We start from the raw sequence: 57,671 nt of genomic DNA, 5'->3' as shown, positions 1-57,671 counted from the left end.
AAAATTACTTTATAAGACATGCATGTACAACAGTTAATTGCTATAAATGATAAAGGATTAAATTATTTCAATATAAAATTTGGAGGGAATCATGGAATATAAAAAACTTGAATCAAGTGATATTGACGCCTTTGTTGAAAATAGAATTGAATTTGTTACTTCAATAAGAAATATTGAAAACGTAGATTTATTTAGAGAAAAGACTATTCAATATATTAAAAAGCATATAAATAGTGATAATTTGATAATATATGTTGCTGTAGATAATAAAAAAATAGTTTCATCATGTATGTTATGTATCTTTGAAACGATACCACTTCCTTCTAATTATAATGGAAAAACGGGAGAGTTACTTAATGTATATACTAAGCAAGCGTATAGAAGACAGGGACATTCAGCAAATCTGATAAAATTATTGATAGGTGAAGCAAAATTAAAAGGGATTTCAAAAATTGTTTTAGATTATACAGATGAAGGATATTCTTTGTATAAATCATTAGGTTTTAAAGATTTAGATAGAAAAATGGAATATAGACTATAAATATGGATTTGATAAGTTTCAATTTGTTAAGATTAGCTGTAATTATATGATACAATTACTAATAATTGAAGCAAAATCGTTAAGTATTATAAAATAATGTTCTTTATGTCGGAGGTTTTATGTATGAAAGAAGAAAAATGTTGCTGTTGCACTTCTAATAATAATAAAGAAATTATTATTGGCGAATACGTTTGTTATTGTAATCATGTAACTGAAGAGGATATTGTTAATGCCATTAAAATGGGTGCTGAAAATGTTGAAGCAGTTATTAAAAAGACAGGAGCAATGAAAAATAGTAATTGTGCAGTTAATAATCCTAAAGGAACTTGTTGTTATTCTGATATAGTTTATATATTTAATAAACATAAATTTAAATAATAAGATTAATTTTATTAATATTTAACATTACAACTGAAAAATGAATAATTTAATAAAATATCGTATTATTCAAATCTGAGTTTTACGGTGTTTTTTATGTCTCAATTTAAATAAAGTGTAAATGTTATAAATCAATGAAAGGGGATTATTAAAGTATGATTGATAGCAAAGATTTAGAATTAATAGAGGAAGCAAAAAAAGTTATTAATAAGAATTTTGATGAAGTTAATGAAAACCATACAGTAGGTGCGGCGTTACGTTGCAAGAATGGCAATATATATGTTGGAGTAAATGTATACGCAATTCATGGTTCATGTGCTGAATATATAGCAATTGGTTCGGCAATTACATCAGGAGAAAGGGACTTTGATACTATTGTTGCAGTAAGGTCTCCAAAGAAAAATAATAATTTAATTCCTCCTTGTGGAAATTGTAGGCAACTACTTATGCAATATGCTTCTGATATTAAAGTTTTGTTGCAAACCTCAAATGGCATAGAAAAGGTATCTATAAAAGAATTATTACCATATTCGGCATATTAATATTTTATTTAGTAGAAGGGAAAATAAAAATTAAAGGATTTTAAATTTATAACATATGCTGTAATTGATTTAGGGTAGTAAAATTGTTCTTATAAGTTATACATTAAATAAAATTTTCAAGATGCTATTTTCTATTGCGAGAAATTCTATTATAATACAGTTTATATAAGTTATGAATTTGAGGTGAAATGTTATGAATCAATATACAAAAGAAGAATTGAAGGAAGCACTAAGAGTTGTATCATCAACTATTAGTAGGTGTGAAAAAATACAACCAAAATTTGAGAAGGGAACATCTCAACATACACTTCTTAAGAATAGGATAAAAGCCATGTATATTTCAAAATCATTAATATCAGATGAAAATGTTATAGAAAAATATACAAAAGAAGAATTAATAGAAGCATTACGTCCAGTGTCTTCAGTTATCAGTAAATGTGAAAAAGCACAGATGAAATTTGATGAGGGTACTTCTAACTATAAGCGTTTTAATAATATAATAAATGCTATGTATATTTCAAAAGCATTTATAACAAATGAAATTAAAGAAAGAGATTAGTTTTTAAATTTATAGTAAAAGTATGAGTATGACTATAAGTTGGATAGTATAGAATAAAATCATTAATATTAGAAATGTCAGAGTAAGTTACAAAAATAAAAAAGCATATAAAGCTGAACGAATATAATATGATTAATGCAAAATAAGTACAGTTGTGAGATGTATGAATATATATAAAATACACTAAATCTAAAACTGAGGGGTGAAAAAGATGGATAAATTTCAGAGAGGTATTATTTTAATTACTTTTGCTTTTTTGGCAATATATATAGTTTTTTCAATAGTGAATGTTGAAAAATCCTCTAAGTGGATAAAGTGGTATTCACAAATGGATGTGGAGGAACAGAAAAAATATGATCCTCGAATAGCCATATATCGTTTAAAAAAAATGCTTGCTATAATGTCAGCAGTGGGTATATGTGGATTTTTGCTGTCTTGGTTTATTAAACCTGTAATCTCAATTGTAACGTTTGGAGTAATTATGGTTATGCTTGTTTTTACTATTGGTTATATTGGACCAAAGAATTGCTTACTAGTAGAAAAAAAGTAAGACTATAGTAGCAAAAATTCAATTTGTTAAGGAGCTTAAAAATAAATATAAAAGAATATATTAAAATACTGTATTATTTAGAAATGAATATACGGTATTTTTTAATGCAAGAATTTTATAAAGTGTTAAGTAAAATGTTCTTTAAAAATTAAATAATATGGAATGAAAAATAAAACTACCTCAAAGGTATAGGAAATCAATGCAATAAGATGGTAAATATGATAAACTTTTCTTGTGAGTTAAGACAAAATTATAATTAACTATGAAGCAAAATTTATGAATATCATTGGGGGATGTATATGAGGAGCAGTATAGAAATTGTAAAAAAATTATACTCTAAGGAACCTGCAATAAGGGATATGGAAGATTATACTAATAAGAAATTGAAAATTTGGGAAACCGAAGTAGTTTCTCATTTCCCCATTAAATCACAAATTCTTGATATAGGTTGTGGAATGGGTAGAGAAGCATTTTGTTTGTATGATAGGGGATTTAGAATTACGGCTATCGATATTTCTGAAAAGGTTATAGAACCTGCAAAAAAAATTGCTTTAGAAAGTAAACGAGATATTGAATTTTTGTTGACCAATGGATTAGACTTACCATTTGAAAGTAATACTTTTGATGTTGTAATAATATGGTCACAGACTTTCGGTCTTCTTTATGATGAGGACAATAAAATACATATTTTAAAAGAATGCAGTAGGGTTTTGAAAAGTAATGGAATACTTAGTTTTTCTGGACATGATAAAGAATTTTTAAAAGCAAAATGTCCACAATATCTTAATGAAAATAAGTTTTTCCCCTATGCAAATACAGATTGCTATTGGGAAGCCTTCACCACTAATGAAATTATAGATTTGGCTCAAAAGGTAGGATTTTCAATTATAGAGTGTAAAAGAGGTATAGTTTATAAAGAAGAGGATGGTCCTATACTTCATTGCGTTTGTAGAAAAGGAGCAGAATAAAGTGTTAAGTTAATCTATTTTATGATTAAAAGACGAAATGAGTATTAAAATTTGTTCTTTGAAAATTGAATAATGCGGTATTTACAAAATATGTTATAATTGATTCATGATAATAAAATAAAGTCAAGTAAAGAAGGTGAATTCATGGAGATATTTTTATGTATGCATCCAAAGAATCGCTTATCCTCTGTGCAACTATAAAATTAATATTGTACAGAGGAGTGTATACTAAATGAATAGATTAAATAAACCAGTTATTACAAAAGAAACAATTAAAGCAATGGAGGATATGTCATTTTTTATCCATGCTAAGATTTTTGATGATTTACTAATTGTCGCACAAAAACAAACAAATTGTTTTGTATTAAATACAAGTGATGGGTTGATAATAATAGATGCTATTTGGCCATCAGAAAAAGCTTTTAAAGCAATAATAGATGCGATTAAAGATGTAGGGTGGAATCCTGATACAATAAAAAAACTGGTTTTGACACATGGTCATGTTGATCATACAGGATGTGGGAGATGGCTTGTTGAAAAATATCATGCTTATACATATCTTTCTAAAGCAGATGATATTTTTTGGAGAGAACATCCAACAAAGCCTGATAGGCCGGAAACGTGGAAAGATTACAAAATTGATGTTTATGTTCAGGATGGTGATATCATAACATTAGGTGATAAAACAATATATGTTTACAATACTCCTGGTCATACTCCTGGAGGTTTAAGCTACATATTCCCTGTAAAGGAAAATGGAGAGACATATATGGCAGCTTTATGGGGAGGTACGACGCCACCATTGACAAAAAATGAAGTAAAACAATATCTCAAGTCATTGGATTACTTTATCAGTGAAGCAATGATTAAAAAAGTTGATGTGGCTTTAAGCAATCATACAGCTGTAGACAATGGATTGGAACGTATTATGTATTCAAAAGGAAGAATGGACTATATGCCCAATATTTATATTATTGGGCAGGATGGATTTCAAAATTATTGTCAGGTATTTCGTACATTGAGTTATGATATGCTTGAAAAATTATAATCATAACACGAAATTCACAAATCTCAATTTGTTAATGAACTTAAAAAGTAAATATAAACAATATATTAAAATACCGTATTATTCAAATGAATTCTACGGTGTTTTTACATGGCAATTTAAATATAAAATAAAGTAAAAATAGAATATATTTTTGAATTTTGAAAACTGATATATTTACAAAATATGTTATGATTTATTTGTAACAATAAGATAATCTTAGGTGAAAATTATATATAGATATATAATTCATAATTTGGAGGTGAATATTATGGATAACTTGCTTTTTATTGGATATGAGTTTTTAACAGGGTTTGTTCCATTTATTGTGATATTATTCATATTCAATAATATGAATAAACGTAAGGGTATAGTAACATCAAAAATTTATTATGGAATTACTATTGCTTTTGCAATTTATATAATTTCAGTATTTTATTTTACAGGAACAGGAACTTTATATGATATAGTTTATCATCACTTTGAAAGAAGGCCAAACATAAACTTTATACCATTTTCTAATGAAATTGATATAGTTGGATATTTGCAAAACATATTACTTTTTATACCGTTTGGAATTTTGATTCCTTTTTTATGGAGAAAATATGATAAAGTAGTTTATATTTTTATATCAGCATTTTCATTTTCAATGTTTATAGAAATTACTCAATTATTAAATAATAGAAGTACTGATGTTGATGATTTAATATTGAATACTATAGGTGGACTAATTGGATATGGTATATATAAAATATCTGTTCGTATAATAAAAAGTAAAAATGAATCATTTAATTACTTTAAATGGGAGCCTATCATATATATAGCTGTAATTTTTATGGGACGTTTTCTTTTATTTAATGAATTTGGGTTTGCAAAGTTACTTTATGGATTTTAAAGGATTAGATAAAATTCAATTAAAATTGGCTTAATTATAGGGAAACAAGCTCCAGTTTAAATTTATTCAATAACTTTAAAATATTTTTATGAAAAATATATAATATATGGAGGTGTGAAATATGACTATTAAAATGCAACGTTATATTTTTGCAATAGCGTTATCTATAGGAACAATATTAAATATTTTTTGTTTAGTTAATATAATTCCTATAAATTATTATAAAATTTCATTTATGATAATAAGTTTTGTTTTGGCGATTATCATTATAACTAATTTATTCACAGCTTTACCACCAAAGGAAAGATCTACATATATTAAAGATTTGACTAGAGCAGAAAAAATACAAGCAATTATTACTGCAGTGTTGATATTTTCATGGATAATAACAATTATTTGCGTTATGAAATTTTAAACATAATATAATTTAATATTAAGTTATAATTTTTTTGAAATATGACGAAAATATTTTTTTAATTAAATAATGAAATATAAATATGATAAGGAAAATGTATCTATTTAAATTGGAGGTCTATTAATGAATAGTGAAATGGAATTTTATTATATATGGTTTGAAAATTATTTAAGTCAATATTTAAGTTGTAAAGATTCAAAGGTAGTAATTAACTATGAATTAAAAAGAGAGCATACTTATAGAGTTAGAGATAATATTTTGAAAATTGGTAAAAAACTAAATTTAGATAAAAATAATCTTAAATTATGTGAAATAATTGGATTGTTTCATGATGTCGGTAGGTTTAAACAATATTATGATTATGGTACATTTTCTGAAGCTATAACAGGTAGCCATGGAAAAATAAGTATAAATGTTTTAATAGAGTGTGATGTATTAAAGAATTTAAAAGAAGATGAGAAAGATATAGTTCTAAAATCAATTGATTATCATAATTGCTTCTATATACCTAAAAGTGAATCGGAGGATATAAAATTCTTTAGTAGATTAATTAGAGATGCTGATAAATTAGATGCTTTTTATTTAGAGACAGATAAAAATGAAGATAGAAGATATGATTTAGAAGAATTATCTTGTGAAAAAGAGTATTCAGAAGAAATTATTAGAGATATTATGGAAAGTAGACAAGTGGATTTCAAAAATATTAAATATAAATATGATAGAAAGTTAGCCATTTTAGGTTTGATATTTGATTTGTGTTACAATCAATCATATGAAATATTTGAATCAGAAAGATATCTTTCAAGGATATTTAAAGATTTGCCAGAGGATATTGAGATTGATAGAATATTTTCACACTGTAATAATTATATAAAATGTAAATTAAATTCTATGTAAATGAATATTATACTTATTAATAGTTAATAAAATTATGTACAGATAAATATGAGAAATACATTTGAATTTTATACATTACATTATTTAGTTTTAGTAATGAGTGCATGTTTGTTAACTATACACTTACAATTATCAATGTTATTATATTATTTTATTAGTTATTCAGAGTGTAATAGTACCTTTTTTATGTGAAATAATAAGCCCTATCCCTATACTATGCTTGTTGGTCTTAGGAATATCAATTAAATATATATAATAATTTTTAAAAACACCGTAAAATTTAATTTTTAATAACGGTGTTTTTTTGTTTTCTTTTAATTATAAGATAAAAATATAAAGGAAAAAGTTAAAATAGAAGTATAGAAAATTAAATATTTTACATATTTACAAAAAATAAGTGAACCTTTTAGCACATATATACGTCTAATTAGTGTAAAGCAAAAAAGTAGCGCTACAATTTGCGAGGAAAGGTAGGAAGTCAATTGAATAAACAGGAATTTATAGATAGAGTTCTTGAGGCTGAGTCTACTTTATATCATGTATCTAAATCAATTTTGATTCATGACCAAGATTGTGAGGATGCAGTTCAAGGAGCAATTTTAAAAGCTTATAATAAGTTAAATAAACTAAAAGAAGAACAATATTTTAAAACATGGCTAGTTAAGATACTTATAAATGAATGTTATAGTTTAAAACGTAAGCAATGTTCAACAGTATCTTATGAAGAGTATTTTGAATTTGATCAGATTGATGATAAGAAAGATTATAGTGAATTATACTTAGCCATTCAGAATTTGCCAGAGCGTATTCGTATTACAATTGTTCTTTATTATGTAGAAGGATATTCTATAAAAGAAATTAAGAAAATTTTGAAGATACCTGAAGGAACTGTAAAAAGTAGATTAGCAAAAGGGCGTAAATTATTAAAAATAAAATTAGAGTATATGGAGGAAATCTATGAATAATTATAATTGGAAGGATGCCTTTCCAAGTACACCAAAAAGTTTTAAAAGTAAGATAAATACAACATTAAATAGTTTATGCGATGAAGAGGAGATTGATGAAATGAAAGTTAAAACATTATATAAAAAGCCATCATTTAAAAGAAGGACAGTAGTTGCATTAGCAGCTGCTATGATAATAGGAACAACTGTATTTGCAGGAGGAAAAATATTTTCTATAACTTCACATGGAAGTAATATACCAACTTATACTACTATGCCGACAGAAGAAAAAATACAAAATGATCTTGGTTTTAATCCTAAGTTAGTTAATGAATTTAGTAATGGATATACATTTAAAAATGGGTATACTAAAACTGATGAAGGCTTAGACATAAAAGGTAACTCTGTGGCGAAAAGTAAATCGCTTGATTTTGATTATGAAAAAGATAATAATAAATTAAGTCTTTCTATGCAAAATGTAATATTAGGAAAAGCTTTAGATGATAAAACTGCTGTTGATAATTATAATAATATAAATATATATTATAATTCATATACTAATAAGTTTGTTCCAGAAGATTATAAAATGACAGAACAAGATAAACAAGATGAGAAATCTGGTAAATATGTATTTAGTTATGGTTCTGATAAGGAAGAGATTTCTGAGGTTCAATATTTAGAGTGGAAACAAGATGGTATTTATTATTCTTTCTTAGCAATGGACTGTGATATATCACAAGATGAATTAGTTGAAATGGCTCACGAGATTATAGATGCAAAATAGGAAACCATTTATAAATTTTGAAAAGTAGCTAAATTTTATGTATAAAGTAGAAGCTATAATGAATTTAAATATCATTATAGCTTCTTTTTTATATGAAGATAGTAGAAGTAAAAATAAGTTATATGATTAATTTAAGTAAGCATATGCTAATAAAACAAATAGTTATGCATTATAAAAATATGTTATTATTAATTAATAATGTTAAAATATTATAGAAAGGTAGGGGTGAAATATGACATGTAAAGAATGCTATAGTAATAATTCAAGGGTAACACCACTTTTAAAACCACAGCATTGTTTGGAAAATCATACTCAATATATATGTTCAACATGTGGAAGATACATATGTATTCATAAAGATGATAAAAGAGATGTCTATAGATGGAGTTTTCCATTTAAAACATTAGAAATTGCTAAACTATATTTGAAAACAGCTGAAGTAATTTGTAAAGATGTCTGTGGAATATATGAAATTATAGGAAAAAATAATAGGGTTTTTTATAAAATATTCCATACTAAGAAAGATTTAGAAAAATATTTATTAAAAAACAGGGACAAAGTATGTAATGATAATACTCCTATTTATATATCCAAAGAATACATGGAAAATTCCAATGCTCAAATTCGTAAGTTAAATAATTATGAAATAAAAGCTTATCTTAAAGAACAAGAACAATTTAAAAAGAAATAAATATATAATTAACATAGTATAAAGAAAAGATTGCACTATAAAATGCAATCTTTTCTTTATATTAATCATTACAGTACTGCAATGGAAGAGCTGACTTAGTCATGTTTAATAGAGTTTGCAGAGCAGGAGATATCCATTTGTCTTCATGGTAGATTACCTGTGTAAAAAATTCAAAATCAGGACCATGCCAGTTTAATTCAATAAGTTCACCTTTAAATAGTTCTTCTTTAACTGTAATTTTAGGTAAAAGTATTATGCCCAAGCCACTGATCGCAAGCTGTTTCATTGCTTGAATGCTACCAATTTCCATAATTGATTTAGGTTTTAAATTAAGATTATTGAGCATGGCTAAGATAGTTCTTCGATAGCTACACTCTTCTTCAGCTAAGATAAAAAGATGATCAGCAATGTCTTTAGGATACACTTTAAAGAGTTTTGTAAGAGGATGATTTGGACTTGTCAGTAGTGCTAAAGACTCAGGTATGGCAAGGTCAACAATAAAATCTGAAGTTTTTATTATGCGATCTAGACAAAAGGCTACATCAATTTGATTATCTAGTAAAAGCTCCTCATATTCTGTAGATTTAATAGTTTTTAATATAATTTCAATATCAGGAAACTTTTCATGAAAATCTTTAAGAAGGATATGTAAACGGGTTGTGCATAATGATTCTAATGCACCTATTGTTACTACACCTTTTGGAATTGGTTGTTTTTTTACTGTGTTTTTAGCTTCTTCACACATAGCAACTATTTCTTTTGCGTAAACAAGAAATTTTTTTCCTTCATAAGTGAGAGAAATATTTTTTTTAATACGTTCAAATAAACGAACACCTAGTTCACTTTCAAGTAATTGTATTTGAGAGGTAACAGTAGGTTGGGTATATCCAAGTACATCTGCTGCTCGAGTGAAGTTATTTAGATCCGCTACAGTAATAAATGTATTAAGTTGGCGAAGTTCCATAGTAATATCCTTTCTATCCATAAATTTTTTATATGACTATCATTTATTATATCAATTTTTATTTTTGATTGCTATGAGTTATTATCTTATCAAAGGCATAACATATTATAAAATGTAGGGGGAGTTAAATATGAAACTAAATGCAGTAGTAAAATGGCTTGGAGAAGGAGTGGTATTTGAAGGTACAACTCCAGAAGGAGCAAAGTTTATAATGGCAGGGCCAAAGGAAATGAATAATGGAAAAGTTCTAGGACCAAAACCAATTGAAATACTTCTTCATGCAGTTGCAGCATGTACGAGTGTAGATACAGTTGCAATGTTACAAGCTAAAGGTGCACAGATTTCAGAGTATGAAGTAATCGTTAATGGAGAAAGAGGAACAGAGGCTCCAAAGCCTATAGAAAAAATTAACCTTTTATATAATATAAAAGGAAAGGGTATGACACCAGAGATGATAAAAGATATACTTGAAATTGCATTTAATGTGGAAAGTGGAGTTGCTAATACTTATAAATCTAATATAACTTGGGATTTTAATCTTATTGAAGAGTAGTGTTACTTTTAGTTAAGAACATTTTTACTTAACATGGCAATTAAAAAGCGAACAATTTATAAGAGACCGTATTATTTAGAGATAAATACTACGGTATTTTTATATTATAATTGAATTTATTATATATGTAATTAAGACAATAAATAAATCTTTAAAGGGACATTATTGAAATTATGTTATAATTATGGAGGGGTTTATATATTATTAACATAATAAAAGGGGGAAATATATGGGAAAAGATGTTAGTGTTAAAGAGTTAGGGCCAGGTAGTTTAGCAGCACCTATTGTTATATTAGCAATAATATTTCAATTTAGCTGTATAGGGGATAAATCCATAGGACGATATATAATGAATTTCTTTGGGATAAGGTTTCCAGACGCTCTAATAGGATTAGCTTTATTTGGATTAGCAATTCTTATTGGATATAAATATAAAAAACATCGTTATGCAAAAGTTGCAGCGAATATATCTATGATTTGCTTAATAATTTTTACTATATTAATAATAACTTCTGGATTATTTTAATCTAGGTAAATATAACTTAAAAATTTAAATGATTATATATGGGGCTGTTGCAAAACTAACTAGAGGTTAGAGGAGCGATAGCTTTCTTTTTTACATGTAATTTTCTTAACATCTTTTGAATTCACAAATATTAATAAATGTCTTTTACAGCATAATTATTTTGAGACAGCACCATTGTTATATTATTTTCAATAATTTTAGGTGTATAAATTATACAATATTAGGTGGATTTACAAAAATATGATATAATTTTCTTAAAATTTAATCTAATCAGAAAATTTATAGAGGAGTAATAAATATGAAGATTAAACTTAAAAAAACCCTAAATGGACACATATGGAATTCTTCTAAATTTGAAGTTGAAAATTTAGATTTATATGGAGATGAATTAAAAGAAAGTTTAAATAAATATTTAGTAGAATTTACAGTAGGAATATTAGACCCTGATGTTAGGGGAAAGAAACCTGATAAATTTATTGAAAAACTTTTTAGTGGAAGATTAGGAGACTTTTCTAAAAGATATATTAAGTTAGCATATGATAATGATAAAGTAGTTGGGTTATTGATAGGTTTACCACAAGGAGAAAAAGAATTATATGTTTATTCACTGCATATAACACCAAATTATCGTAATAGGGGAGTAGGTTCTATTTTACTAGCTACATGTATAAATGATATGTATGCAAATAATATAAATTGTATTACTTTAGATGTTCATAGCAATAATAAGCCTGCTTATAATTTGTATAAAAAGTTTGGTTTTGAGGAATTTAATTAAAAATAAATTTTACAGTTCAATTTGTATGGGCAGTGAAATAGATTAAGTTTATTAAATTGTATGGGGGAATATTATGTTTATAGATGAAAAAATTGTAGAGTGCGAAACTGAATATATAAAATGTTTCTCAGACTCTTATGAAGATAAAAATATAATTAGATTTCGTGATAATGAGTTAAAGGATATGTATTATCATAATTACACTTATATAAAAAATTCAATGAGCGAAAATGAACTAAGAAATATCATAAAAAATGAAATTTCACTAAGATTATGTGAAGAGGAAAATTATTGTAATATTCTTTCAAATTATAATATTAGTAGTTCGCTGATTTCTAGTTTAAAGTATAATTCAGAAATATCTATAAATGGGTATTATACTTTTGATACTGAATATTTTTCAAAATTGCAAGCTATACCAGATTGTATAGTAAAAAAAGTTAGTAATGAAAAAATGGTAAATGATATTTTGTATTGTGATTTACAACATGATGAGAAAACACTTGGAAAAGACTTTTGTACAAGGAGAAGTTATAGACGTGGAAAAGTATACATTTCTGATAAAGGAGTTAATTCTTATCTTTGTTATCATAATGGACAAGTAGTAGGTAATTGCGATTTATTCATATATAAAGGAATTGCAAAAATTGAAGATTTTGCTGTTATTCCTAGATATCAACGTAAGGGATATGGAACAACAATTTTAAAGAGCTTAATTAATACAGCTATAAAAGAAAAATGTCATACTATATATCTTATTACTGATGAGGAGGATACTGCAAAAGAAATGTACAAAAAAATTGGTTTTAGCAAAATGGGCGAAAGAATAGATTTGTTTCTTAAGCTGTATTAAGAATTGAGCTATAGTAAAAAGTTAATAGATTAAAAAACTGATTAATATTATATTTTTATTATTTTTATAGGGAGTTGACAGTGAAAAAATGAACTATTTAATTAGAAGAGTAGAAAATAAAGAATTTCATAGAAATGGTATTGCGACAAATTTGTTCAATTATATGATTGCAGAACTATAGGGTTCCAAGTTGATAGATAAAATTATGTATGGAATTTATTGTTAGAAAAAATGGTAAATATAACTTTAAACCGTCATTCAGTTAGTTATTTCGAGAAATTCTAATAATCTTTTTTAAAATTTTTAGGACTAAACGGCTGAATCGACGTCCTGTCTAGGCAGTCGCGAAACCCGTCCTTGGGTTTCGATCCTAAAAATGTAAAAAAATCTTATAAGAATTTCTAAGTCACAACTAAAAATCATAACTAACTTAAAGTTCTATGTACCATTAAAAAATATCTTAGGTAAGCGAATAAATCAAAAATTCAGTTTGGAACCCTATAAGAAAGAAACAAGTTTATCATGCAATAGGGTTCAAAGATTTAGGCAAGTAACAAAATTTTCAAGGAATTATAGGGTTCCAAGTTGACTTTTAAAATTACTCGTTCCAAAACTTGGATACCCAAAATAGTGAGACATGCTCGGAAACACTTCAAATTCAACACTACATTTTGTATAAAAATATTTTAAATCTATTGAATAAATTTAAATGCGAGCTTGTTTCCCTATATATTTACACCAATGGAATTTATATTATAAGAATGTTTTTGGTTACAAAATGTAAATTAATTAGTTTAATACAATAAAAAATAATTATAAAAATGGGGGTAATTTAATATGAAGAAAAAATTTGCATTTTTACTTATGGGAGGCCACTATAATCCAACAGAACATAAAGCTTGTTTTGAGACTGAAAAACAAATCACTTATATTTTTACTGTTAGAAATTTTAAAGAGGCATGTGATAAGCTTATTCTTTTAGAAAAAGAAGGAGTTGGAGCAATTGAATTATGCGGTGCCTTTGGAGAGGAAAAAGTTGAAAAGATGATAAAACTTACAAATAATAAAATAGCTATTGGTTATATTACGCATAAGTCTGAGCAAGATAATTTATTTGAGAAGTTTTTTGGAGAATAAAATTAAAATAGTTTTTTTAATTTAATATAATTTCAATAATATTTTAAAACGTAGTCAATTTTAAAATATATTAAATGAAGGGTTAAGGGATATTTATGACAGTGAATGTAATGATTATAATTACAGGCGCACCTGCAACAGGAAAAACAACTTTAAGTAATAAATTAGCTAAAAAATATGGTTTGCCTAAAATAAATAAAGATGAAATTAAAGAGTTATTATTTAAAAGTTTAGAAGTGAAAGATTCAAAATGGACGACAGAATTAGGTATTGCTAGCTTTGAATTAACATATTTTTTTGCTGAAAAGTTAGGAGAAACAGGTAAAGTGTTTATTGTTGAAGGGAATTTTGATAATAAATATGCTAGTAACATTTTCAATTCTATAAAATCAAAATATATGTATAAAGTAGTACAATTATATTGTTATGCTAATTGTGAAATTTTATATGAAAGATTTATAAATCGCAATTTATCAGGAAATAGACATCCAGGACATATAAGAGGTATAAATGGAATAGATGATTTTAAAAATAAAATAATTAATAGAAATTTCAAGTTAGATATTGAAAATAGCATTAACTTAGATATAGATACAACTAATTTTGCAGAGGTTGATTTTCAAGAAATTTTTCAAGTAGTTGATATAAATATAAGATAAGGTTTTAGAAGTTATTTGATTCAATATCACATTAATATATAACAATAAGGATATAAAAAATACACATCTTATAGAGTTATAAATTAACAGCAAATAAAAAATATATTAAGGTGAGGTTGAGATTATGAAAATTAATAAAATAAAAAACAGAAGTATTTTGTTTACACACAGTGTTCCTTTAGGATGGGATTTAAATCTTCAACTTATTACAGGAAATAAATATAATTATATTATAGATACAGGTCTAGGATCTTTAAGTATTGAACCTATTAAAGAATATATAAAACATGATAATAAACCAATAATTGTTATAAATACACATTATCATTGGGATCATATTTGGGGAAATAGTTCACTAAGAGATTGTACGATAATATCTCATAAATCATGTAGAAAAATGATAGAATTAGATTGGGAATATATGATGAGTAAGAATAAAAAATACATTGCTGGTGAAGTAGTAATGTGCCTTCCAAATTTGACATTTGAAAAAGAATTATATTTTCCAGAAGATAAAATAAGAATAGTGCATACTCCAGGACATACAATTGATTCTATAAGTGTTTTTGATGAAGTAGAAAAGACAATAAATGTAGGAGATAATATTGGAGATTCAATTGATGAAATTATTCCAATTTTGGATTGTGAAAAAGATGTATATATTAATACACTTTTAAAGTATAAAGAAATGGATTTTGATATTTGTGTTTCTGGTCATAATACAACTTTAAAAAAGCAAGTGATTGAAAAAATATTAAATATACTTTAAGATACTATAACAATTTGATTACAAAATTTCATAGTTTGGATAAATAATTTAAACAAGATAAGAATTAATATATAAGCAAATATAATGAATGAAATAAACTGAATTTTTAGATTTATATAGGTTGTATAGAGGAAAAGTTATTTTTTCGTATAGAAATATATAATTTTGGAGGAAAAAATGGAGAAGTTATACAAGATGGTTGAAGGTTCTCTTAAAAGATTTCCTAAAGGAATAGAGCCATTTCAAATGGTTACGCGTCTGTTGGAAGAGTGTGGTGAGGTTGCAAGTGAGGTTAATCATTTTGAAAATAGTGGTATAAAAAAATTAAAATATGGTGAACCAAATAAGGAAACCTTGACAGGAGAGATAAGACAGGCAATTGTTGCATTAATACAGATAGTAGTATATTATTCAGCACAAGAAGAATTAGAAAGGTCAATAGATGAATCATTAAGCAAAATGAGAGAAGAAAAATTAATTGACTAATGTATAATTAGCAATTTAAGGGGGAAATAAATATATTTATTTGGGTAGGTGCATTATTGCCAAAAGAATACGAAAAAAAAGTTAGAGATAGATGTAATATCTATAATTGCAATATAGGATTAGATGATGTTACATTTTCTTTACCTCAACATATTTCATTGAAGATTTCATTCCAGTGTAAAGAATATTTAAATGCAATTAAAATAATAGAAAATACGCTAAGTGGAATGGGGCCACTAGCAGTTGATATAATAGGAATTAATAGAATTCCATCGATTATTTGGTTAACTATTAAGGAAAATGAAAAGTTAAAAAGTATACATGATAATCTTGATGAAGCTTTGCTATATAACTTAAATATTTATCAGCATGAATTTGACAAGGATTTTAAATTTCATTCAACATTGTATTTAGATAAGAATGAGGAAAAATTAACAGAGATGTTTAATTTACTTAATGAAGAAGAATTTAATGATAAGTTGGTAATTAATAGTTATGCAATTGGTGTTTCCGAAGATGGAAAACCAGGTACTTTTAAGATTATAAAAATAATAAAATAAGACTTATGGAAATACTTTATTATTTAAAAAAAAGTTACAGTATTTTTTTGTTTAATTATATAATCAATACCTTAAAAATGGAAATAAGGTTATTCTTATTAGGTAAAAAACATTTATGTTATCAAAAGTTATAAATGTTATATACTATGTTTCAAAAAGGTAAAAAAGAAGAGTTAAATATAAAATAAAGATGAGTTTTGTATTTAACTTATTCATGTAATTTTAGATATTAATTGGGAATGAGGAATTATGTTATGAAAATTTTAATATTAGGGGCAAGTGGTTTTCTAGGTGGTAATATTTTTAAATTAATGAAATCTAACAAAGATTTTAATGTATTAGGAACTTGTAATAATTCTACTAATAATTATGATTTAATAAAACTTGATATAACAAATGAGCATGAGGTTAAAACTCTTATTAATAAATTTAATCCTCATGTTATTTTGTGGAGCTTAATTAGTGATATGAAAAATAATAAAAGTGAAAAATATTTAATTGAAATTGGGTTAAATAATGTTTTGAAAAATTTATCACCAGAACAAAAATTAATATTTATATCAACTAACGCCATTTTCAGAGGTGGCAATGGTTATTATAAGGAAACAGATATGCCTAAATATAGAAATAGTAATAAGTCATTAGCCGAGTATGTTAATGCAAAAATTGATGGAGAAAAACTTGTAAAAAGGCATAGTAATCATATTATTGTACGACCAGGTGCAATTTATGGAAAGTACACAGAGGGAAGATGGGATAAAAGAATTTCATCATTAATTGAGCAATTAGAAAGTAGCAAAGAAATTATAAGAACAAAAAATTTATATAATACTTTTGTAAATGTTGATGAATTGGCAAAGGCAATAAAAAAACTAATAGAACTAGATTACAAAGGAATTATACATTTAGGGCCAATTTTAAAAGAAAGTTACTATAATTTTTACATTAAAATAGCTAAGAAATTGAATTTAAACGTTAATTTAATTAAAAGTAATATGCTTACACATGAAGAGATTATTAAAGATGATGGGACTTTAGATCTTTCCATCGATACATCTATGGCAAGAGAGTTATTAGGAGATATCTTTAGTAATATTTAAATGAAAAACATCTTTTATAAATAAAATTAAATATGGATACAAGAATAAGCAAAAAGCTAAATCTAAAAATTCTAAAATTATAGTGTTAAGGGGGAAATTTTAATGGATATGAAATGGGATTTAGATAGAATATATACTTCTTTCGACTCAGAGAAATTTAAATCAGATATTAATAGCCTTAATGAATACGTAACTATTATAAATGAGTGGGCTAGTAAAAATTTTATTAGTATTAATGACGCTACAAGTAAGCTTGAAAAGTTTTTAAAGCTTACTAATGAATATAAAAGTTTATATTTGCGATTGTACTGTTATGCATATCTACTTATTAGTGTAGATGCAGAAAATAAGGAAGCTATGGATATGTTAGATGAAATTGCAGAAAAAAATGATGAACTTACTAAAAGTTCAATAATCTTTATAAAATGGTTAAACAATATAAATAATTTAGATGATATTATTTGCTCATCTCCATATATATCAGAACATAAGTCCTACTTGTATGAAATTTATTCTAAATCAAAGTATATGTTAAGTGAAAATGAAGAAAATTTAATTGTGAAAATGCAAAGTACAGGTTCGAGAGCATGGCAAAAGCTCTATATGGAAAAAATGTCATCTACAAAGATGAATATTGAAATTAACGGTGAAATTAAAGAAATCTCTTTTGCTGAATTGAAAAATATGGCGTATGAAAAAGATTTAGCCTTAAGAAAGTTTGCGAGTGAGGAAGAAAAAAAGGCATGCAAAGAGATAGCACAGACTATAAGTTTTTGTATAAATGAAATTAGCGGTGAAGCTATTAATATATGTGATATTAAAGGGTACGAATCAGTTATTAACAAAGTATTGATTGAATCTAAGATGGACAATAAAATTTTAAATGTTATGACAGAAGTAATAAAAGATAAATTACCAATGTTTCATAAATATTATGCGGAAAAAGGAAAGTTATTAGGGCATAAGCATACTGTTCCTTTTTATGATATTTATGCACCAATAGGTAATGAAAATGGAAAAATATCATATGAAGACAGTAAAAATTTAATTATATCTAGTTTTAAAACTTTCAGTGATGAACTTAGCAATTTTGCGAAAAGAGTTTTTGAAGAAAACTGGGTAGATGCAGAACCAACAGCTACAAAAGGAAATTATGCAATATCAGTTGATATATTTCCAATAAAAGAAAGCAGGATAATGACTAATTTTTCAGGAAATTATGTTGATGTTACTGTTTTAGCACATGAGATAGGACATGCATATCATAGTTATTGTCTTAGAGAGGAAGAACTGTTAAACACAGATTACCCAACACCAATAGCTGAAACAGCATCAATATTTTGTGAAACTATAATAAATAAAGAATTAATTAAAAAAGTAAAATTAGAGGACAAAATAATAATGTTAGAAAGAAGTATTTCCGATACAGCTTATTACATTGTAGAAATGTATGGAAGATTTTTATTTGAATGTGAATTGTTCGATAAAAGAAAAATTGGTAGATTATCAGTTGATGAATTAAATGAAATGATGAAAAAGCATATGAAATTAGCTTATGGCAGTATTATTGATGAAAATACGATTAATTCATATTCATGGGTGACTAATATTGGTTTTTATATGGCAGGAAATGAATTCCTTAATTTCCCTTACATTTTTGGTGTTCTCTTTTCTAAAGGGTTGTATGCTAAATATTTAAATAATAAAAAAGATTTTGTTGTTAGATATAATAAATTCTTGAGAGCTACCAACAAAAATAAAATTTTTGATATGGCAAAAGTTATGGATATAGATATTTATTCCCAAGATTTCTGGGAAGGAGCATTTAATGTTATTAAAAAAGATATTGATGAGTTTATTAGCGGAGTTAATAAATTATAAAGTATTTCATTATAATTATTGGATGTAAAAAATTATGCATATAAAAGTTAAATAATATAATTAAATTTGTATTGATTATAAATTAGATAGGTGGAATTAGTGTGGATATAATTTATGTAACTGGCAATAATCTTAAATTTGAAATTGCAAAAAAGGTTTTTGAAGGCAGTAATATAAACTTAATTCAAAAAAACTTAGATACACCTGAGATACAAAGCTTTAATGTTTGTGATGTTGCTGCGTATTCAGCTAAATGGGCAAGTGAAAAACTAAACACTTCAGTTATAGTAACTGATGCAGGATTTTACATCAATTCATTAAGAGGTTTTCCAGGACCTTATATAAAATATATTAATAGTTGGTTAAGTGCAGAAGATATTTTAAAAATGTTAGAGAATAAAGAAGATAGAAGTATTTGTATAAGAGAATGTTTAGTATATTGTTCAAAAGATGGTGAAGTTAAAGTTTTTGAACATGAAACTAAAGGAAAAATTATAAGGAAAATTATATGTGAAAAGGGATCTAGTATTGACAAAATTGTCATACCAGAAGGATTAAATTATACATTATCAGAATTAACAGAAGAGGAATCAATAGCATTTTGGAGTAGAAATAGCAATGATGAAAAATTTAAAAATTGGATTGAGACACATTAAAAGTAAAAAGTAATATACAAATATGATAGATTAGTAATTTAAAAGACACAACTTAAATATATATATAATAAAACTAAATATAAGAGTTGTGGAGTGAGTTTATGAAAAAAAAGGTAGGGCTAGCATTTATTTTATTAATAATAGTATCAACATTTATTTTTGTAAATGCAAAAAAACAAGATTATGGAGTAGGCTCAAATGTTTCAAATGCAAAGTTGGAATTAAAACTTAAAGGTTTAAAAGGTGCAAAAGATTTTGTTAAAGATAATTTAGATAATTATTACATAGCCTTTAAAAAAAGAATTATAGTAGTTGAAAAAGATGGTAAGAGCTATACGGTGGTTTCAAATAAAGATTTTGATATTAAAAGTATGGATTATAAGGATAATATATTATATTTTTCTTCTGGTAATAAGATTTACTCTTATAATTTGCAAAGTGAAAAATTAAAAGAATGTATTGGTAATATTCCTAATTTTGGTGATTATAAAGATGTCTTTATAAAGGTAAGTGGTAATTATCTAATAGCTTCTGTTGGTGCTGCTACTAATTCTGGAGTTGTTGGAGAAGATAATCATTGGACAAAGGAATTTCCGTTGGAGAAAGATCATAGTGCAAAAGAATTAATTTTAAAAGAAGTTAATTTTGGAAAAGATAATACAGGTGCTTTTAAAGAAAAAGGAAAAGAAAGTTTTGATGGACAAGTAATACCAGGAGAGAAAATAGGAAATTCTACTTTGATTATGTATAACTTAGAAAATGAACAATATGAAACCTTTGCTTGGGGAATAAGGAATATAACAGGATTAGATTTTAGCAGCAAAGGTAAGATTTACGCATCAGTTGGAGGAATGGAGTACAGAGGGGTAAGACCTATTTGTAATGATAAAGATTATATATATGAAATAAAAAAAGATGAATGGTATGGTTTCCCAGATTTTTCAGGCGGAGACCCTGTAACTTCACCTAAATTTATGGATGAAGATGAAAAAACGGAAAATTTTTTACTTAGTAAACATCCCAATCCTACTCCTCAGGGACCAGAATATGAGCATAATAAGGTATCTGCAATAAAATCATTAGCTGTAGACTCAAAAGGAGTTTTAGGAGAAACTGATGATATATATTTTTATGATGATATAGAAAAATGTATATTTGTATGCAGTAGTGAAAAAACAGCAAAAGAATTTATTTCTTTAGGGAAAAAATCTAATGTTAAATCTATAAAAACAACAAATAGTGGTATTGGAATTTTAGAAGCATCTCAAGGATGCTTATATGAGGCAAATATTAATGATGCTGAAAAAAATACGTTTAATTCAGCAGAATTATTTACCTATGTCGTAGCTATTTTACTTACAGCTGTAATTGTAACAACTTTTTTTGTAATAAAGTAATTTATATTGTAAAATAGATAGTAAATTATTATTTAAGGCTTAGTTAACAATACTAAGTCTTAAATTTTTATATAAATATTTTAATTTAAAATGTTAAAATACGTTAAAAAAAGTAAATTACATAAAATGGAAGGAAATATAATGCTGTTATAGAAATATTACTTATATATGAAATTTATTTTTATGAGGTGATATTTAATGGAACAGTCTGTTTTTATAAATTTAGAAGAAACCATTTTAGCAGGAGATATATTAGACATAGGACGTGACAATTATGGTATAATATATAATCTATTCAAAAGTTATGATAAAAATGGCGATGTGGAATATATAGAAAAGGGTAAGGAAAGTAATATAAAAGAAAAGAAATATGATAATTGTGTTTTGTTTTTTTCATTAAGCTCTATAATAAACAATATAGAAAAACAAAAGATAATAGACGAAATACACTGTTGTTTAAAAAATGATGGATTATTATATATATGGGATATAGATAAAGAAGGGTTAAAACCTTATGAAAATCATATAAAAGTTTATATGCCAGATAAAAGTTTAAAAGAATTTGATATAAAAGACAATAATCCTTTAAAACAAAGTTCAGGAGAAAAAACATTAGCCTTTTTAGAGAAAGAATTTCAAATTTTAGACTTTAAAAGTGGCGCTCAAATATACTATATAATGTGTAAAAAAAGGAGAAAAAATTAATGAAGGTTTTATTAGTAGGTGTAAATGCAAAATATATTCATAGTAATTTAGCTATAAGATATTTAAAAGCATATACAGAAGAATTAAATTATGACTGCGAAACTATAGAGTTTTCTATCAATGATAATATAGAAAGAGTTGTAGCAGATATTATAGAGAAAAAACCTAGTGTTCTAGGTTTTTCGTGCTATATATGGAATTTGGAATATGTGGAAAGAATTGCAAATACTGTTAAGAGAATAGATGAAAATATTACTATTTTTTACGGTGGTCCAGAAGTAAGCTATGATGGTAAAGGATTTTTAGAAAATAATGTAGGGGAGTTTTTGATTGAGGGTGAAGGTGAAGAAACCTATAAAGAATTCATAATTAACAAACTAAAAGAATATAATGGGGAAACTATAGATTGGTCTAATATTAATGGCTTATATTTTAAAGAAGAAAATAAAGTTAAATATAGTGGAAGAAGAAACCTTATGAATATGGAACAAATAGTGTTTCCATATGAGGAAAATGAAGATTTAGAAAATAAGATTGTTTATTATGAAGCATCAAGAGGATGTCCTTTTAATTGTAAGTATTGCCTTTCTTCAACATTTCATGGTGTTAGATTCCTAGACATAGAAAGAGTAAAAAAAGAATTAAAGTATTTTATTGATAAAAAAGTTCGTCTTGTAAAATTTGTTGATAGAACATTTAATTGTAATGAAGAGTTTGCTAATAAAATTTGGAACTTTCTTATAGAAAATCATTGTGATACCAGATTTCATTTTGAAATATCAGCAGACTTATTAAGAGAAAAATCTATAAAAACATTATCAAAGGCTAAAGTTGGCTTATTTCAATTTGAAGTAGGTGTTCAAACAACTAATGATAATGTTTTAGCTAACATAAACAGGCATGTAAACTTTTCTGAAATAAAAGAGAAAGTTGAAGAGTTAAAAGGTTTAAAAAATATAATGCAGCATTTAGATTTGATAGCAGGACTTCCAGGTGAAGATTTTCAGTCTTTTAAAAAATCTTTTAATGATGTTTATAAAATAGGTCCAGATGAATTACAATTAGGTTTTTTAAAATTGCTTAAGGGTTCACCTATGACATTAGAGGCAGAAAAGTGGGGCATGAAGTATAGCCAGTATCCACCTTATGAAGTTTTATCAACAAAGGATATTAGTTATGAAGAACTAAGAGTTTTGAAAGGAATTGAACATATGGTTGATAAATATTTAAATAGTGGGAAGTTTAATAACATAATTAAATATTTTGATAACATAAGTAAGTTTGAAAGTCCTTTTGACTTTTATTATGAGTTATCTAGATTTTATGATAACAAAGGATATTTTAAAAGAAAAATTTCTTCTCAAGATTATTATAAAGTATTCCTTGAATTTAACGAGGAATATCTAAAGGAAAGTAGTGAGTTTTTAAAAGAACTAATAAAGTTTGATTACTTGTATTTTAATAAGAAAAGAGGGTTACCTAATTTCTTATCAGCAGAAAATGATAAAGTTATGGAACGTAAAATTAAAGATTTATTAGTGAAAGATGAAAAAATTAAAAATGGAAATGAAATACATATAATTAAATTTAAATATAACATGCAAGAATATTTAAATTTAGGGAATATTAAAAGGGAAGATTTTTATTTAGCTTTCTATAATGAAAAAGATGGATATATGACCGTGGAAAATTACTATTAAGAGAAAATAATTGTAAAAACATTGTTAAAAAATATACTAAATAATATATAAATTTACAACGTTTTCAGTGTGCTCTTTGATCTTATTATTTTTAATATTGTATATAAAAAAGTAGATTTTTGTGATAAAATTAGTTTTATATCAATAATAAAAGAAAAAAATAAGTAAAAAGAGCATTTTTTATGCAGAAATATGTATAATATAATTAATAAGATTAAAAATTTTTTAATTTAAAATTAAATTAAATTAAAAAAATATTCACTCAAATAAATTTATCACATTAAAAAACTTTGTTAAAAATATGTTAAAATTTATAATATTTTTAATATAAGGCTTGTTTAATTTGTAAAAATTACTTATAATATGTGGTAAATAAAAACTCTTTAAAAGTAATTTGATATGTTTTATAAGATATATGTTATTTATTTAAAATAATTAAATTTACAAAGCATATATTCTTATAATTAATATATAAAGGTGGTGATATTTTGGCATTAGAAGCAATTAACAAAGTTAAACTAGCAGAGGAAGAAGCTATAAAAGTTATTGATGAAGCAACAGTTAAAGGCAAAACATTAATAATGAATGCAGAAAAAAAAGCTAAAAATCAATATGATGAAATTCTTTCAAAAGCAACTAAAGAAGGCGAAGTTATAAAAGCTAAATTCTTAGAAGATAGCAATGAAAAATGTAAGCCGATTTTGGAAAAAGGGAAAAAAGAAGTACAAGAAATTTTAAATTCAGAAAATGACAACTTCCCAAAAGCAGTTAAATCAGTAATTGAGAGGATAGTGAATTTCAATGGCAATAGTTAAAATGAAGAAATTTACTCTTTTAGCCTTTCAGTCACAGAAAAAAGAACTTTTACAAAATCTGCAAAGGTTACAAGCTGTTCAATTTACAGAATTTAATATTGAAGATGAACAGTATAAAGAGTATTTAAAGCAAGATTCCGCTTATGTTGAAATATCTGAAGTTGAAGATAAGCAGGCCCAAGTAAAATTTGCTATTGATTTTTTAAGCAAGTATGAAGAAAAAAAGGGAATGCTTAATGAACTTAAGCAAGGAAAAGATTCTTTAACTTATGAAGAACTTGAAAAAAGAGTTGAAAATATAAGTTGGAAAAGCGAATATGTTGCATTAAAACAGTTAGAAAATAATATAACTGAAAAAAATCAACATATAAGCAAACTTAGAGGCGACATTGAAGAGTTAAGCAAATGGATTAATTTAGATATGCCTATGAGTGATGTAAAAGGATTCAAAAATACTATTGCTTATTTAGGGACTATTCCTAAAAATTTCTTAGAAAATTTAAGAGAAGAAATAGGCAATAACTTTGACACTTCTTATATTGAGACTATAGGCGAGGATAGTAGAGACGCAAATATCTTAATGATTTTCCATAAAGAAAATTTAAAAGATATAGATATTATTTTAAAAAGATATAGCTTTACAAGAGTACAGAATGAATATCAATCAGTACCAAGTGAAGTTATAAAAGAATTTAAACACAAAATACAAGAAATCAAAAATGAATTAAAAGAAACAAATGAAGAAATAAAACAACACCTTATGCATTTGCAAGAATTTAAATTAGTTTTTGAACATTGTGAAAGTGAACTTGCAAGATTAAAAAGCTATGAGAAATTTTTAGCAAGTAGCAATATATTCGTTGTTGAAGGATATGTACCTTGTGAAGATTCAAATGACTTTGAAAAAATGCTTAAAGGTACACTAAGCGATAATTATTATTTAGAAATTGAAGATGCAGAAGGTGATGAAACACCGGTATTACTTAGAAATGGTAAACTAACAGAAGCTTTTGAACCAATTACAGAAATGTATAGTTTGCCAAGGTATACAGAAATAGATCCAACGGTATTCCTTATGCCATTTTATATATTATTCTTTGGTATGATGTTATCAGATGCAGCCTATGGAATAATACTTTTCTTAGGTACATTAATTGGATTAAAATTATTCAACCTAGAAGATGAAATGAGAAAATCATTTAAAATGTTTTGCTATTTAGGATTATCTACAACTTTCTGGGGAATAATGTATGGAAGTTACTTTGGAGATGCTATTTCACTTCCAGCGCTTTGGATGAAACCAGATAGTGATGTAATGATGCTTATGATAGTATCAGTAGCATTAGGATTAGTGCAAATTACTGTAGGTCTTGCGATAAAAGCATATATGTATATAAGAGATGGAAAGATTTTAGATGCATTATGGGATGTAGGACTTTGGTATGGAATACTTGGAGGATTAATACTTTGGGGTTTAAGTGCTTTTGGAGTAATTAATAATCCAACTTTAACTACAGTTTGTAAATACTTAGCTTTAGTTTCTGCAATATTAATCATATTGACAAACGGAAGAGAAGAAAAAGGAATAGCAGGTAAGTTAGGTCAAGGTTTCTATGCTTTATATGGTATTACAGGTTATGTTGGAGATTTAGTATCTTACACAAGACTTGCAGCACTAGGACTTGCAACAGGATTTATAAGTATGGCATTTAATATGATGATAGGAATGTTTGGAAACCCTATAGCTAAGATTTTAGCAGGTGGATTAATATTCGTAGTAGGACATATATTTAACTTATTTATAAATGCATTAGGAGCATATGTTCATACTTGTAGATTGCAATATTTAGAGTATTTTGGCAAATTCTATGAAGGCGGTGGAACTGCTTTCAAACCATTAAAATATAGTTCAAAATATGTGAATATCACGAAGAAATAAGGAGGAATTTTTCATGACAACAATAACAGAATTTTTATTACAAAACTCAGGAATATTTTTTGCAGCAATGGGTATTGCTTTAGCAGCTATACTTCCAGGAATAGGATCAGCTAAAGGTGTTGGTATGGTTGGAGAAGCAGCAACAGGATTAATAACAGAGGAGCCAGAAAAATTCGGTAAAGTTCTTATATTAGAGTTACTACCAGGTACACAAGGTTTATATGGTTTCGTTATAGCACTTATGGTTTCATTCCAAGTTAGCACAGATATGTCTCTTGCAAACGGATTATATTTATTTGCAGCATGTTTACCAATAGCATTTGCAGGTTGGAAATCAGCTATATCTCAGGCTAGAACAGCAGCAGCAGCAGTTCAAATATTAGCTAAAAAACCAGAGCATAACACAAAAGGTATCATATTAACAGTTATGGTTGAGACATATGCACTTTTAGGATTCGTTATGTCACTACTTCTAATCTTAAATGCTCAGTTCTAAGTATAAAAAAGAATTTAGTATTAAGGACGTGATTTTTAAATGTCAAATTTAGATAATTTAACTTCTAAGATTATAGAAGATGCTAAAAAAAAGGCAGATAATATAATTGCAGAGGCTAAAGAAAAAGAATCTCAGATAATTGAGAAAAAGAAAAAAGAAGCAGAAAAATCATCACAAAATGTTATAGAAAAAGCAAATTTAGAAGGAAAAAATCTTTTTGATAGAGCTATTTCTAAAACTGAATTAAAAGTTAGAAATGAAAAACTTGTTGCAAAGCAAACAGTTATAAATAAAGTTTTCAATGAAGCAGTAAAGGAACTTAATGCTATGAATAAAGAACAATTCTTATCATATGTTAAGGAACAAATAAAATCACTGCCTATAAGTGGAGAACAAAACATAATAGTTGCTTCTAAAGATAAAGAAAAAATAACTTCTGAATTCTTAAATGAACTAAATGGTGAGTTAAAGAATGCAAAAATCATCTTAAGTGAAGAAACAAGAGAAATAAATGGCGGATTTATACTATCTAAGGATGGTATAGAAATCAACTGTTCTTTTGCAGATGTTATAGACTCTTTAAGATATGATTTAGAGAATGAAGTAGCAAATATGTTGTTTGATTAATTTTAAGGAGGATAGCCATATGGATAGAATGGAATTTACTCATGCTGTGGCTAGGCTAAGAGTTATTGAAACTAAACTCCTTGATAAGATGAAGCTTGAAAGAATGATAGAAAGTGCTTCATTAGAAGAAGCAATAAGAGTTTTATCAGAAACTCAGTATAATGAAAGTATTTCATTATTAAAAAGAGTTGAGGATTATGAAGTTGCATTAAACGAGGAGTTAAAAAAATTATACTCTCTTATGTATGAGGTTTCTCCTGATAAATTAATTGTTGATATCATGAATTTAAAATATGATTATCATAACATTAAAGTTTTAGAAAAGGAAAAAATCTTAGATAAAGATTTATCTTCCTTACTAATTCCAGTTGGATCAATAGATGTCGAAAAATTAAAGACATCTATTGTAACTGGTGATTTAAAAGGACTAGAGCCTATAATGAGAGAGGCCATAAAAAAAGCTGAGAATGATTATGAAGAAAATAAAGATTCTCAAAGAATAGATATAATTTTAGATAGATACCTTTATGAAGATATGCTTAAAAGAGCTAAAGAAAGCAAATTTGAGTTTATAGAAGGTTATGTAAAAAGAACTATAGATTTAACTAATATAAAAATAATGCTTAGAGTAAAAGCTCAAGATAAAGACATGAAGTTTTTAGAAGGAGTTTTAATAGAAGGTGGATACATGCCACAATCTACACTTATAGAAGGATTAAGTATTAGTTTTGAAAACTTCATAGAAGTGGTATCAAAATATGGATATGATAAAGTTTTAAAACTAGTAGTTGAAGATTATGCTTCAACTAAAAAGTATACTTCAATAGAAGTTCATTCTGATAATTATCTAATGGATTATATAAAAGGTGCAAAAGGAGTAAACTTTGGACCAGAGCCTATAATTGCATATATAATGGCTAAAGAAACGGAACTAAAAGTTGTAAGAATAATACTTGCCGGTAAGCTTAATAAAGTGGAAAGCAATATTATAAGAGAAAGGTTGCGTGATATATATGCATAAGATAGGTGTTATAGGAGATAAGGATTCTGTATTAGCTTTTAAGGCTATTGGAGTTGATGTATTTCCAGTTGTTGAAGTAGAAGAAGCCAGAAAAGCAATAGATAGATTAGCACGTAATGAATATGCAGTTATATTTATTACTGAACAATTAGCGCAGCATTTAGAAGAGACTATTGAAAGATATACTAGAGAATTACTTCCATCTATTATATTAATTCCAAGTAACCAAGGTAGTTTAAACATTGGTAAGAAAAGAATTAGTGATAATGTTGAGAAGGCTGTAGGTGTAAATATCTTATAGAAAGGTAGGTATGTAGCTTGAAGATCGGAAGAATAGTTAAAGTTTCAGGACCCTTAGTAGTTGCTAAGGATATGGATGAAGCTAATATATATGACGTTGTAAAAGTTGGAGAAAGTGGTCTTATAGGTGAAATCATAGAAATGAGAGGCGATAACGCTTCAATTCAGGTTTATGAGGAAACTTCAGGAATCGGACCAGGAGACCCAGTTGTAACTACTGGAGAAACACTAAGTGTTGAACTTGGACCAGGACTTATGGAGTCTATGTTTGATGGAATACAAAGACCTCTAGATGCATTTATGGAGGCTGCAAAATCTGCATTCCTAACAAAGGGAGTATCTGTTAAATCATTAAGCAGAACTAGAAAATGGGATTTTAAACCAACTGTAAAAGTTGGAGATAAGGTAGTTGCAGGAGATATTGTAGGTACAGTTCAAGAAACTCCAGTTGTACTTCATAAAATAATGGTACCTTATGGAATAGAAGGAACTATAAAAGAAATAAAAGCTGGCGAATTTACAGTTGAAGAAACAGTTTATGTAGTTGAAACTACAAATGGAGATAAAGAGTTAACATTAATGCAAAAATGGCCTGTAAGAAAAGGTAGACCATTTGCAAGAAAGTTAAATCCATTAGAGCCAATGACAACAGGACAAAGAGTTATAGATACATTTTTCCCAGTAGCAAAAGGTGGAGCGGCAGCAGTTCCAGGCCCATTCGGAGCAGGAAAAACAGTTGTTCAGCACCAAGTAGCTAAATGGGGAGATGCAGAAATAGTTATCTATGTTGGATGTGGAGAACGTGGAAATGAGATGACAGACGTTCTTAATGAGTTCCCAGAACTTAAAGACCCAAAAACTGGTGAGAGCTTAATGAAAAGAACAGTTCTTATAGCTAACACATCAAACATGCCAGTTGCAGCAAGAGAAGCTTGCATATACACTGGAATAACAATAGCTGAGTACTTTAGAGATATGGGATATTCAGTATCAATAATGGCTGACTCAACATCTCGTTGGGCAGAAGCGTTAAGAGAAATGTCAGGAAGACTTGAAGAGATGCCAGGAGACGAAGGTTATCCAGCATACCTTGGATCAAGACTTGCTGATTATTATGAAAGAGCTGGTAAAGTTATAGCACTTGGATCAGACGGAAGAGAAGGTGCAGTAACTGCAATTGGAGCGGTATCACCTCCAGGAGGAGACTTATCAGAGCCAGTTACTCAGGGTACTTTAAGAATAGTTAAAGTTTTCTGGGGACTAGATGCACAACTTGCATATCAAAGACACTTCCCAGCAATCAACTGGTTAAATTCTTATTCACTATACTTAGACAAGATAGGCGGATGGATGGATGAGCAAATAGCTAGCGATTGGTCTGAAATCAGAACAAAAGCTATGGCATTGCTACAAGAAGAATCTAGCCTTCAAGAAATCGTAAGACTTATTGGTATGGATGCATTATCAGAAAAAGATAGATTAAAATTAGAGGTTGCAAAATCTATAAGAGAAGACTATCTACAACAAAACGCATTCCACGAAGTTGATACTTATGCTTCACTTGATAAACAATATAAAATGTTAAAACTTGTTTTAGAGTTTGGCGTTCAAGCTGATAAAGCTCTAGAAGCAGGAGTTTACTTAGATAAGATATTAAAAATGACAGTAAGAGATAAGATTGCTAGAAGCAAATATATCCCTGAAGAAGAAATAGACAGAATGGACGATATAGCTAAAGAATTAGCTATAGAAGTAGATAAATTAATCGTGGAAGGAGGTGTCCTAGATGCTTAAAGAATACAGAACAGTTACTGAAGTTGTTGGACCTTTAATGGTTGTTGAAGGTGTTGAAGGTGTAAAATACGATGAACTAGTTGAAATCGAATTACAGACTGGAGAAAAAAGAAGAGGTAAGGTTCTAGAAGTTAACGGAAGCAACGCTATGGTTCAGCTTTTTGAAGGATCATCAGGAATAAACTTAAAAGGAACAAAAGTTAAGTTTTTAGGAAGACCTCTAGAAATCGGCGTATCTGAGGATATGTTAGGTAGAGTATTTGACGGTATGGGAAGACCAAAAGATAATGGTCCAGACATAATACCAGAAAAAAGATTAGATATAAACGGAGAAGCTATAAATCCAGTAGCTAGAAACTATCCATCTGAGTTTATACAAACAGGTATATCTGCAATAGATGGATTAAACACTCTAGTTAGAGGACAAAAACTTCCAGTTTTCTCAGGATCAGGACTTCCACATGCAGAACTTGCAGCTCAAATTGCAAGACAAGCAAAAGTTTTAAACTCTGATTCAAAATTCGCCGTTGTTTTCGCAGCAATAGGTATAACTTTTGAGGAAGCAGAATTCTTCGTAGAAGAGTTTACAAAAACAGGAGCTATAGACAGATCAGTTCTATTTATGAACTTAGCATCTGACCCAGCTATCGAGAGAATAGCTACTCCAAGAATGGCTCTTACAACAGCTGAATACTTAGCATATGAAAAAGGAATGCACGTACTTGTTATCATGACAGACATAACAAACTATGCAGAAGCCCTTCGTGAAGTTTCAGCAGCAAGAAAAGAAGTTCCTGGAAGAAGAGGATATCCAGGATATCTATATACTGACCTTTCTACATTATATGAAAGAGCTGGAAGAATTAAAGGTAAGGAAGGTTCAATAACACAAATACCAATCCTTACAATGCCAGAGGATGATAAGACTCACCCAATCCCTGACCTTACAGGATATATAACAGAGGGACAGATAATTCTTTCAAGAGAATTATACAAAAAAGGTATAATGCCTCCAATAGATGTTCTTCCATCATTATCAAGACTTAAGGATAAAGGTATAGGTAAAGGTAAGACTAGAGAAGACCATGCAGATACAATGAACCAGTTATTCTCAGCTTATGCACAAGGAAAGCAAGCAAAAGAACTTGCTGCTATCCTAGGAGAAGCTGCACTTTCAGATACAGATAAGAGTTTTGCAAAATTTGCTGAAGCATTTGAAGAACAGTATGTATCTCAAGGCTTTAATGCTAATAGACCAATAGAAGACACTTTAAAATTAGGTTGGGACTTATTAACTATACTACCTAGAACGGAGCTTAAGAGAATCAGGGACGAATATTTAGAGAAGTATTTACCTCTAAGAGAGGATGATTAAATATGGCAAAACTAAATGTTAATCCAACGAGAATGGAGCTTAGTAAACTTAAAAAAAGACTTACTACAGCTACAAGAGGACATAAGCTTTTAAAAGATAAGCAAGATGAACTTATGAGAAGGTTCATAGATCTTGTTAAATATAACAATAAGTTAAGAGCAGAAGTTGAAGATAATCTTCAAGATGTATTTAAAAATTTCTTTATGGCCAGTGCAGCAATGCCACCGGAAATGCTAGAAGCATCATTAGCATGTCCAAAAGAAAGTATATCAGTAGATGTTTCAACTAAAAACGTAATGAGTGTTAATGTTCCAGTTATGGAATTTATAAGAAAATTAGAAGGAGACAATGGAAGTATATATCCATATGGTTTCGCTTCTACAACAATAGAACTTGATGAATCTTTAGAAAAATTATACTTAATTCTTCCAAAACTTTTAGAACTTGCGGAAGTTGAAAAATCAACTCAGCTTATGGCAGATGAAATTGAAAAGACTAGAAGAAGAGTTAATGCTCTTGAATACATGACAATACCTCAACTTCAAGAGACAATCAAGTACATTAAAATGAAACTTGATGAAAATGAAAGAGGTGCATTAACAAGACTTATGAAAGTTAAGAGCATGATGGAAGAACAAAAGGCTAAGGCTTCAAATAGTTAAAAAAGGAACTTTTAGTTCCTTTTTTTTATGAAAAGTAATATCATGAACTAGGCATAATTATACTTTTATTTCTTTTCATATGCCTTATTAAAATTATTCATAGAAATATACAGAAATATATTATATAATATATTAGGATTTAAACGGAAAAGACAATTTATAGATTAATTATAAAATATATCTATTTATATATATTTGGAAGGAGAAACTATGGCAATAAGAGAAATTTTACAAGTTGGAGATAAAAGATTGGAATCAGTATGCGAACCAATAAAAAAAATAGATAAAGAGGTTTTAGAATTAGCTAAGGATTTAAGAGATACTTTATATAATTGTGACGGTGTTGGACTTGCAGCACCACAAATAGGAGTGCTAAAAAGAGCAATTCTTATAAATCTTAGAAATGGATCAGACGAAATATTATTATTTAACCCTAAAGTAACAAAGCAATCTGGAAGCGAAAAGGATTATGAAGGATGCTTAAGTTATGTAATGCACGAAGGTGAAGTTGTAAGACCTACAAGTGTTACAGTTGAAGGAATGACTATTGAGGGACAAAGAGTAAGATACGAAGCAAAAGGATTTTTAGCAAGAGCATTTTGTCATGAAATAGATCACTTAGATGGTATAATGTACATGTCAAAAGCAGAAGTTATGTACGAATTAGTTGAAGAATAGAATATAATAAGAGGAGCTGTCTCAAAGTAAATTTTAGTTTTACTTTAAGACAGCTTTTATATTGAAATTTGATTTAAAACTAAAATTTTACAATTAAAAATTGTGGATGAGACTTATTTTTAGTTTCATCCATTACTTTTAACAAACTATAGCTATAGTTTGTTTTCTCTATAGAGAAATAAGTAAAAATCTAAAACATCATATTTAAAGATATAATGAATAAACTTTAAAAAATGTTTATAGATATTGAATTTTTGATATAATATAGGGAAACAAGTTCCAATTTAAATTTATTCAATAACCTTAAAATATTTTTATACAAGATGTAGTGTTGAATTTTAAGTGATTCGGAGCATGTCTTACTATTTTAGGTATCCAAGTTTTGAAATGGATAATTTTAAAAGTCAACTTGGAACCCTATATAATTCATAAAACAAAGTACTCTTTAAATAAAAATTCATTATGATATTATAAAGTAGTACTTTGTTATAAAGTTTTAATTTTCAAAGCCAAAATTGACAAATCTTAAATAAAAAGATTGAAGGTGATTATATGGCAATAAAAAATGAAGAGATGATTTTAGAAGTAGAACGATTTAATAATACTAAAAAGTGGATAGTCGAAAAAAAGGGAAAAGTGAAAAAAGACTATGAAAAATATGAAGAAAAAATAACAGATTTAAAAAAATCAAGTGGTGGAACCTATAGCAATGACCTATTAATTTATGAAAATTTATTTAAATTTACTAGTGAAAATGTTAAACGATATGAAGAGGCAAGTATAAATCCATATTTTGCTCGTATTGATTTTAGAGAAAAGAGAAGAGATACAGAAACTTTTTATATAGGAAAGTTTGGTCTTAATGATGAAGATAAAAATGAAGAGGTAGTAATTGATTGGAGAGCACCAATTGCTAACTTGTATTATAGTGGTACTTATGGTGAAAGTTATTATTTTTCACCAGTAGGAATAGTAGAAGGTGAACTAAACCTTAAGAGAAAGTTTTTATTAAAGGATGGTTCCCTTAGAGATGCCTATGATGAAGGTGTTAATGAAATAATATTAAAAAATAGTATAGAAGGTGAGCAGCTTACTGATGAATTTTTAAAAGTTACTTTAGAGCAAAATGTGAGTAGCAAACTTAAAGATGTTGTTGCTACAATTCAAAAGGAACAAAATGAAATAATAAGGGCTTATAAAAATAAACCAATAATAATTCAAGGTTCAGCAGGATCAGGAAAAACTACAGTAGCATTACATAGGCTCGCATATCTTGTTTACGAATATGATGATGATGTTAAAAATGAGGAAATATTAGTAGTTGCACCTAATAAAATATTTTTAGATTATATATCTGAGATTCTTCCTAACTTAGGTGTATATAATATGTCTCAGAAAACTTTCGAAGATGTATGTAAAGAAATCTTAGGATATAAGGGCAAAGTTTATGGCAAGGATGAAAAGCTTTCTATGTTAATAGAAAGTGATGATAATGAAAAAGTAAAGTATATAAAAGCATCAAGTAAACTTAAAGGTTCATTGTCATTTAAAATGCTTTTAGATAAGTATATAAAGTATTTAGAAAAACAGGATATAGATGTAGATGATATAAAGATAGAGGAATACGTTTTATTTTCAAATAAAGAAATAAAAAGGCTTTATGCTAGAGATATGGTACATCTACCTATAAAAAAAAGAAAAGAAGAGATAGAGCGATATTTTAAAAAGAAATTAAAAGATAAAGTTCAAACTATTAAAGAAAAAATAGAAGATGATTACTTTTTTAAAATCAAAGATGTTAAATCTTTAAATATTAAAGAAGAAGAAAAGCGAAAACAAATAATTTCACTTTATGATGAAAGGGATTTAAAGGTTTCAAAACTTAAAGAACAAGGAAAACTAAAATTAAAAGAGTTTTTTAAGGCGTGGAAGCAAAGAGAAATAACTGAAATATATAAAAAATTATGTTCATCAAAAGAACTGTTTAACCATATAACTAATAATCAAATTCCAGAAAATATAGTTGATTTTATTATAGAAACTTCAAAAGAAAACTTCTCAAAAAAAATTATAGATATCGAAGATTTAGCGCATATGGTATATTTAAAATCAAAATTAGAGGGGTTAAACAAAAAATATATTCACATCATAATTGACGAAGCTCAAGATTATAGTTATTTCGAAATGTATTTATTAAACTTATTAAGTAAACAAAATTCATTAACAATAGTAGGCGATTTAGGGCAAGGCATATACAATTATAAAGGTATAAATGATTGGGATAAACTTATTAAAACTGTATTTAATGATGATGCTACTTATATAAATTTAACTCAAAGTTATAGATCTACAATAGAAATAATAGATTTTGCAAATAAAGTTTTAAGTCATCAAGATTTAAATGTAAAACCAGCTAAACCAGTTTTAAGACATGGCGATGTTCCAAGTACAATTGAGTTTTTAGATGACAAAGATTTTATAAACAAATTGAATGGTGTATGTAGTGATTTAGAAGAAAAAAATAAAGAAAGTGTAGCTATAATATGTAAAACTATAGATGAATGTAAAAAAATAGGCAAAGAGATTAATAAATTAGCAAAATATAAATGGACAATTATAGGGAACAATAGTAATGAAATAAAAAGTAAAAAGATAATTATACCTAGCTATATGACTAAGGGATTAGAATTTGATGCTACTATTATTTATAATTGTAGTGAAGAAAATTATAATAATGAAGATATAGATAAAAAATTATTATATGTAAATTTGACTAGAGCGTTGCATAAGGAATATATATTTTATAAAGGAAAAAAATCTCAACTTATAACTTAAAAAATAATAATTATTACTTGAAAATGATTGTTAGATATGTTAAAATATTATCATAAAGAAAATATTTACATATCAAATGATATTTTTTAAGATATAAAGTTATTTTACTAAACATAAATTTATATCCATATAATCATTTTTGATTATATGGATAATCATGTTAAAAGAGTTATAATTTCTGTAATTATTACACATATTAGTTTATAAAATAGTTTAATTATGATGAATTATTGTATTAAAAACTTATTTGAGTTTTATACTTTTAATTCTATAGGGAAACAAGCTCAAATTTAAATTTATTCAATAACTTCAAAATATTTTTATACAAAATATAGTGTTGAATTCTAAGCAATTCAGAGCATGTCTCACTATTTTGGGTATCCAAGTTTTGGAATGGATAATTTTAAAAGTCAACTTGGAACCCTATAAGTCAATGTAATATAAAATAAGAATATTGTTTTAAATGGAGGAGTAGAATATGAAACCAGCTGAATTAAAAAAAGACTTATATTGGGTTGGAGCAAATGACCCAGAGCTTAAAATTTTCGATATAATAATGGAGACGAAAAGAGGTACTACTTACAATTCTTATTTAATAAATGATGAAAAAGTTGTATTATTTGATTCTGTAAAAGACAAATTTTCAGATGTATTTTTAAATAATATAAAAGAAGTTATCGGTGATAAAGATATAGACTATATAATAGTTCACCATACAGAGTTAGACCATAGTGGATCTTTAATAAAGGTTTTAGAGGCTTATCCTAATGCAACTGTAGTTGCATCAAAAGCTGCATTAAGATACTTAGAAGGCATATTAAATAAACCATTTAATGGCGTGGCTGCATCAGAACCTTTAAATATAGGAAAAAGAACACTTAAGTTTATATCAGCACCTAATTTACATTGGCCAGATACTATGTTCACATATGATGAATACGATAAAGTTCTATTTACATGCGATGTTATGGGATGTCACTATTCTCCGAAGGGATGTATAACAGGAGACTGTGGTGGAGATTATGTAGATGAAATGAAATATTACTTTGATTGCATAATGGGACCATTTAAAAAATTTGTAAATATGGGATTAAATAAAATAGATGGCTTAGAGTTAGATATGGTTGCTCCAAGTCATGGACCAGTTCATATTAAAGAAGATATATCAAAATTTAAAGAATTATATAGAGAATGGGCTAAAGAAGAGCCTATAAATGAAAAAAACATACAAATATTCTATGTTTCAGCTTATGGAAACACAGGAAAAATTGCAGAGTTTATAGGAGATACTATAAATAAAAAAGGTATTAAAGCAGAAGTACATGAGATAACAGGCGAAAATTTATGTGAATTAATAGGAAAAGTTGAAAAAGCTAGTGGAATCTTAATAGGTTCACCAACTATAAATCAAGATGCTGTTGCACCAACTTGGAATTTACTAACTGGTGTAAGTGCTGTTATTAATAGAGGAAAAGCAGCAGAATCCTTTGGGTCTTATGGTTGGAGTGGAGAAAGCGTTCCTATGCTTCATAATAGATTAAAAGAACTTAAATTTAAAACTTTAGATTCTGGATTTAAATTTAACTTTGTTCCAGGGAACGAAGATTTTAAAGCGTGTGAAGAATTTGTAGAAAAATATTTAGAGTTAGTTAAATAGTTAAATAATATTTATGAAAGACTGTTTTGAAATAAAATTTTAATTTTATTTTAAAACAGTCTTTTTATGATGAATTTTATATAAAAGTAATGTCTTAATGTTTTTTTGAAAGGAATTATTATAAGTATGGTAATTTGAAATGAATAAGTTTAAAAGTCAACTTATTCATTTACTTTTAACTATCTATAGTTGTATTTATTTCTATCAACTGATAACAAAAATTTGATGAATAAATTTAAATGTATAATAAAATATATAGCTGAATAATTTAAAAATTTCTTTTAAGTTAAGTTTGAAAGCTTACAAAAAAATAAAAAATAGATTCGTATTCTTTTATAAGTATATAATTCTAACTTTATTTTAGGGATATTTTGTCGAAAAAGTTTTTACCACTAAAAAAGATTAATAGAAATTTAAAAGATTTTATTACTTCGACAATAATTACTTTTTTCCACGGTGTTGATAATATATAATTATATTGAGGTTGAAAAATATGGGTGAATTTATAATTAATAGAATAAAGTATTACAGAAATTTAATAAGAATAACTCAAAAGGAATTATCAGAGGGACTATCTAGCTCTAATTATATATATATGCTAGAAAATGGTAAGAAAAAATTATCTATGGCTATGGCTGTGAAACTAGCTAATAGATTTAATGAACTATCACAGGAAAAAGGAATAATTTTAAATATAGCAGCGAAAGATTTGTTAAGGACATCAGAAGAAATAATAGAAGAGCATTATACGAAAGAGTTTGAAAATTTAAAAAAATACAAATATGATTTTGAAAAATTTGAAAAATTATTAGATAAAGTAACTGAAAATAAAATTATAAATTTAATGATAAAGATAAATAAAGAAATTGGAGAAAATGAGTATAAAGAAAATAATTGTAATTTGGCATTAAAATATTTACAAATTGTTTTAGATTTTATATTAGAATACCCATTTTCAGAGGAATTTGAATTTATAGAAGTAGAAGTTCTAAATAGAATAGGTTCATGTTATTATAAACTTGAAAATTTTGAAATTTGTATGGATTATTTTAAGAGGGCTTATGAAAAATATGAAGTTTATCATATAAATGACGAAGAGTTGTTAGGAAAAATTTTATATAATATAGGCCTTACAATTTATATAATTGGAAGATATGATGAAGCTATTTATTATTTAAATGAAGCATTAAAATTAAATAATATAAATAATCAAGAAAAAACTAAGATAAATATAATAAAAGCTAATATTTATCATAATACAGAGCAATATCTTGAAGCTTTAGAAGTATATGAAGAAATAGAAAAATATGAGAAAAGTTATTTAGTATATTATAATATGTCTATCATTTCAGAAAAATTAGGTTTAGAAGATAAAAGTGGAGAATATCTTAATAAATCTATGAATTTACAACTAGATGATAATTCAGAATTGACCACTAATACTTTGTTGCAACTTAGTTACATGTATAGTCAAAATAACAAATTAAGAGAAGCCCTAATTTGTTCTGAAAAGGCGCTTGTAAATGCTAGAAAGTTTTATCAGGTAGATAAATATGTAGAATGTTATCAAAGTATTTTTGAAATTTTAAAATCAATGAAGAAAATAGAAAGATTTGAAGAATATGTGGAAGATATACTTTACGAGATTAATATATACCATGAAAATTATAAAATTTTATATAATATAACATTATTATTATTTCAGTATACCAGTGAAATATCTAAATTAGATATTGGATTAAATATTATTAATAAAATAAAGGGAGGAGTATAAGTTATGAAAAATGTTAAAAAATTTTTAGTAGGTGGTATGTTAATTATTGGATTATTTGGCATTATAGGAAATACTCAATTAGTAGATACAGCATTAAAATCTCAGGATATAGCAAATCCAGGACCAAGTAGAATAGTAGTAAAAGCATAATAATATTATTAAAATTTAAAATAAAAGCTACATTGTTAAACACAATGTAGCTTTTGATTTATATATTTTTAGAAATAAAATCTATAAGATTTAAACATAGGTCTATAGTTTTGTCGCCATCTTCAAGTTCTGTGTTTAATTCTACAAAGTCCATAGATTTTACCTTACCACTATTAAAAAGTAGTTGTAAGGACGATTTAGCCTCATCTGTAGACATACCATGCGGAACAGGTGTTCCAGTACCAGGTACAAATTCTGAGTCTATACAGTCTATATCAAAGCTTAAATGTACGTTGTCTATATTTTTCTCTTTTAGATTTGATAAAATCTCGTTAATTATAAATTTAATTCCCTTTTCTTTTACATCAACAGTAGAATAAAGATTAATTCCTTCCTCTTCAATTAAAAGAGTTTCACCTTTATCTAAATCTCTAGCACCGATTAGATAAACGTTTTTAGGATTAACTTTTTTACCATCAAAGTATAAATTAGTAAGAGATGAATCTCCAAATCCCATAGCAGCACCAAGAGGCATACCATGTACATTTCCAGAAGGTGATGTTTCAGGTGTATTTATATCACCATGAGCATCAATCCAAATAACAGCAAGATTATCAAAGTATTTACTAGCACCACAAATACTACCTAATCCTAGTGAATGATCACCACCTATTACTAATGGAAAAGAGTCAGAGCTTAATGAATTATATACTGATTGAGCTAAATTTTTATTAACTCCTAATATTGTATCAATATATTTCATATTACTATGACAAGAAAATTTATCACATTCTTTAACTTTAGGAACATATAAGTTTCCAAGGTCAAATACATCATGATTTTGTTTTTCTAAAATTTGTAATAAGCCTTTTTCTCTAAGTTTATTTGGTGCTAAATCAACACCTTTTCTATCACAACCTAAAAATAAAGGCACTCCGATAACATTTATTTTCATAAAAAATTCCCCCTTTGCGATTTTAAATTATATAATAAAATAGAGTAAAATATAAGGGGTTTTTGAAAAAGAATTTAAATTTAAATATTATAAAAATTATAAAAATTATAAAAAATGTTAAGATTATAATAAAAGCCCTTGATATTTAGTTATATAATATAATAGATTTATAATAATAAAAGGAGGAAATGTTTTGGATAATAAGAAAATAATAAACTTTTTAGAAGAATGTGACTTAGAGGATGTAAAAGATAAATCCTTTGATAAGTCTAAAAGTATATTTAAGTTTACATATTATTTTGATGACTTAGAATTAGAATCAGCGTCAGAATATGCTGATGATGAATGCGAAGAGGAGAAACAAAGTGAAAGCTGGTATTATGATTATTTGTTGCCATATTTAACTGATTTTGCGATGGATAATGCAGAAGACGTAATTAATGATTGCAGCGAAGATATGGATTTAAATTATGAATTAATATGTTATGAGCCAAGTGAAGATAATTTTGAACATATTAATTTTTTGGTAATATTTTCAAAAGAAGAAATAGAGAATGTGGATGATATAGTATTCAGTGTACAATAAAAAATAAAGCAAGCTTTAATGAATTTTAGTTTTAAAGCTTGCACAACTTAACTATGTACAAGTGAGTACTAAATAAAATATTTTTGGTACTCAACTATATATTTATCCAATTTTTGAGAATAATTAACTACTTTTGAGTCAGTTATACAATTTTCCACTAAAAGTAAATTTAAGATCTTTTTGTAACAATTAATTTTCTCTTCTAAAATTTGTGTATCTATCCCCATAATAATCCTCCAAGTAATTATTTTTTACTATTTTTTACAAATAAATTGTAACAAAAATAAGAAGGAAAGTTAAGCATTTTATTTTGTCAAATTAGTACAAAATATCCTAATAAATGTCAAATGTTACAAGTAAAAGCAAAAATAATTATCGAAATTTAAATTTATATCTTTAAAGTCTTGGGAAATTAAAGTAAAATATAAACAGTTAAATGTAAAAAAAAATCGAAGAAAAGAGAGGTAATAAGTAATGGATCATGATGAAATGGTTAAACGTATAAATGAATTATACAAAAAAAGTCAAGAAGAAGGTTTAACAGATGCTGAAAAAGAAGAGCAACAAACTTTAAGACAAAAGTACATAAATAATGTGAAAAGAAATTTTAGAGCACAATTAGATGGTATAGAAAGAATACCTCCTAAAGGAACTAAAAATTAAAAAGGAGATTTACTATGGTTACAGTAAGAAACCTAGTTGAAAATTTTAATTTGGAAATTCTTGTGCAAGGAGATAATCAAAAGGAAATACAGGCCTGTGATATAAATAGGCCTGGACTTCAACTAGCAGGATACTATGAAGATTTTGATAATAATAGATTGCAGATTTTAGGGAAAACAGAATATGGTTATTTTAAATCATTACCAGAGGAAATAAGAAAAGAAAGAATAGAGAATTTTTTTTCTTTGGATGTTCCATGTATAATAATTACTAGATCTTTAAATATAGATAGTGAACTTATAGAGGCTGCAAAGAAAAAGAATATTTGGATGCTTAGAACAAGTATGAACGCCACTAAATTTATAGGTAAAATAACTAATTATTTAGAATTAGAATTAGCCCCAGAAACTAGGCTACATGGAGTGCTAGTTGATGTGTATGGTATAGGTATTTTAATTACTGGAGAAAGTGGAATAGGAAAAAGTGAAACTGCACTTGAATTAATAAAAAGAGGTCATAGATTGGTGGCAGATGATGCTGTAGACATAAAACAGGTTGATGGAATATTACATGGTACATGTCCATATGTTACAAAAGGTATGCTAGAAGTAAGAGGCATGGGTATTATAGATATATCCGCAGTATATGGATTAAGTGCAATAATTCCTAAAAAAATTGTAAAAATGGTTATAAGCATAGAGAACTGGGATGCAGATAAATATTATGAAAGATTAGGAATTGATAAAGAAGAAATAGAAATTCTAAATGTCAAAGTTCCTAAGGTAACATTGCCAATAAGACCGGGAAGAAATTTGGCGGTTATAATAGAAGCTGCAGCAGTAAACTTTAGATATACAGTAACTCAGAAGATAACAGCAGTAGACACTATAGAAAAAAGGATTAATGAGCTGAATAATATAGAAAAGTAAAGAAAATGTTAAAAAAATTTGAACAAATTATAAATTTATAGTTAAAAAATGTTTGAAATTTTTAGAAAAGTCTAGTAAAATATAAATTGAAATTAAGAGAAAGTTAAAATTATTTAAACTTTTCTCAATATTTATTATAAAAGGGGGAGCAGGCAATGGCAGATTTAACAAAAAAATATGAATTAGCTTGGGACAAATACAAAAAAGAGGATTTAAAAAAAGTATTTTCACTATCAGATGAATATATAGACTTTATGTCTAAATGTAAAACAGAAAGAGAATGCGTTAAAGAATTTATAGAATTAGCTGAAGCTCAAGGCTATAAAGATATAAATACATACATTGCAAATGGAACTAACTTAAAAGCTGGTGACAAAGTGTATGCTAATTGTATGGGAAAAACTTTAGCTTTATTCTTAATAGGTTCTGAATCAGTAGAAAAAGGATTCAATATTTTAGGAGCTCATATAGACTCTCCAAGATTAGATTTAAAACAAAATCCACTATATGAAGATTCAGATTTAGCGCTTTTAAAAACTCATTACTATGGTGGAATTAAAAAATATCAATGGACAACATTACCATTAGCAATACATGGTGTAGTTTGTAAAAAAGATGGTTCAGTTGTTGACGTAGTAATTGGAGAAGATGAAAAAGAACCAGTAGTTGGAATATCTGATTTATTAATTCACTTAGCAGGAGATCAAATGGCTAAAACTTTAGCTAAAGGTGTTGAAGGTGAAGCTTTAAATGTTTGTATAGGAAGTATTCCAGTTGAAGATAAAGAAGCTAAAGATAGAGTTAAATTAAATGTATTAAGATTATTAAATGAAAAATATGGAATAGATGAAGAAGATTTTGTTTCAGCAGAATTAGAAGTAGTTCCAGCTGGAAGAGCAAGAAGTTATGGATTAGACAGCTCAATGGTTATGGCTTATGGACATGATGATAGAGTATGTTCTTATACTTCATTTGAAGCAATGATGAAAATAAAAGAAACTAAGAAAACTTGTATAACATTATTAGTTGACAAAGAAGAAGTTGGAAGCCAAGGTGCTACAGGAATGCAATCAAGATTCTTTGAAAACACTGTTGCTGAAGTTGTAAACTTAATGGGAGATTATAGTGATCTTAAAGTAAGAAGAGCATTAGCTAATTCAAAAATGTTATCTTCAGATGTTAGTGCTGCATTTGATCCAAACTATGCATCAGTAAGTGAAAAACAAAACAATGCATTCTTCGGAAAAGGTATTGTTTTCAATAAATATACAGGTGCTAGAGGAAAAGGTGGATGTAACGATGCTAACCCAGAATTTATAGCACAATTAAGAGCTATAATGGAAAAACACAATGTTTCTTGGCAAACATCAGAACTTGGAAAAGTTGACCAAGGTGGCGGTGGAACAATCGCTTACATCTTAGCTGAATATGGAATGGAAGTTATAGATTCAGGTGTTGCACTACACAACATGCATGCTCCATATGAAATAGCAAGTAAAGCTGATATATACGAAGCATTTAGAGCATACGAAGCATTCTTAATAGAAGCATAATATAGATAAAAATATAATTTATAACTCTAGATTAAAATCCCTATAGAGTAATAAAATTTAAAAAGAGTGTCTCAAATGATTTTAATCATTAAAAGGGACACTCTTTATTTATTTATATCATAGGAATTAACACAAATTACCTTTAATTTCATAATATAAAACTATGTAACAAATACAAAAAAGTATTAAATATTATAGAAATATGTTGCATAGGGATTTGAACTTTAATTTTAATTTATAAGTTAATCTTTGAGGCTTGAACCCTATATATAAGCTAAGCAAGTTGAGGAAGTGTTTGTTGTGAGTTTTATAACGAAATCTATGTACTTAACAATGATAACTTTAGGAGGTAGTGTTAAAAGGCACTTTGAAAAAAACACAATAAATTCTTATGAAAAGAGTATGAGTACTTTAAAATGTATAATAAGAAGAAGTAGCAAAAGCGATTTTGGCAAGAAACATGATTTTATAAATATTAAAAATTTAAAAGAATATAAGGAAAAGGTACCGATATCAACATATGATGACTATGAAAAATACGTTATGAAAATGTGTAGAGGGGAAAAAAACATTTTAGTTTGTGATAATATAAAGTATTTTGCATTAACTTCAGGAACTACAGGTAAACAAAAGTTAATTCCAACAACTAGAAAAGGAATTAAAGTTGGGGCAAAATACATGGGTATTTTAACAGAAAGAATATTATATGAAAATTTAAAAGAACAATGGAACTATGGAAAAGGAGTTATGCTTACAGATATAGTAAATACCAGATATACTATATCAGGCATACCTATAAGTTCCGCTACATCAGGTGGAATGAAATCTATAAAGTCTATAATACCTTTTATATGGACTTCACCTATAGAAGTTATGAGTATGAATGATAAAGAAAGTGCACTATATCTTCATATTCTTTTTGCATTAAGGGATGAAAATTTAAGTTATATAAGTGGAGTTTTTATATCTAGTATATTAGATTTTTTTAGAATTATGGAAAAACAGTGGGAAAATTTAGTTTATGATATTTCCCATGGAACTTTAAATGAAAATTTAAAAATAGAACCAGAATTTAGAAAGGTACTTTTAGAGAAAAATTATCCACTAAAAAAAAGAGCAAGTGAAATTGAAGGTGAATTTAAAAGAGGTTTTAAAGGCATAGCGAAAAGGCTTTGGAAATCTATTGTGTATATAGCAACTGTTACTGGTGGAAGTTTTTCAGTATATGATGATAAGGTTAATTATTATAGTGGTAACTTAATTATATATTCTAATGCATATGCTGCATCAGAGGCTGTTATTGGGATGAATCCCAATGTTGGTAAAATAAGTTATGTAGTTCTTTCAGATACCGCTTTTTATGAGTTTATACCTATAGAGTGCAGTGAAAATAATATTATAACTAAGACTATAAATGAACTTGAAATAGGAAAAGTGTATGAAATTGTAGTTACTAACTTTTCAGGTCTTTATAGATACAGAATCGGGGATGTTGTCAAAGTTATAGGATATTATAACAATAGCCCTGAAATAAAATTTTTATATAGAAAAAATCAACTTTTAAATATGGCTTCAGAAAAAACAACAGAAGCACATGTGACAGAGGCATTAAGAAGAACTTCACAAAAATTAAAATTAGATATAGTGGATTATTCAACTATGGAAGATAATAATGTTACTCCAGGAAGATATATTTTTTATATGGAAATTAGAGACTCTAAAGAAAGTAATATTATAGCTGAAACCTTAGATAAAGAACTATGCAAAACCAATTTTGCCTATGGAAGATTTAGAAAAAATAAAAAATTAGGGGAAATTAAAGTTATACTATTAAGAGAAAATACTTTTTCAAAAATCAAGAGTTATATGATCCAAAAAGGAGTATCAAAAAATCAATTAAAAATACCAAGAATAATAAGGGATAAAGAAATACTTAAAATGTTGAATGAAAACTCTAAATGATATATGATATAGAAAATAAAAGCAATGTTAGTCACTAAATAAATTGGTTTGGTGATTATTAGTAGGAGTGAATTTATTGGAGTCAGTAATTATTCATGTAGATATGGATGCTTTCTTTTCTTCAGTTGAAGTTATGGATAATCCAAGTTTGAAAAATAAACCAGTTATTGTAGGGGGAGTGTCAGAAAGAGGGGTTGTAGCTACATGTTCTTATGAAGCTAGAAAATTTGGAGTAAGTTCTGCAATGCCTATATATAAAGCAAAAGCGTTATGTCCTAAGGGTATATTTTTGCCTACAAGGCACCACAGATATAAAGAAGTATCTAATATGGTTTTTGAACTTCTATATGAAATTACAGATAAAATAGAGCCTGTAAGTATAGATGAAGCATATATGGACATAACTGATTTGAAAGAAAATCCAGTAGTTGTAGCGCTGAAAATTAAAAGTATGATTAAGATGGAATTAGGTCTTAATATATCTATCGGAATATCATATAATAAATTTTTAGCTAAGCTTGCATCAGATTGGAATAAACCTAACGGATTAAAAGAAATAAAAAAAGAAATGATTCCAGATATACTGATGGATCTTCCAATAAAAAAAGTTCATGGATTAGGCAAAAAATCTGTAGAAAAGCTTAATAATATAGCTATTTTTAGTATAAGTGATTTATATGATTTACCTATAGAGTTTATGCAAGAATATTTTGGAAGACAAGGTGTAGATATATATAATAGAATTAGAGGAATTGATAATAGGAGTGTTTCGGCGGTTAGAGAAAGAAAATCCGTAGGTCGCGAAACTACTTTAAAAAAAGATACAAAAGATAAAACCCAACTTAAAAGATATCTTTTGAAATTTTCAAGAGATATAGCAACTCAACTTAAAAAGGCAAATTTTAGCGGGAAAACCATAACAGTAAAAATAAAAACAGCTTCTTTTGAAAACCATACAAAAAGCAAGACTTTAAATAAATATGTATTTGATGAAGAAGAAATATATAATGAAGGGGAAAAAATATTAGATAGTATAGAGCTTACAGAGGATATAAGGCTTATAGGAATATCTATATCATCACTAAAAAAAGATTTAGTAGAGCAATTAACATTATTTTAGAAAAAAGCATTGGAATGAGGGGGAAAATTGAAAAAAATATTAAGATTATTAACACCTGTAATGTTAATGTTATCATTAACATTAGTTGGATGTGAGTTTAAAAATGAAAATGAAGTGGAACTTAGCTTGAATAAGTTATTAGAGTATAAGGACTCTTATGTTGGTGATAATAGTGCAGTTGGAAATATATTATCAGAACTAAATATACTATCAGAATTACCCTTAAATGAATTTGGTAATGGTTTTGAACTTAAAACAGATGAAAAGCCCTATGAGATAACTGTAAACTACAATTTAAAGGATGATTTAAAAGAAGAAATATTAGGAAAAAATGCAGTGGTATTATTTGCACTAATAAAAAATGTTGATACTATTAATTTTAAAATTGAAAACTTAGATAATAAAGTATACAAATATAATAAAGATGAATTAAGTGAAAGATATAAAGTGGATTTTACAAAATTATCACAGGATAAAGAAAGTTTACAAAAATTTCTTTATAATTAACAGTAAAAATAGGTAGTATAAAAATTGATAATATCCCTCTAAAGTAGACAGGGTAAATAAACAAATCTATTTTGGAAGGATTATATCAAAAATCAACTACCTATTTTTTATTTATATAAAGCATCTAAAAATTCTTTAGCTTTAGTTGGGTTCATTATTATAGAACCAAGGTCACTATGTTTAGAATCATTTTCTATTCCGTGAAAGTCAGAACCACAGGTTAATAGTTTATTAAACTTTCTTCCAAGGTTTATATATTTAGCGGTGTCATATTCAGTATGAATAGAATAATAAGCTTCGATACAATCGAAATCATAATTTTTAATTAAATCTTCTACATTAGATTTTTTTATAAGACAAGGATGTGCAAGAGATACAATTGCATTATGTTTTTTTAATATCTTAATTCCATCCTCTAAAGGAATATTTTTGTTCTCAACATAAGCAGGACTATCCTTGCTTATAAATTTTTCGAAAATTTCATTAAAAGTATAATTGTACCCTCTTTTTATTATAGCTTTAGCTATATGTGGTCTTGCTATTATATAGTTATCTTTTATATCTTCATAAAATATTTCTATATTAAAATAGTTTTTTAGGTTTTCAATTATTTTCTTTGCTCTATTAATTCTAGATTCTTTTAATTCTTGTAAAAAGCTTTGTAAAGTATCCATTTTATAGGAGTCATCTTTAAAATAACCAAGAATATGTATACTTTCTTTGTTATGGACAGTTGAAAGTTCTATACCTGGAATTATCTTTATATTTTTATTAGCACTATATTTTAAAGCCTCATTTATGCCATTTGTTGTATCGTGATCAGTTATTGCTAAAAAATCCACATCATTCTTTATAGCTTTATCTACTAACTGAGAAGGAGTACATCTTCCATCGGAAGCAGTACTATGAGTATGTAAATCAAATTTCATAATAAATTCCCCTTTCTTTTACACAAATTTCATTTTTAAATGAAATTTTTAAGTATAATGAAAATGTAAATCAAAAAAATTAAGAAATAGCAAAAAAAATGTTATCAAAATATTTTTTCTTTTAAAATTAAGGAAAAATAACACATATTTTTGCTATAATACATTTAACAACTAGTAAACTATGTATTAATATTATTATAAACTTAAATGAAATACATTCAACAATGTAAAATTATTTGTATCACTAGAGGGAGGCAAGTTTTGGAAAGAAAAGTAGCTGTAAAAAAAATATATAAACATTTTAAAAATAAATTATATTTTGTAGAGGATATTGCAACGAACACAGAAACAGAGGAAGTTATGGTAGTATATAGAGCACTTTATGGAGAATATAAATTATTTGTAAGACCTATAGACATGTTTTTAGAAAAGGTACCAAAAGAAAAAGAAAATCCAACAGGACAAGAGTATAGATTTATGGAAGTAGAATAAAATTTTCTTTAAAGGTGGGGTATTATGTTTTTAATGATAGACAATTATGATTCTTTTGTTTATAACTTAGTTAGATACTTAGAAGAAATAGAAGAAGAAACTATAGTTTTTAGAAATGACAAAATAACTTTAGAAAAGATAGAAGAAATAAACCCAGAAGGGATAATTATTTCTCCAGGACCTAAAGCACCTAAGGATAGTGGAATTGTATTAGATGTTATTGATAGGTTTAAAGGAAAAATTCCTATTTTCGGTGTATGCTTAGGACACCAATCTATAGGTTACGCTTTTCATGGGAACATAGTAAAAGGTAAAGTTCCAGTACATGGCAAAATAAATTTGGTAAACCATGACAAGGAAGGGGTTTTTAAAAATATAAAAAATCCTTTTAATGTTACTAGATACCATTCCTTAATAATAGAAAAAGAGTCTTTGCCAGAGTGTTTGAAAATTACAGCACAAACGGAAGATGGTGTTATTATGGGAGTAAGACATAAAAAATATCCAATAGAAGGGGTTCAATTTCATCCAGAAGCTGAACTTACAGAGTTTGGACACGAAATTTTAAAGAATTTTATAAATAATACAAGAGAATGGAATATCCAAAATAGATAAAAATTTATTTATAATATAATTTAAGGCATAATCAAATAAATAATAGACAGGTATTCTCGCATATTTGGACTCTTATTTATTTTCATATGTCTAAACCTTGTACTGGATTATAGGGCTTTAAGATTAACATTATACTAATAGTTGTAAACTCTTAACTGACTATAGTTGTACTTTTAAAACCCTATATTTGACATAATTTTGAGGGGGATATAATATGGATTTTAAACTTAAAAAAATTACTACTGATTTAAATTCCTTTGAAATTTTTAATGTATTTAAGGATTTTAAAGAAGTTATATTTTTAGAAAGTCAAAGAGATTTTTCCACTATGGGTAGATATTGTTTTATAGGTATAAATCCTTATAAAACTTTTAGATATAAAAATGGCGTTTGTACAGTTGATGGTGAAAATATTAAAGAAGATTGTTTTCTTTATTTAGATAAAATATTTAAAGCTAATAAATTTGAAAATAATAGTGATTTGCCATTTGTAGCTGGTGCAATAGGATATCTTTCTTATGATCTTGGTAAAGACATAGAGGATTTGCCAAATAAATCTATAGAAGATGTAATTATACCAAACTGTTATTTTAATTTTTATGATAACATTATTATTTATGATAATATTACAAAAAGTTGTCATATAACAGCGTTAGGAAAGTTAAAAGATAGTGATTGTAGTATAGGGGACATTGAAAACTTAATAAAAAGAGGGCATAAACTGGAATCGGAAGATTATTCAAACTTAAAATATAAAATAGATGAGTTTAAATCTAATTTTGAAAGAGATGAGTATATAAATGCTGTATCTAAAGTAAGAAATTACATAGAAAGTGGCGACATTTATATAACTAATTTAACTCAAAGATATGAAAAGGAAACATTAAAAAAACCATTTGATATATATAAAACTCTTAGAACTATAAATCCGGCTCCTTTTGCAGCATATATGAATTTAGACGGATTTGATATAGTATCATCTTCACCTGAGAGATTTTTAAAAGTTTATAATAATGTAGTTGAAACTAGACCTATAAAAGGGACAAGACCTAGAGGAGAAAATAAAGAAGATGATTTAAAATTTAAAAATGAACTTATAAATAGTGAGAAAGATAAATCTGAACTTTTGATGATAGTAGATTTAGAAAGAAATGATTTGAGCAAAGTTTGTAGTGCTGGTTCTGTTAAAGTTACGGAATTGTTTAAATTAGAAGAATATAGTACTGTATTCCACTTAGTATCTACAGTAGTTGGAGATATAAAAGAAAAATATTCTTCTATAGATTTAATTAAAGCAGCATTTCCTGGTGGGTCTATAACTGGTGCACCTAAAATACGTTCCATGGAAATTATAGATGAAATAGAAAAAGTGAATAGAAATATTTATACAGGTGCTATTGGATATGTAGGATTTGATGGCAATGTTGATTTAAATATTGTAATAAGAACTATTCTTCTAAAAGATAATAAAGCTTATTTTGGCGTAGGTGGAGGGATAACCTATGAATCAGAAGAAGTTATGGAGTATGATGAAACTTTAGATAAAGCTAAAGCACTGATGAAGGCATTAAGTTAAATTTGTTTGCAAAGTGAATATATTATCAACTAACTACAGTTGTACTTGTTTTTTTCAAGTAATAATAAGGATTTGATGAGTAAACTTAAATAGGAGATTGTTTCCCTATATATAGAAAGTGGTGAAATAATTTGAAAAATATAACATTAGATGATGGATATTCTTTCGGTAGGGGATGTTTTGAGACAATTCTTGTTAAAGATAAGCCTATATTATTAAAAGAACATATAAAAAGACTTAATAATTCTTTGAAAATATTAAAAATAGATAAAACCATTACAGTTAATGAAGTTATGAATAAAATAGAAGCTTTAAAAATTAAAGATAAAGCTTTAAAAATAATGGTGTCTAGAGAAAATGTTATATACAATTCAAGAGAGATAGCCTATAAAGAAAGTGATTATTCAAAAGGTTTTAATATAACTATGAGTAATGTAAAAAGAAATGAGAATTCAGATTTAACTTATATAAAATCTTTAAATTATTTAGAAAATATTATAGAAAAAGAAAAAGCTAAGAATAAAGGGTTTGATGAGGTTATATTTTTAAATACTGAAAATTATATTGCAGAAGGTGCTGTTTCTAATATATTTTTTATAAAAAACGACATAATTTACACTCCTTCTATAGAATGTGGTATTTTGCCTGGAATAATAAGAGGATTTTTGGTGGATAACATAGAAAATATAGGATATAAGATTGTAAAAGGTCGTTTTACAAAAGATGAACTATTAAATTGTGATGGTGCCTTTATAACTAATAGCTTAATGGGAATTATGAAGATAAATTCTTTAGATAATATTAAAATTAATGAAAATCATATGGTAGATAAAATAAGATCATATTACGTATCAACATTAGAATAATACGTACAAATTTAAAATTTACAACTATAGGGAATGGAAGTGTTTAAGATGATAGATGAATTAAAAATTAGAAAAGCTGTTACTATGATTATAGAAGCCATAGGCGAGGATCCTAATAGAGAAGGTCTTATAGGCACACCAGACAGAATTGCAAGAATGTATGCAGAGATTTTTTCAGGACTTGAAGAAGATCCAAAATGCCATTTAGAAAAGACATTTACAGTAGAAAATGATGATATAGTTATAGAGAAAGATATAACTTTTTATTCAATGTGTGAACATCATTTTGTACCTTTTTATGGCAAAGTGCATATAGCTTACATACCCAATGGTAAAGTTGCTGGTCTAAGTAAGCTTGCAAGAACAGTAGAAGTTTTTGCAAAAAGACCTCAACTTCAAGAGAGGCTAACATCTCAAGTTGCAGAAGCAATGATGAAAAATTTAAATACTAAGGCAGTTATGGTTATTATAGAGGCAGAACACATGTGTATGACTATGAGAGGTGTGAAAAAACCTGGAACGCAGACAACAACTATGGTGTCAAAAGGTGCATTTAAAGATAATATAGCACTTCAAAATCAAGTTTTATCATTACTAAAACTTTAGAAAAAACGGTGTTTAAATGAATGATAAAATAAATTCTATACTTAAAAATACTTATTTTAAAGAAGCTTTAAGGAATCTTAACAATTTAGAAGGAAATAGAATGTTTTGCATTCATGGAATAGAGCATTCCATGGATGTGGCAAGGATAGGCTATATAATTTCTTTAGAACAAAACTTAAGTATACCTAAAGAGTTGATTTATGGAGCGGCCTTATTACATGATTTAGGAAGAGTTATGGAATATGAAAAAAACATTCCGCATGATAAAGGAAGTGTTATTTTAGCAAGAAAAATATTAGATGAATGTTTATATTCTAAAGAAGAGTGTGAAGAGATTATAAAAGCTATATCTTCTCATAGGGAAAAAGAAAGTGAAAAAGGCATTTTAGGTGATATTCTTTATAAGAGTGATAAATTGTCTAGAATGTGTTTTTCTTGCAAGGCTAAGTCTCAATGTTATTGGAATGATGAGAAGAAAAATTTAAAAATAAAATATTAAGTTTTTGTATGTGGTGAATGGTTTTAATAAGCTATTCACCATATACAATTAGCTTATTATAGGAGTGATTATTTTGGCTAGAATAATGAAAATTGGAAATAGAGAATTTGATTTACATGAAAGAACTATAATAATGGGAATACTTAATGTTACTCCAGATTCTTTTTCAGATGGAGGAAATTTTAATACGGTAGATAATGCAGTTAAAAGGGCCATAGAAATGATAAAAAATGGTGCTGATATAATCGATATAGGTGGAGAATCTACAAGACCAGGTCATAAATCAGTAGGATTAGAAGAAGAATTGGAAAGGGTAATTCCTGTAATAAAAGCTATAAGAAAGGAAACGGATATACCAATATCTATAGACACATATAAAGCTGAGGTTGCTAGACAAGCAATTGAAAATGGTGCGTCTTTAATAAATGATGTATGGGGATTTAAGAAAGATCCAGAGATTGCTAAAGTTGCAGCAAAGTATAATGTACCGTGTTGTCTAATGCATAACAGAGATAATAAAGAATATAAAAATATAATTTCAGATATGATTGTAGATTTAGAAGAAAGTATAAATATAGCTTTAGACGCTGGAGTTAAAAAAGAAAATATAATACTTGATCCTGGCGTAGGCTTTGCAAAAACTTATGAGGATAATCTTGTTGTAATGAAAAATCTTAAAGAGTTTAAGAAAATGGGGTATCCAATTCTTCTTGGAACTTCAAGAAAATCTTTTATAGGTAAAGCGCTTAATATTGAAGAACCAAAAGATAGATTAGAAGGAACTTTATCAACAACTGTTATGGGAATAATGGCAGGGTGTGAGTTTATAAGAATTCATGATGTTAAAGAAAATAAAAGAATTGCAACTATGACGGATATTATTTTAAAGAGTAAATAAAACTTTTATAAGGAAATAAGTCAAGATTTGAATTTGTTTATTAAGCCTTTGCTATCAATTGAAGAAAACAGGTAAAACTATGATTAGTTAAGAGTATTAGTTAACTAATAGTATTTGTGGAATCTATAGTTTAAACGAAGAAAACAACCATAAATTAACCTGTCCCATTTGTAATGGAACTAATGCTTAGATGTATTGCTTGATTAGATTATTCGGTAAAACTAAATTAAAAAGTACGGTTAGCTTACTATTAATTATTCATTATTAGATTTTAACTAGAATAAGCCTTAAATTTTCTTATTTGATAGTGTATAAGTTTAAAATTCATTTTAAATCTATATATAATAAGTATTTAAAATTAGCAAAAAACTTAAGATAATGTTTAGGGAGTGTTTGAATGGATAAAATATTTATAAAAGATTTAGAAATTTTTGCAAATCATGGTTATTTTCAAGAAGAGAAGAATTTAGGACAAAAATTTGTATTAACAATGGAAGTAGAACTTGATTTAAGCAAAGCAAGTAGTGAAGATAATTTAGAAGATACTGTTCACTATGGAATACTTTGCGATGAAATAGAAAAAGAATTTACTAAAACTAGTTATGATTTAATTGAAACAGCATGTGAAGAGCTGATTAATTCTATGATGCTTAAATATAATATTATTAATAAAATAAGTTTAGAATTAAAAAAACCTTGGGCACCAGTAAAAAAACATTTAGACTATGTTTCTATAAAGATGGAACGCTCATGGCATGAAGCTATAATTGCCGTTGGTGCAAACATTGGTGACAAAAAGAAAAATATTATGGATGCCTTTGAAATAATAGATAATTCTAAACACACTAAAATAGTAGAGATTGCTAATTTCTATGAAACAGAGCCATTTGGTTATGAAGATCAAGATATGTTTTTAAATACAGCCATAAAAATAAAGACAATGCTTAGTCCTAAAAGACTTATGGAATATCTACTTGAAGTAGAAAAAGATTTAAAAAGAGAAAGAATAATAAGATGGGGACCAAGAACATTAGATTTAGATGTAATCTTCTATGAAGATTTGATTAGTTATGAAAAAGATATAATACTTCCACATCCAAGAATGGAGGAAAGATTATTTGTATTAGATCCACTGTGCGATATAGTTCCGTATAAAGTTCATCCAATTTTAAATAAAAGAGTAATTGATATAAAAAAAGAATTGGAAAACAAATAAAAAATATAAACTAAATGAGCATAATATACTGGGTAAAATAAAAGTTGATTAAAAAAAGAGGGCATTTTTAATTGCCCTCTTTTTCTTCTTTAGATTCATTAGGTTCTTTTATAGGTTGTTCTTTTTCAATATTTTCTCTTTTATCTGTTATATCTTCTTCATCTTTGTTTAATGAATTATCAGTAAAGTATTTACAAAGGCCATATACGTTATAAGCTATAGGTACTTGAGATATATCCATATAATCTTTTGAGTGATTTCCATCCCATGGATAAATAGATATATATTTTTCATTGTAAACATTTATAACATATTTACAATTATCAAAAGTTATAAAAACTTTATAAGTTATTTTTTCATCACTTAGATCTACTGAATCTTTTTCTAAAGCATAATCCTTTTTTAAAGAATTCATGAATTTTAAAACATCAAAAGATTGTTCCTCTGTTAAAGTTTGTTGCTTGTACATATTTACATCAAAAACTGAAACCTCTGTTGGAGGGTTTTCTATGTAAGAATTTATTAGGTTTTCTGTATAAAAATTTATACTAGGTTTTTCTTTTTTAAAAATAAATTTTAAGTCACTAGAGCATCCAGTAAGTGCAACGGACATAAAAATTACACAAATTATAACTGAAAGCCTTTTGTACATAAAAAATCAACTCCTTGTCTAATTAGTATATATATCTAAAATATGAAAAGGAGTTATAAAATATTACAAAAGCAGTTAATTAAGTAACACTCATATATAGGGAAACAAGCTCCAATTTAAATTTATTCATCAAATTTTTGTTATCAGTTGAGAAAAATAAGTGCAAATATGTTTAGTTAAGAATTATGAATTATGAATTTAGGATGAAAGTGGCAACCACTTTCTTTGAAAAGAGGTTCGGGACTGGCTTTGAATTTTTAGATATAAGTATAAAGTTAGAAGAGCATCAAGTGTTAGCGAAGAAAATAAATTTACCGTGCCTGTCCCATTTGTGATGGAAATAGAACTTGGGTGAATTGATTATTTAGTTGATGTAGAGAGTTTTAAAGAAATTGACAAAGGACAATTGACAGTGTTGGTTAAAACTGGATTCCAGTTTCTTTTGAATTTAAGGGAGTAAATTCTGGGTTTAGGATATAAAACAAACAAAAGCTATATTCAAAACTCGTAGCCGTAACAAGAAGGATAGGTTCATTTAATTGTACCACCATAAAAAACTCTAGTACTCGATAAAAAGGGGAGATAAAATAAATTATCGAGCAAAGAACCAGTACTTGAGCTGCAAAACAGCGTACCTGTTAGATACTGGTTCTTTGCTTATTTTGTTATGGGTATACAGTAATTATGGAATCTACAGTTAAGCGAAGAAAATATCCGAAAATGAACCTGTCCCACTTGTTATGGAATAAAAGTCTTGGATAATTGCTTATTTAGAAATTTTAATTTTGTAGATTTAAAAATACGTTGAGAATTACTAGGAACGAAGTGAATAGTAATAACCACAACTGTCGGACGGCTCCCCTCTAATTGGACAAACTTAACTTATACTAATATATGCTTAAATTTTTAAACACACATTAAATTCTTAAGATAATATTCGTGTGGTGTAACATATCCAATTGAAGAGTGTATTCTCTCATTGTTATATCTA

Annotated in this window: 62 protein-coding genes; 57 read left to right on the top strand and 5 right to left on the bottom strand. The window is 26.9% G+C overall.

What is annotated here, in order from left to right; all coding sequences use genetic code 11:
• The first annotated feature begins 91 nt into the window (after positions 1 to 91).
• The 13 genes from ACYUE0_RS11740 (at position 92) to ACYUE0_RS11680 (ending at position 9,209) form a co-directional block, all read left to right on the top strand.
• A complete protein-coding gene (locus tag ACYUE0_RS11740) occupies positions 92 to 541 on the top strand; it encodes a GNAT family N-acetyltransferase (RefSeq protein WP_460270702.1) in 450 nt (149 codons plus the stop codon).
• Positions 542 to 664: 123 nt separating this feature from the next.
• Positions 665 to 919 (top strand): (2Fe-2S)-binding protein, encoded by a 255-nt coding sequence (locus ACYUE0_RS11735; protein WP_460270701.1) that lies wholly within the window; start codon positions 665 to 667, stop codon positions 917 to 919.
• A gap of 155 nt (positions 920 to 1,074) precedes the next feature.
• Positions 1,075 to 1,461 (top strand): cytidine/deoxycytidylate deaminase family protein, encoded by a 387-nt coding sequence (locus tag ACYUE0_RS11730; RefSeq protein ID WP_460270700.1) that lies wholly within the window; start codon positions 1,075 to 1,077, stop codon positions 1,459 to 1,461.
• Positions 1,462 to 1,654: 193 nt separating this feature from the next.
• Entirely contained in the window at positions 1,655 to 2,020 is a 366-nt protein-coding gene (locus ACYUE0_RS11725) for a hypothetical protein (protein ID WP_061995151.1), read from the top strand.
• 211 nt (positions 2,021 to 2,231) lie between these two features.
• Complete coding sequence (locus ACYUE0_RS11720) at positions 2,232 to 2,570, top strand: hypothetical protein (RefSeq protein ID WP_460270698.1); 339 nt, start codon at positions 2,232 to 2,234, stop codon at positions 2,568 to 2,570.
• Positions 2,571 to 2,869: 299 nt separating this feature from the next.
• A complete protein-coding gene (locus tag ACYUE0_RS11715; protein ID WP_460270696.1) occupies positions 2,870 to 3,538 on the top strand; it encodes a class I SAM-dependent methyltransferase in 669 nt (222 codons plus the stop codon).
• Positions 3,539 to 3,770: 232 nt separating this feature from the next.
• Positions 3,771 to 4,586, top strand: a complete 816-nt coding sequence (locus ACYUE0_RS11710) for an MBL fold metallo-hydrolase (RefSeq protein ID WP_460270694.1) — start codon at positions 3,771 to 3,773, stop codon at positions 4,584 to 4,586.
• A gap of 268 nt (positions 4,587 to 4,854) precedes the next feature.
• Positions 4,855 to 5,478: a VanZ family protein gene (locus ACYUE0_RS11705; RefSeq protein WP_460270693.1), complete on the top strand. Its 624-nt coding sequence runs from the start codon at positions 4,855 to 4,857 to the stop codon at positions 5,476 to 5,478.
• A 121-nt stretch (positions 5,479 to 5,599) separates the two neighbouring features.
• On the top strand, positions 5,600 to 5,893 hold the full coding sequence (locus ACYUE0_RS11700) for a hypothetical protein (RefSeq protein ID WP_460270692.1): 294 nt from the start codon (positions 5,600 to 5,602) through the stop codon (positions 5,891 to 5,893).
• A gap of 123 nt (positions 5,894 to 6,016) precedes the next feature.
• Positions 6,017 to 6,790, top strand: a complete 774-nt coding sequence (locus ACYUE0_RS11695) for an HD domain-containing protein (protein WP_460270690.1) — start codon at positions 6,017 to 6,019, stop codon at positions 6,788 to 6,790.
• A gap of 482 nt (positions 6,791 to 7,272) precedes the next feature.
• Complete coding sequence (locus ACYUE0_RS11690) at positions 7,273 to 7,755, top strand: RNA polymerase sigma factor (RefSeq protein ID WP_460270689.1); 483 nt, start codon at positions 7,273 to 7,275, stop codon at positions 7,753 to 7,755.
• Positions 7,748 to 8,518 (top strand): hypothetical protein, encoded by a 771-nt coding sequence (locus ACYUE0_RS11685; RefSeq protein ID WP_460270687.1) that lies wholly within the window; start codon positions 7,748 to 7,750, stop codon positions 8,516 to 8,518. Before ACYUE0_RS11690 ends, ACYUE0_RS11685 begins: the two co-directional genes overlap by 8 nt.
• 232 nt (positions 8,519 to 8,750) lie before the next feature.
• On the top strand, positions 8,751 to 9,209 hold the full coding sequence (locus ACYUE0_RS11680; protein ID WP_460270686.1) for a hypothetical protein: 459 nt from the start codon (positions 8,751 to 8,753) through the stop codon (positions 9,207 to 9,209).
• Between the two features lie 61 nt (positions 9,210 to 9,270).
• Here the strand turns inward: ACYUE0_RS11680 and ACYUE0_RS11675 are convergent, their stop codons facing one another.
• On the bottom strand, positions 9,271 to 10,173 hold the full coding sequence (locus tag ACYUE0_RS11675) for a LysR family transcriptional regulator (RefSeq protein ID WP_460270685.1): 903 nt from the start codon (positions 10,171 to 10,173) through the stop codon (positions 9,271 to 9,273).
• A gap of 130 nt (positions 10,174 to 10,303) precedes the next feature.
• On the opposite strand from ACYUE0_RS11675, the gene ACYUE0_RS11670 reads away from it, so the two are divergent.
• The 29 genes from ACYUE0_RS11670 to ACYUE0_RS11530 all read left to right on the top strand — a co-directional run bounded on the left by ACYUE0_RS11670 (position 10,304) and on the right by ACYUE0_RS11530 (position 40,056).
• The gene (locus ACYUE0_RS11670; protein ID WP_460270683.1) at positions 10,304 to 10,726 is read left to right on the top strand and encodes an OsmC family protein; all 423 of its coding nucleotides are present in this window, start codon (positions 10,304 to 10,306) and stop codon (positions 10,724 to 10,726) included.
• 229 nt (positions 10,727 to 10,955) lie between these two features.
• Positions 10,956 to 11,252 (top strand): hypothetical protein, encoded by a 297-nt coding sequence (locus ACYUE0_RS11665; RefSeq protein WP_460270681.1) that lies wholly within the window; start codon positions 10,956 to 10,958, stop codon positions 11,250 to 11,252.
• A gap of 298 nt (positions 11,253 to 11,550) precedes the next feature.
• Entirely contained in the window at positions 11,551 to 12,030 is a 480-nt protein-coding gene (locus ACYUE0_RS11660) for a GNAT family N-acetyltransferase (protein WP_460270679.1), read from the top strand.
• 73 nt (positions 12,031 to 12,103) lie between these two features.
• Positions 12,104 to 12,883: a GNAT family N-acetyltransferase gene (locus tag ACYUE0_RS11655; RefSeq protein WP_460270678.1), complete on the top strand. Its 780-nt coding sequence runs from the start codon at positions 12,104 to 12,106 to the stop codon at positions 12,881 to 12,883.
• Positions 12,884 to 13,720: 837 nt separating this feature from the next.
• Positions 13,721 to 14,020 (top strand): DUF6506 family protein, encoded by a 300-nt coding sequence (locus tag ACYUE0_RS11650; protein WP_460270672.1) that lies wholly within the window; start codon positions 13,721 to 13,723, stop codon positions 14,018 to 14,020.
• A 95-nt stretch (positions 14,021 to 14,115) separates the two neighbouring features.
• Positions 14,116 to 14,679, top strand: a complete 564-nt coding sequence (locus ACYUE0_RS11645) for an AAA family ATPase (RefSeq protein WP_460270669.1) — start codon at positions 14,116 to 14,118, stop codon at positions 14,677 to 14,679.
• A 124-nt stretch (positions 14,680 to 14,803) separates the two neighbouring features.
• Positions 14,804 to 15,448: an MBL fold metallo-hydrolase gene (locus tag ACYUE0_RS11640; RefSeq protein ID WP_460270668.1), complete on the top strand. Its 645-nt coding sequence runs from the start codon at positions 14,804 to 14,806 to the stop codon at positions 15,446 to 15,448.
• Between the two features lie 177 nt (positions 15,449 to 15,625).
• Positions 15,626 to 15,934 (top strand): hypothetical protein, encoded by a 309-nt coding sequence (locus ACYUE0_RS11635; protein ID WP_460270667.1) that lies wholly within the window; start codon positions 15,626 to 15,628, stop codon positions 15,932 to 15,934.
• A 56-nt stretch (positions 15,935 to 15,990) separates the two neighbouring features.
• On the top strand, positions 15,991 to 16,494 hold the full coding sequence (locus ACYUE0_RS11630) for a 2'-5' RNA ligase family protein (RefSeq protein WP_460270666.1): 504 nt from the start codon (positions 15,991 to 15,993) through the stop codon (positions 16,492 to 16,494).
• Between the two features lie 254 nt (positions 16,495 to 16,748).
• A complete protein-coding gene (locus ACYUE0_RS11625; RefSeq protein ID WP_460270664.1) occupies positions 16,749 to 17,594 on the top strand; it encodes a sugar nucleotide-binding protein in 846 nt (281 codons plus the stop codon).
• A 102-nt stretch (positions 17,595 to 17,696) separates the two neighbouring features.
• Positions 17,697 to 19,475 carry a M3 family oligoendopeptidase gene (locus tag ACYUE0_RS11620; RefSeq protein ID WP_460270662.1) on the top strand — a complete coding sequence of 593 codons (1,779 nt, stop codon included), beginning with the start codon at positions 17,697 to 17,699 and terminating at the stop codon, positions 19,473 to 19,475.
• A 101-nt stretch (positions 19,476 to 19,576) separates the two neighbouring features.
• Positions 19,577 to 20,131 (top strand): non-canonical purine NTP pyrophosphatase, encoded by a 555-nt coding sequence (locus ACYUE0_RS11615; protein ID WP_460270660.1) that lies wholly within the window; start codon positions 19,577 to 19,579, stop codon positions 20,129 to 20,131.
• 101 nt (positions 20,132 to 20,232) lie between these two features.
• Positions 20,233 to 21,528, top strand: coding sequence for a hypothetical protein (locus tag ACYUE0_RS11610; protein WP_460270659.1), 1,296 nt, complete (start codon positions 20,233 to 20,235; stop codon positions 21,526 to 21,528).
• A gap of 198 nt (positions 21,529 to 21,726) precedes the next feature.
• A complete protein-coding gene (locus ACYUE0_RS11605; RefSeq protein ID WP_460270658.1) occupies positions 21,727 to 22,233 on the top strand; it encodes a class I SAM-dependent methyltransferase in 507 nt (168 codons plus the stop codon).
• Positions 22,233 to 23,933, top strand: coding sequence for a B12-binding domain-containing radical SAM protein (locus ACYUE0_RS11600; protein WP_460270656.1), 1,701 nt, complete (start codon positions 22,233 to 22,235; stop codon positions 23,931 to 23,933). Before ACYUE0_RS11605 ends, ACYUE0_RS11600 begins: the two co-directional genes overlap by 1 nt.
• A gap of 488 nt (positions 23,934 to 24,421) precedes the next feature.
• Positions 24,422 to 24,748 (top strand): hypothetical protein, encoded by a 327-nt coding sequence (locus tag ACYUE0_RS11595; RefSeq protein WP_061995130.1) that lies wholly within the window; start codon positions 24,422 to 24,424, stop codon positions 24,746 to 24,748.
• Positions 24,735 to 26,687, top strand: coding sequence for a V-type ATP synthase subunit I (locus ACYUE0_RS11590; protein WP_460270655.1), 1,953 nt, complete (start codon positions 24,735 to 24,737; stop codon positions 26,685 to 26,687). The genes ACYUE0_RS11595 and ACYUE0_RS11590 overlap by 14 nt, the downstream gene beginning before the upstream one ends.
• Positions 26,688 to 26,700: 13 nt before the next feature.
• On the top strand, positions 26,701 to 27,183 hold the full coding sequence (locus ACYUE0_RS11585) for a V-type ATP synthase subunit K (protein ID WP_010291738.1): 483 nt from the start codon (positions 26,701 to 26,703) through the stop codon (positions 27,181 to 27,183).
• Positions 27,184 to 27,222: 39 nt separating this feature from the next.
• A complete protein-coding gene (locus tag ACYUE0_RS11580; protein ID WP_061995128.1) occupies positions 27,223 to 27,810 on the top strand; it encodes a V-type ATP synthase subunit E in 588 nt (195 codons plus the stop codon).
• Positions 27,811 to 27,829: 19 nt separating this feature from the next.
• The gene (locus tag ACYUE0_RS11575; RefSeq protein WP_460270652.1) at positions 27,830 to 28,831 is read left to right on the top strand and encodes a V-type ATP synthase subunit C; all 1,002 of its coding nucleotides are present in this window, start codon (positions 27,830 to 27,832) and stop codon (positions 28,829 to 28,831) included.
• On the top strand, positions 28,824 to 29,132 hold the full coding sequence (locus ACYUE0_RS11570) for a V-type ATP synthase subunit F (RefSeq protein WP_010291733.1): 309 nt from the start codon (positions 28,824 to 28,826) through the stop codon (positions 29,130 to 29,132). The genes ACYUE0_RS11575 and ACYUE0_RS11570 overlap by 8 nt, the downstream gene beginning before the upstream one ends.
• A gap of 17 nt (positions 29,133 to 29,149) precedes the next feature.
• Complete coding sequence (locus ACYUE0_RS11565; protein ID WP_460270650.1) at positions 29,150 to 30,925, top strand: V-type ATP synthase subunit A; 1,776 nt, start codon at positions 29,150 to 29,152, stop codon at positions 30,923 to 30,925.
• Positions 30,918 to 32,300, top strand: a complete 1,383-nt coding sequence (locus ACYUE0_RS11560; protein WP_010291727.1) for a V-type ATP synthase subunit B — start codon at positions 30,918 to 30,920, stop codon at positions 32,298 to 32,300. The genes ACYUE0_RS11565 and ACYUE0_RS11560 overlap by 8 nt, the downstream gene beginning before the upstream one ends.
• Before the next feature lie 2 nt (positions 32,301 to 32,302).
• A complete protein-coding gene (locus tag ACYUE0_RS11555) occupies positions 32,303 to 32,962 on the top strand; it encodes a V-type ATP synthase subunit D (protein WP_061995124.1) in 660 nt (219 codons plus the stop codon).
• A gap of 210 nt (positions 32,963 to 33,172) precedes the next feature.
• Positions 33,173 to 33,640 carry a peptide deformylase gene (def, locus tag ACYUE0_RS11550; protein ID WP_460270648.1) on the top strand — a complete coding sequence of 156 codons (468 nt, stop codon included), beginning with the start codon at positions 33,173 to 33,175 and terminating at the stop codon, positions 33,638 to 33,640.
• Between the two features lie 552 nt (positions 33,641 to 34,192).
• Positions 34,193 to 36,475 carry an RNA polymerase recycling motor HelD gene (gene helD / locus ACYUE0_RS11545; RefSeq protein ID WP_460270646.1) on the top strand — a complete coding sequence of 761 codons (2,283 nt, stop codon included), beginning with the start codon at positions 34,193 to 34,195 and terminating at the stop codon, positions 36,473 to 36,475.
• Positions 36,476 to 36,953: 478 nt separating this feature from the next.
• Positions 36,954 to 38,132, top strand: coding sequence for an FprA family A-type flavoprotein (locus tag ACYUE0_RS11540; protein ID WP_460270645.1), 1,179 nt, complete (start codon positions 36,954 to 36,956; stop codon positions 38,130 to 38,132).
• Between the two features lie 493 nt (positions 38,133 to 38,625).
• Positions 38,626 to 39,906 carry a tetratricopeptide repeat protein gene (locus ACYUE0_RS11535; protein WP_460270643.1) on the top strand — a complete coding sequence of 427 codons (1,281 nt, stop codon included), beginning with the start codon at positions 38,626 to 38,628 and terminating at the stop codon, positions 39,904 to 39,906.
• Positions 39,907 to 39,909: 3 nt separating this feature from the next.
• A complete protein-coding gene (locus ACYUE0_RS11530) occupies positions 39,910 to 40,056 on the top strand; it encodes a hypothetical protein (RefSeq protein WP_157450856.1) in 147 nt (48 codons plus the stop codon).
• Positions 40,057 to 40,114: 58 nt separating this feature from the next.
• Here the strand turns inward: ACYUE0_RS11530 and rocF are convergent, their stop codons facing one another.
• The gene (gene rocF, locus ACYUE0_RS11525; RefSeq protein WP_460270642.1) at positions 40,115 to 41,011 is read right to left on the bottom strand and encodes an arginase; all 897 of its coding nucleotides are present in this window, start codon (positions 41,009 to 41,011) and stop codon (positions 40,115 to 40,117) included.
• 193 nt (positions 41,012 to 41,204) lie between these two features.
• Here rocF and ACYUE0_RS11520 point away from each other — a divergent pair, with 193 nt between their 5' ends.
• Positions 41,205 to 41,597 carry a hypothetical protein gene (locus ACYUE0_RS11520; protein WP_460270640.1) on the top strand — a complete coding sequence of 131 codons (393 nt, stop codon included), beginning with the start codon at positions 41,205 to 41,207 and terminating at the stop codon, positions 41,595 to 41,597.
• A 68-nt stretch (positions 41,598 to 41,665) separates the two neighbouring features.
• Here the strand turns inward: ACYUE0_RS11520 and ACYUE0_RS11515 are convergent, their stop codons facing one another.
• The gene (locus tag ACYUE0_RS11515; protein WP_082761163.1) at positions 41,666 to 41,824 is read right to left on the bottom strand and encodes an aspartyl-phosphate phosphatase Spo0E family protein; all 159 of its coding nucleotides are present in this window, start codon (positions 41,822 to 41,824) and stop codon (positions 41,666 to 41,668) included.
• A 247-nt stretch (positions 41,825 to 42,071) separates the two neighbouring features.
• On the opposite strand from ACYUE0_RS11515, the gene ACYUE0_RS11510 reads away from it, so the two are divergent.
• From ACYUE0_RS11510 to ACYUE0_RS11485, 6 genes are all read left to right on the top strand, one after another.
• Entirely contained in the window at positions 42,072 to 42,260 is a 189-nt protein-coding gene (locus tag ACYUE0_RS11510) for a DUF896 domain-containing protein (protein ID WP_061995117.1), read from the top strand.
• A 14-nt stretch (positions 42,261 to 42,274) separates the two neighbouring features.
• Positions 42,275 to 43,189: an HPr(Ser) kinase/phosphatase gene (hprK, locus tag ACYUE0_RS11505; protein WP_061995116.1), complete on the top strand. Its 915-nt coding sequence runs from the start codon at positions 42,275 to 42,277 to the stop codon at positions 43,187 to 43,189.
• Positions 43,190 to 43,344: 155 nt separating this feature from the next.
• A complete protein-coding gene (locus tag ACYUE0_RS11500; RefSeq protein WP_061995115.1) occupies positions 43,345 to 44,742 on the top strand; it encodes an aminopeptidase in 1,398 nt (465 codons plus the stop codon).
• 300 nt (positions 44,743 to 45,042) lie between these two features.
• Positions 45,043 to 46,704: a GH3 auxin-responsive promoter family protein gene (locus tag ACYUE0_RS11495; protein ID WP_082761162.1), complete on the top strand. Its 1,662-nt coding sequence runs from the start codon at positions 45,043 to 45,045 to the stop codon at positions 46,702 to 46,704.
• Positions 46,705 to 46,780: 76 nt separating this feature from the next.
• Positions 46,781 to 47,824 (top strand): DNA polymerase IV, encoded by a 1,044-nt coding sequence (locus tag ACYUE0_RS11490; protein WP_460270638.1) that lies wholly within the window; start codon positions 46,781 to 46,783, stop codon positions 47,822 to 47,824.
• A 27-nt stretch (positions 47,825 to 47,851) separates the two neighbouring features.
• Complete coding sequence (locus ACYUE0_RS11485; RefSeq protein WP_460270636.1) at positions 47,852 to 48,331, top strand: DUF4825 domain-containing protein; 480 nt, start codon at positions 47,852 to 47,854, stop codon at positions 48,329 to 48,331.
• A gap of 107 nt (positions 48,332 to 48,438) precedes the next feature.
• Here the strand turns inward: ACYUE0_RS11485 and ACYUE0_RS11480 are convergent, their stop codons facing one another.
• Positions 48,439 to 49,260: a PHP domain-containing protein gene (locus ACYUE0_RS11480; protein ID WP_460270635.1), complete on the bottom strand. Its 822-nt coding sequence runs from the start codon at positions 49,258 to 49,260 to the stop codon at positions 48,439 to 48,441.
• 261 nt (positions 49,261 to 49,521) lie between these two features.
• On the opposite strand from ACYUE0_RS11480, the gene ACYUE0_RS11475 reads away from it, so the two are divergent.
• From ACYUE0_RS11475 to folK, 8 genes are all read left to right on the top strand, one after another.
• On the top strand, positions 49,522 to 49,752 hold the full coding sequence (locus ACYUE0_RS11475; protein ID WP_460270633.1) for a DUF1653 domain-containing protein: 231 nt from the start codon (positions 49,522 to 49,524) through the stop codon (positions 49,750 to 49,752).
• A 24-nt stretch (positions 49,753 to 49,776) separates the two neighbouring features.
• Entirely contained in the window at positions 49,777 to 50,367 is a 591-nt protein-coding gene (locus ACYUE0_RS11470) for an anthranilate synthase component II (protein ID WP_460270631.1), read from the top strand.
• 214 nt (positions 50,368 to 50,581) lie between these two features.
• Entirely contained in the window at positions 50,582 to 51,943 is a 1,362-nt protein-coding gene (pabB, locus tag ACYUE0_RS11465) for an aminodeoxychorismate synthase component I (RefSeq protein WP_460270630.1), read from the top strand.
• Positions 51,944 to 52,074: 131 nt separating this feature from the next.
• Positions 52,075 to 52,809, top strand: coding sequence for an aminotransferase class IV (locus ACYUE0_RS11460; protein ID WP_460270629.1), 735 nt, complete (start codon positions 52,075 to 52,077; stop codon positions 52,807 to 52,809).
• Between the two features lie 51 nt (positions 52,810 to 52,860).
• Positions 52,861 to 53,415 carry a GTP cyclohydrolase I FolE gene (gene folE / locus ACYUE0_RS11455; RefSeq protein ID WP_199869940.1) on the top strand — a complete coding sequence of 185 codons (555 nt, stop codon included), beginning with the start codon at positions 52,861 to 52,863 and terminating at the stop codon, positions 53,413 to 53,415.
• 16 nt (positions 53,416 to 53,431) lie between these two features.
• Positions 53,432 to 53,914, top strand: a complete 483-nt coding sequence (locus ACYUE0_RS11450) for an HD domain-containing protein (RefSeq protein ID WP_460270628.1) — start codon at positions 53,432 to 53,434, stop codon at positions 53,912 to 53,914.
• A gap of 85 nt (positions 53,915 to 53,999) precedes the next feature.
• A complete protein-coding gene (folP, locus tag ACYUE0_RS11445) occupies positions 54,000 to 54,812 on the top strand; it encodes a dihydropteroate synthase (RefSeq protein ID WP_061995159.1) in 813 nt (270 codons plus the stop codon).
• A gap of 397 nt (positions 54,813 to 55,209) precedes the next feature.
• Positions 55,210 to 56,028, top strand: coding sequence for a 2-amino-4-hydroxy-6-hydroxymethyldihydropteridine diphosphokinase (folK, locus tag ACYUE0_RS11440; protein ID WP_460270627.1), 819 nt, complete (start codon positions 55,210 to 55,212; stop codon positions 56,026 to 56,028).
• Between the two features lie 67 nt (positions 56,029 to 56,095).
• Here the strand turns inward: folK and ACYUE0_RS11435 are convergent, their stop codons facing one another.
• Complete coding sequence (locus ACYUE0_RS11435; RefSeq protein ID WP_460270626.1) at positions 56,096 to 56,680, bottom strand: DUF4883 family protein; 585 nt, start codon at positions 56,678 to 56,680, stop codon at positions 56,096 to 56,098.
• Positions 56,681 to 57,671 lie beyond the last annotated feature (991 nt).

It is taken from the genome of Clostridium sp. CTA-19, assembly GCF_054767855.1.
This window is presented reverse-complemented; position numbering and strand designations above follow the sequence as displayed.

Excerpts from the sequence above, each read along its gene's own strand:
- ACYUE0_RS11740 (WP_460270702.1), top strand. The coding sequence starts at position 92 with ATGGAATATAAAAAACTTGAATCAAGTGATATTGACGCCTTTGTTGAA.
- ACYUE0_RS11735 (WP_460270701.1), top strand. The coding sequence starts at position 665 with ATGAAAGAAGAAAAATGTTGCTGTTGCACTTCTAATAATAATAAAGAA.
- ACYUE0_RS11730 (WP_460270700.1), top strand. The coding sequence starts at position 1,075 with ATGATTGATAGCAAAGATTTAGAATTAATAGAGGAAGCAAAAAAAGTT.
- ACYUE0_RS11725 (WP_061995151.1), top strand. The coding sequence starts at position 1,655 with ATGAATCAATATACAAAAGAAGAATTGAAGGAAGCACTAAGAGTTGTA.
- ACYUE0_RS11720 (WP_460270698.1), top strand. The coding sequence starts at position 2,232 with ATGGATAAATTTCAGAGAGGTATTATTTTAATTACTTTTGCTTTTTTG.
- ACYUE0_RS11715 (WP_460270696.1), top strand. The coding sequence starts at position 2,870 with ATGAGGAGCAGTATAGAAATTGTAAAAAAATTATACTCTAAGGAACCT.
- ACYUE0_RS11710 (WP_460270694.1), top strand. The coding sequence starts at position 3,771 with ATGAATAGATTAAATAAACCAGTTATTACAAAAGAAACAATTAAAGCA.
- ACYUE0_RS11705 (WP_460270693.1), top strand. The coding sequence starts at position 4,855 with ATGGATAACTTGCTTTTTATTGGATATGAGTTTTTAACAGGGTTTGTT.
- ACYUE0_RS11700 (WP_460270692.1), top strand. The coding sequence starts at position 5,600 with ATGACTATTAAAATGCAACGTTATATTTTTGCAATAGCGTTATCTATA.
- ACYUE0_RS11695 (WP_460270690.1), top strand. The coding sequence starts at position 6,017 with ATGAATAGTGAAATGGAATTTTATTATATATGGTTTGAAAATTATTTA.
- ACYUE0_RS11685 (WP_460270687.1), top strand. The coding sequence starts at position 7,748 with ATGAATAATTATAATTGGAAGGATGCCTTTCCAAGTACACCAAAAAGT.
- ACYUE0_RS11680 (WP_460270686.1), top strand. The coding sequence starts at position 8,751 with ATGACATGTAAAGAATGCTATAGTAATAATTCAAGGGTAACACCACTT.
- ACYUE0_RS11675 (WP_460270685.1), bottom strand. The coding sequence starts at position 10,173 with ATGGAACTTCGCCAACTTAATACATTTATTACTGTAGCGGATCTAAAT.
- ACYUE0_RS11670 (WP_460270683.1), top strand. The coding sequence starts at position 10,304 with ATGAAACTAAATGCAGTAGTAAAATGGCTTGGAGAAGGAGTGGTATTT.
- ACYUE0_RS11665 (WP_460270681.1), top strand. The coding sequence starts at position 10,956 with ATGGGAAAAGATGTTAGTGTTAAAGAGTTAGGGCCAGGTAGTTTAGCA.
- ACYUE0_RS11660 (WP_460270679.1), top strand. The coding sequence starts at position 11,551 with ATGAAGATTAAACTTAAAAAAACCCTAAATGGACACATATGGAATTCT.
- ACYUE0_RS11655 (WP_460270678.1), top strand. The coding sequence starts at position 12,104 with ATGTTTATAGATGAAAAAATTGTAGAGTGCGAAACTGAATATATAAAA.
- ACYUE0_RS11650 (WP_460270672.1), top strand. The coding sequence starts at position 13,721 with ATGAAGAAAAAATTTGCATTTTTACTTATGGGAGGCCACTATAATCCA.
- ACYUE0_RS11645 (WP_460270669.1), top strand. The coding sequence starts at position 14,116 with ATGACAGTGAATGTAATGATTATAATTACAGGCGCACCTGCAACAGGA.
- ACYUE0_RS11640 (WP_460270668.1), top strand. The coding sequence starts at position 14,804 with ATGAAAATTAATAAAATAAAAAACAGAAGTATTTTGTTTACACACAGT.
- ACYUE0_RS11635 (WP_460270667.1), top strand. The coding sequence starts at position 15,626 with ATGGAGAAGTTATACAAGATGGTTGAAGGTTCTCTTAAAAGATTTCCT.
- ACYUE0_RS11625 (WP_460270664.1), top strand. The coding sequence starts at position 16,749 with ATGAAAATTTTAATATTAGGGGCAAGTGGTTTTCTAGGTGGTAATATT.
- ACYUE0_RS11620 (WP_460270662.1), top strand. The coding sequence starts at position 17,697 with ATGGATATGAAATGGGATTTAGATAGAATATATACTTCTTTCGACTCA.
- ACYUE0_RS11610 (WP_460270659.1), top strand. The coding sequence starts at position 20,233 with ATGAAAAAAAAGGTAGGGCTAGCATTTATTTTATTAATAATAGTATCA.
- ACYUE0_RS11605 (WP_460270658.1), top strand. The coding sequence starts at position 21,727 with ATGGAACAGTCTGTTTTTATAAATTTAGAAGAAACCATTTTAGCAGGA.
- ACYUE0_RS11600 (WP_460270656.1), top strand. The coding sequence starts at position 22,233 with ATGAAGGTTTTATTAGTAGGTGTAAATGCAAAATATATTCATAGTAAT.
- ACYUE0_RS11590 (WP_460270655.1), top strand. The coding sequence starts at position 24,735 with ATGGCAATAGTTAAAATGAAGAAATTTACTCTTTTAGCCTTTCAGTCA.
- ACYUE0_RS11585 (WP_010291738.1), top strand. The coding sequence starts at position 26,701 with ATGACAACAATAACAGAATTTTTATTACAAAACTCAGGAATATTTTTT.
- ACYUE0_RS11580 (WP_061995128.1), top strand. The coding sequence starts at position 27,223 with ATGTCAAATTTAGATAATTTAACTTCTAAGATTATAGAAGATGCTAAA.
- ACYUE0_RS11575 (WP_460270652.1), top strand. The coding sequence starts at position 27,830 with ATGGATAGAATGGAATTTACTCATGCTGTGGCTAGGCTAAGAGTTATT.
- ACYUE0_RS11570 (WP_010291733.1), top strand. The coding sequence starts at position 28,824 with ATGCATAAGATAGGTGTTATAGGAGATAAGGATTCTGTATTAGCTTTT.
- ACYUE0_RS11560 (WP_010291727.1), top strand. The coding sequence starts at position 30,918 with ATGCTTAAAGAATACAGAACAGTTACTGAAGTTGTTGGACCTTTAATG.
- ACYUE0_RS11555 (WP_061995124.1), top strand. The coding sequence starts at position 32,303 with ATGGCAAAACTAAATGTTAATCCAACGAGAATGGAGCTTAGTAAACTT.
- def (WP_460270648.1), top strand. The coding sequence starts at position 33,173 with ATGGCAATAAGAGAAATTTTACAAGTTGGAGATAAAAGATTGGAATCA.
- helD (WP_460270646.1), top strand. The coding sequence starts at position 34,193 with ATGGCAATAAAAAATGAAGAGATGATTTTAGAAGTAGAACGATTTAAT.
- ACYUE0_RS11540 (WP_460270645.1), top strand. The coding sequence starts at position 36,954 with ATGAAACCAGCTGAATTAAAAAAAGACTTATATTGGGTTGGAGCAAAT.
- ACYUE0_RS11535 (WP_460270643.1), top strand. The coding sequence starts at position 38,626 with ATGGGTGAATTTATAATTAATAGAATAAAGTATTACAGAAATTTAATA.
- ACYUE0_RS11530 (WP_157450856.1), top strand. The coding sequence starts at position 39,910 with ATGAAAAATGTTAAAAAATTTTTAGTAGGTGGTATGTTAATTATTGGA.
- rocF (WP_460270642.1), bottom strand. The coding sequence starts at position 41,011 with ATGAAAATAAATGTTATCGGAGTGCCTTTATTTTTAGGTTGTGATAGA.
- ACYUE0_RS11515 (WP_082761163.1), bottom strand. The coding sequence starts at position 41,824 with ATGGGGATAGATACACAAATTTTAGAAGAGAAAATTAATTGTTACAAA.
- ACYUE0_RS11510 (WP_061995117.1), top strand. The coding sequence starts at position 42,072 with ATGGATCATGATGAAATGGTTAAACGTATAAATGAATTATACAAAAAA.
- hprK (WP_061995116.1), top strand. The coding sequence starts at position 42,275 with ATGGTTACAGTAAGAAACCTAGTTGAAAATTTTAATTTGGAAATTCTT.
- ACYUE0_RS11500 (WP_061995115.1), top strand. The coding sequence starts at position 43,345 with ATGGCAGATTTAACAAAAAAATATGAATTAGCTTGGGACAAATACAAA.
- ACYUE0_RS11480 (WP_460270635.1), bottom strand. The coding sequence starts at position 49,260 with ATGAAATTTGATTTACATACTCATAGTACTGCTTCCGATGGAAGATGT.
- ACYUE0_RS11470 (WP_460270631.1), top strand. The coding sequence starts at position 49,777 with ATGTTTTTAATGATAGACAATTATGATTCTTTTGTTTATAACTTAGTT.
- pabB (WP_460270630.1), top strand. The coding sequence starts at position 50,582 with ATGGATTTTAAACTTAAAAAAATTACTACTGATTTAAATTCCTTTGAA.
- ACYUE0_RS11450 (WP_460270628.1), top strand. The coding sequence starts at position 53,432 with ATGAATGATAAAATAAATTCTATACTTAAAAATACTTATTTTAAAGAA.
- folP (WP_061995159.1), top strand. The coding sequence starts at position 54,000 with ATGAAAATTGGAAATAGAGAATTTGATTTACATGAAAGAACTATAATA.
- folK (WP_460270627.1), top strand. The coding sequence starts at position 55,210 with ATGGATAAAATATTTATAAAAGATTTAGAAATTTTTGCAAATCATGGT.
- ACYUE0_RS11435 (WP_460270626.1), bottom strand. The coding sequence starts at position 56,680 with ATGTACAAAAGGCTTTCAGTTATAATTTGTGTAATTTTTATGTCCGTT.